At 70.8% G+C, this 56070-nt stretch carries 55 protein-coding genes and 4 tRNA genes (2 of these 59 only partly in view); 23 read left to right on the top strand and 36 right to left on the bottom strand.

Annotated elements, in window-relative coordinates; all coding sequences use genetic code 11:
- The 5 genes in view from J7E22_RS01080 to J7E22_RS01060 are tightly spaced (at most 33 nt apart) and all read right to left on the bottom strand, a layout consistent with a single transcriptional unit that may run on beyond the window.
- A protein-coding gene (locus tag J7E22_RS01080; protein WP_214978056.1) for an ABC transporter ATP-binding protein crosses the window boundary here: on the bottom strand, nucleotides 1–376 show its 5' end (the start). Its footprint begins 422 nt before the window's first position; only the first 376 of its 798 coding nucleotides appear in the window; its start codon is at nucleotides 374–376; the stop codon falls past the left edge of the window.
- Nucleotides 373–1383 carry an ABC transporter ATP-binding protein gene (locus tag J7E22_RS01075; RefSeq protein WP_214978054.1) on the bottom strand — a complete coding sequence of 337 codons (1011 nt, stop codon included), beginning with the start codon at nucleotides 1381–1383 and terminating at the stop codon, nucleotides 373–375. Before J7E22_RS01075 ends, J7E22_RS01080 begins: the two co-directional genes overlap by 4 nt.
- Nucleotides 1380–2393: an ABC transporter permease gene (locus tag J7E22_RS01070; protein WP_214978052.1), complete on the bottom strand. Its 1014-nt coding sequence runs from the start codon at nucleotides 2391–2393 to the stop codon at nucleotides 1380–1382. Before J7E22_RS01070 ends, J7E22_RS01075 begins: the two co-directional genes overlap by 4 nt.
- A 12-nt stretch (nucleotides 2394–2405) precedes the next feature.
- Nucleotides 2406–3395: an ABC transporter permease gene (locus J7E22_RS01065; RefSeq protein WP_214978050.1), complete on the bottom strand. Its 990-nt coding sequence runs from the start codon at nucleotides 3393–3395 to the stop codon at nucleotides 2406–2408.
- Nucleotides 3396–3428: 33 nt separating this feature from the next.
- Nucleotides 3429–5117: an ABC transporter substrate-binding protein gene (locus J7E22_RS01060; protein WP_214978048.1), complete on the bottom strand. Its 1689-nt coding sequence runs from the start codon at nucleotides 5115–5117 to the stop codon at nucleotides 3429–3431.
- A 198-nt stretch (nucleotides 5118–5315) separates the two neighbouring features.
- Here J7E22_RS01060 and J7E22_RS01055 point away from each other — a divergent pair, with 198 nt between their 5' ends.
- Entirely contained in the window at nucleotides 5316–6506 is a 1191-nt protein-coding gene (locus J7E22_RS01055) for an ROK family transcriptional regulator (protein ID WP_214978046.1), read from the top strand.
- 40 nt (nucleotides 6507–6546) lie between these two features.
- On the opposite strand, the gene J7E22_RS01050 is transcribed toward J7E22_RS01055, so the two are convergent.
- The 3 genes from J7E22_RS01050 to J7E22_RS01040 form a co-directional block, all read right to left on the bottom strand.
- Nucleotides 6547–7062, bottom strand: coding sequence for a DinB family protein (locus J7E22_RS01050; RefSeq protein WP_214978044.1), 516 nt, complete (start codon nucleotides 7060–7062; stop codon nucleotides 6547–6549).
- Between the two features lie 145 nt (nucleotides 7063–7207).
- Nucleotides 7208–8200 (bottom strand): oxidoreductase, encoded by a 993-nt coding sequence (locus J7E22_RS01045; protein WP_251008538.1) that lies wholly within the window; start codon nucleotides 8198–8200, stop codon nucleotides 7208–7210.
- 464 nt (nucleotides 8201–8664) lie between these two features.
- On the bottom strand, nucleotides 8665–9522 hold the full coding sequence (locus J7E22_RS01040; protein ID WP_214978040.1) for an AraC family transcriptional regulator: 858 nt from the start codon (nucleotides 9520–9522) through the stop codon (nucleotides 8665–8667).
- A gap of 108 nt (nucleotides 9523–9630) precedes the next feature.
- Between J7E22_RS01040 and J7E22_RS01035 the strand changes: the two genes are divergently transcribed.
- The 3 genes from J7E22_RS01035 to J7E22_RS01025 all read left to right on the top strand — a co-directional run bounded on the left by J7E22_RS01035 (nucleotide 9631) and on the right by J7E22_RS01025 (nucleotide 12106).
- The gene (locus J7E22_RS01035; protein ID WP_214978038.1) at nucleotides 9631–10407 is read left to right on the top strand and encodes an alpha/beta fold hydrolase; all 777 of its coding nucleotides are present in this window, start codon (nucleotides 9631–9633) and stop codon (nucleotides 10405–10407) included.
- Nucleotides 10408–10500: 93 nt separating this feature from the next.
- On the top strand, nucleotides 10501–11235 hold the full coding sequence (locus tag J7E22_RS01030; RefSeq protein WP_214978036.1) for an alpha/beta hydrolase: 735 nt from the start codon (nucleotides 10501–10503) through the stop codon (nucleotides 11233–11235).
- A 34-nt stretch (nucleotides 11236–11269) separates the two neighbouring features.
- Nucleotides 11270–12106, top strand: coding sequence for a phosphotransferase (locus tag J7E22_RS01025; protein WP_214978035.1), 837 nt, complete (start codon nucleotides 11270–11272; stop codon nucleotides 12104–12106).
- 42 nt (nucleotides 12107–12148) lie between these two features.
- On the opposite strand, the gene J7E22_RS01020 is transcribed toward J7E22_RS01025, so the two are convergent.
- Entirely contained in the window at nucleotides 12149–12943 is a 795-nt protein-coding gene (locus tag J7E22_RS01020; RefSeq protein WP_214978034.1) for an IclR family transcriptional regulator, read from the bottom strand.
- 107 nt (nucleotides 12944–13050) lie between these two features.
- Here J7E22_RS01020 and hutH point away from each other — a divergent pair, with 107 nt between their 5' ends.
- Genes hutH through hutI form a run of 5 tightly spaced genes read left to right on the top strand, consistent with a single transcriptional unit; the run spans nucleotide 13051 to nucleotide 20134 of the window.
- Nucleotides 13051–14601 (top strand): histidine ammonia-lyase, encoded by a 1551-nt coding sequence (gene hutH, locus J7E22_RS01015; RefSeq protein WP_214978033.1) that lies wholly within the window; start codon nucleotides 13051–13053, stop codon nucleotides 14599–14601.
- A gap of 43 nt (nucleotides 14602–14644) precedes the next feature.
- Nucleotides 14645–16342, top strand: coding sequence for a urocanate hydratase (gene hutU / locus J7E22_RS01010; RefSeq protein ID WP_214978032.1), 1698 nt, complete (start codon nucleotides 14645–14647; stop codon nucleotides 16340–16342).
- On the top strand, nucleotides 16339–17607 hold the full coding sequence (locus J7E22_RS01005) for an allantoate amidohydrolase (protein ID WP_214978031.1): 1269 nt from the start codon (nucleotides 16339–16341) through the stop codon (nucleotides 17605–17607). The genes hutU and J7E22_RS01005 overlap by 4 nt, the downstream gene beginning before the upstream one ends.
- On the top strand, nucleotides 17604–18968 hold the full coding sequence (locus J7E22_RS01000) for a formimidoylglutamate deiminase (protein ID WP_214978030.1): 1365 nt from the start codon (nucleotides 17604–17606) through the stop codon (nucleotides 18966–18968). The genes J7E22_RS01005 and J7E22_RS01000 overlap by 4 nt, the downstream gene beginning before the upstream one ends.
- Entirely contained in the window at nucleotides 18965–20134 is a 1170-nt protein-coding gene (gene hutI, locus J7E22_RS00995) for an imidazolonepropionase (RefSeq protein WP_214978028.1), read from the top strand. Before J7E22_RS01000 ends, hutI begins: the two co-directional genes overlap by 4 nt.
- A gap of 69 nt (nucleotides 20135–20203) precedes the next feature.
- Here hutI and J7E22_RS00990 read toward each other — a convergent pair whose 3' ends face one another.
- Both J7E22_RS00990 and J7E22_RS00985 read right to left on the bottom strand, forming a co-directional pair.
- Nucleotides 20204–20650, bottom strand: a complete 447-nt coding sequence (locus J7E22_RS00990; protein ID WP_214978026.1) for a hypothetical protein — start codon at nucleotides 20648–20650, stop codon at nucleotides 20204–20206.
- Between the two features lie 123 nt (nucleotides 20651–20773).
- Entirely contained in the window at nucleotides 20774–21175 is a 402-nt protein-coding gene (locus J7E22_RS00985) for a hypothetical protein (RefSeq protein WP_214978023.1), read from the bottom strand.
- Nucleotides 21176–21227: 52 nt separating this feature from the next.
- On the opposite strand from J7E22_RS00985, the gene J7E22_RS00980 reads away from it, so the two are divergent.
- On the top strand, nucleotides 21228–21578 hold the full coding sequence (locus J7E22_RS00980; protein ID WP_214978021.1) for a hypothetical protein: 351 nt from the start codon (nucleotides 21228–21230) through the stop codon (nucleotides 21576–21578).
- Nucleotides 21579–21630: 52 nt separating this feature from the next.
- On the top strand, nucleotides 21631–22110 hold the full coding sequence (locus J7E22_RS00975) for an HD domain-containing protein (RefSeq protein ID WP_214978020.1): 480 nt from the start codon (nucleotides 21631–21633) through the stop codon (nucleotides 22108–22110).
- A 137-nt stretch (nucleotides 22111–22247) separates the two neighbouring features.
- On the opposite strand, the gene J7E22_RS00970 is transcribed toward J7E22_RS00975, so the two are convergent.
- A complete protein-coding gene (locus tag J7E22_RS00970) occupies nucleotides 22248–22742 on the bottom strand; it encodes a hypothetical protein (protein WP_214978019.1) in 495 nt (164 codons plus the stop codon).
- A 169-nt stretch (nucleotides 22743–22911) separates the two neighbouring features.
- Between J7E22_RS00970 and J7E22_RS00965 the strand changes: the two genes are divergently transcribed.
- On the top strand, nucleotides 22912–23409 hold the full coding sequence (locus tag J7E22_RS00965; RefSeq protein WP_214978018.1) for a hypothetical protein: 498 nt from the start codon (nucleotides 22912–22914) through the stop codon (nucleotides 23407–23409).
- A gap of 142 nt (nucleotides 23410–23551) precedes the next feature.
- On the opposite strand, the gene J7E22_RS00960 is transcribed toward J7E22_RS00965, so the two are convergent.
- Nucleotides 23552–25009 (bottom strand): hypothetical protein, encoded by a 1458-nt coding sequence (locus tag J7E22_RS00960; protein WP_214978017.1) that lies wholly within the window; start codon nucleotides 25007–25009, stop codon nucleotides 23552–23554.
- Between the two features lie 548 nt (nucleotides 25010–25557).
- Here J7E22_RS00960 and J7E22_RS00955 point away from each other — a divergent pair.
- Nucleotides 25558–27180, top strand: a complete 1623-nt coding sequence (locus tag J7E22_RS00955; protein ID WP_214978016.1) for a choice-of-anchor D domain-containing protein — start codon at nucleotides 25558–25560, stop codon at nucleotides 27178–27180.
- A gap of 505 nt (nucleotides 27181–27685) precedes the next feature.
- Here J7E22_RS00955 and J7E22_RS00950 read toward each other — a convergent pair.
- The 3 genes from J7E22_RS00950 to J7E22_RS00940 all read right to left on the bottom strand — a co-directional run bounded on the left by J7E22_RS00950 (nucleotide 27686) and on the right by J7E22_RS00940 (nucleotide 28027).
- Nucleotides 27686–27760, bottom strand: a tRNA-Val gene (locus tag J7E22_RS00950).
- A 38-nt stretch (nucleotides 27761–27798) separates the two neighbouring features.
- A tRNA-Cys gene (locus tag J7E22_RS00945) sits at nucleotides 27799–27872 on the bottom strand.
- 83 nt (nucleotides 27873–27955) lie between these two features.
- A tRNA-Gly gene (locus tag J7E22_RS00940) sits at nucleotides 27956–28027 on the bottom strand.
- A 238-nt stretch (nucleotides 28028–28265) separates the two neighbouring features.
- Here J7E22_RS00940 and J7E22_RS00935 point away from each other — a divergent pair.
- From J7E22_RS00935 to J7E22_RS00915, 5 genes are all read left to right on the top strand, one after another.
- Nucleotides 28266–28338: transfer RNA gene (locus J7E22_RS00935), tRNA-Val, on the top strand.
- Between the two features lie 63 nt (nucleotides 28339–28401).
- A complete protein-coding gene (locus J7E22_RS00930) occupies nucleotides 28402–30027 on the top strand; it encodes a DUF3375 family protein (protein ID WP_214978015.1) in 1626 nt (541 codons plus the stop codon).
- The gene (locus J7E22_RS00925; protein WP_214978014.1) at nucleotides 30024–30836 is read left to right on the top strand and encodes a DUF4194 domain-containing protein; all 813 of its coding nucleotides are present in this window, start codon (nucleotides 30024–30026) and stop codon (nucleotides 30834–30836) included. The genes J7E22_RS00930 and J7E22_RS00925 overlap by 4 nt, the downstream gene beginning before the upstream one ends.
- Nucleotides 30833–34231, top strand: a complete 3399-nt coding sequence (locus tag J7E22_RS00920) for an ATP-binding protein (RefSeq protein ID WP_214978012.1) — start codon at nucleotides 30833–30835, stop codon at nucleotides 34229–34231. The genes J7E22_RS00925 and J7E22_RS00920 overlap by 4 nt, the downstream gene beginning before the upstream one ends.
- A gap of 240 nt (nucleotides 34232–34471) precedes the next feature.
- Complete coding sequence (locus J7E22_RS00915; RefSeq protein WP_214978010.1) at nucleotides 34472–34945, top strand: hypothetical protein; 474 nt, start codon at nucleotides 34472–34474, stop codon at nucleotides 34943–34945.
- A gap of 157 nt (nucleotides 34946–35102) precedes the next feature.
- On the opposite strand, the gene J7E22_RS00910 is transcribed toward J7E22_RS00915, so the two are convergent.
- Entirely contained in the window at nucleotides 35103–36557 is a 1455-nt protein-coding gene (locus J7E22_RS00910) for a peptide MFS transporter (protein ID WP_214978008.1), read from the bottom strand.
- A gap of 215 nt (nucleotides 36558–36772) precedes the next feature.
- On the opposite strand from J7E22_RS00910, the gene J7E22_RS00905 reads away from it, so the two are divergent.
- The 3 genes from J7E22_RS00905 to J7E22_RS00895 all read left to right on the top strand — a co-directional run bounded on the left by J7E22_RS00905 (nucleotide 36773) and on the right by J7E22_RS00895 (nucleotide 40107).
- Complete coding sequence (locus tag J7E22_RS00905; RefSeq protein ID WP_214978006.1) at nucleotides 36773–38875, top strand: acyl-CoA dehydrogenase; 2103 nt, start codon at nucleotides 36773–36775, stop codon at nucleotides 38873–38875.
- 111 nt (nucleotides 38876–38986) lie between these two features.
- A complete protein-coding gene (locus tag J7E22_RS00900; RefSeq protein ID WP_214978004.1) occupies nucleotides 38987–39538 on the top strand; it encodes a DNA-binding protein in 552 nt (183 codons plus the stop codon).
- Nucleotides 39535–40107: a hypothetical protein gene (locus J7E22_RS00895; protein ID WP_214978002.1), complete on the top strand. Its 573-nt coding sequence runs from the start codon at nucleotides 39535–39537 to the stop codon at nucleotides 40105–40107. Before J7E22_RS00900 ends, J7E22_RS00895 begins: the two co-directional genes overlap by 4 nt.
- Nucleotides 40108–40155: 48 nt before the next feature.
- Here the strand turns inward: J7E22_RS00895 and csrA are convergent, their stop codons facing one another.
- The 13 genes from csrA to J7E22_RS00830 all read right to left on the bottom strand — a co-directional run bounded on the left by csrA (nucleotide 40156) and on the right by J7E22_RS00830 (nucleotide 50881).
- Complete coding sequence (csrA, locus tag J7E22_RS00890; protein WP_214978000.1) at nucleotides 40156–40437, bottom strand: carbon storage regulator CsrA; 282 nt, start codon at nucleotides 40435–40437, stop codon at nucleotides 40156–40158.
- Between the two features lie 4 nt (nucleotides 40438–40441).
- Nucleotides 40442–41386 carry a hypothetical protein gene (locus tag J7E22_RS00885; protein ID WP_214977998.1) on the bottom strand — a complete coding sequence of 315 codons (945 nt, stop codon included), beginning with the start codon at nucleotides 41384–41386 and terminating at the stop codon, nucleotides 40442–40444.
- Nucleotides 41361–43415, bottom strand: coding sequence for a flagellar biosynthesis protein FlhA (locus J7E22_RS00880; protein WP_214977996.1), 2055 nt, complete (start codon nucleotides 43413–43415; stop codon nucleotides 41361–41363). The genes J7E22_RS00885 and J7E22_RS00880 overlap by 26 nt, the downstream gene beginning before the upstream one ends.
- Nucleotides 43412–44617 (bottom strand): flagellar biosynthesis protein FlhB, encoded by a 1206-nt coding sequence (locus J7E22_RS00875; protein WP_214977994.1) that lies wholly within the window; start codon nucleotides 44615–44617, stop codon nucleotides 43412–43414. The genes J7E22_RS00880 and J7E22_RS00875 overlap by 4 nt, the downstream gene beginning before the upstream one ends.
- Before the next feature lie 4 nt (nucleotides 44618–44621).
- Entirely contained in the window at nucleotides 44622–45380 is a 759-nt protein-coding gene (locus J7E22_RS00870) for a flagellar biosynthetic protein FliR (RefSeq protein WP_214977992.1), read from the bottom strand.
- The gene (fliQ, locus tag J7E22_RS00865; protein WP_214977991.1) at nucleotides 45380–45655 is read right to left on the bottom strand and encodes a flagellar biosynthesis protein FliQ; all 276 of its coding nucleotides are present in this window, start codon (nucleotides 45653–45655) and stop codon (nucleotides 45380–45382) included. Before fliQ ends, J7E22_RS00870 begins: the two co-directional genes overlap by 1 nt.
- A complete protein-coding gene (gene fliP, locus J7E22_RS00860) occupies nucleotides 45655–46503 on the bottom strand; it encodes a flagellar type III secretion system pore protein FliP (protein WP_308159089.1) in 849 nt (282 codons plus the stop codon). Before fliP ends, fliQ begins: the two co-directional genes overlap by 1 nt.
- Complete coding sequence (locus J7E22_RS00855; protein ID WP_214977989.1) at nucleotides 46500–47099, bottom strand: flagellar biosynthetic protein FliO; 600 nt, start codon at nucleotides 47097–47099, stop codon at nucleotides 46500–46502. Before J7E22_RS00855 ends, fliP begins: the two co-directional genes overlap by 4 nt.
- Before the next feature lie 7 nt (nucleotides 47100–47106).
- Nucleotides 47107–47820 carry a flagellar motor switch protein FliN gene (fliN, locus tag J7E22_RS00850; protein WP_214977987.1) on the bottom strand — a complete coding sequence of 238 codons (714 nt, stop codon included), beginning with the start codon at nucleotides 47818–47820 and terminating at the stop codon, nucleotides 47107–47109.
- Complete coding sequence (locus tag J7E22_RS00845; protein ID WP_214977985.1) at nucleotides 47817–48695, bottom strand: flagellar motor switch protein FliM; 879 nt, start codon at nucleotides 48693–48695, stop codon at nucleotides 47817–47819. Before J7E22_RS00845 ends, fliN begins: the two co-directional genes overlap by 4 nt.
- A 74-nt stretch (nucleotides 48696–48769) precedes the next feature.
- Nucleotides 48770–49738 carry a flagellar motor protein MotB gene (locus J7E22_RS00840; RefSeq protein ID WP_214977983.1) on the bottom strand — a complete coding sequence of 323 codons (969 nt, stop codon included), beginning with the start codon at nucleotides 49736–49738 and terminating at the stop codon, nucleotides 48770–48772.
- Nucleotides 49739–49740: 2 nt separating this feature from the next.
- Complete coding sequence (locus J7E22_RS00835) at nucleotides 49741–50559, bottom strand: motility protein A (protein WP_214977981.1); 819 nt, start codon at nucleotides 50557–50559, stop codon at nucleotides 49741–49743.
- Nucleotide 50560: 1 nt separating this feature from the next.
- Nucleotides 50561–50881, bottom strand: a complete 321-nt coding sequence (locus J7E22_RS00830) for a flagellar FlbD family protein (RefSeq protein ID WP_214977979.1) — start codon at nucleotides 50879–50881, stop codon at nucleotides 50561–50563.
- A gap of 188 nt (nucleotides 50882–51069) precedes the next feature.
- Here J7E22_RS00830 and J7E22_RS18365 point away from each other — a divergent pair, with 188 nt between their 5' ends.
- Both J7E22_RS18365 and J7E22_RS00820 read left to right on the top strand, forming a co-directional pair.
- A complete protein-coding gene (locus J7E22_RS18365) occupies nucleotides 51070–51300 on the top strand; it encodes a hypothetical protein (protein ID WP_214977978.1) in 231 nt (76 codons plus the stop codon).
- Nucleotides 51222–51563, top strand: a complete 342-nt coding sequence (locus J7E22_RS00820; protein WP_251008537.1) for a LysE family transporter — start codon at nucleotides 51222–51224, stop codon at nucleotides 51561–51563. The genes J7E22_RS18365 and J7E22_RS00820 overlap by 79 nt, the downstream gene beginning before the upstream one ends.
- A 112-nt stretch (nucleotides 51564–51675) precedes the next feature.
- Here the strand turns inward: J7E22_RS00820 and J7E22_RS00815 are convergent, their stop codons facing one another.
- The 6 genes from J7E22_RS00815 to J7E22_RS00790 all read right to left on the bottom strand — a co-directional run.
- Nucleotides 51676–53085: a glycoside hydrolase family 16 protein gene (locus J7E22_RS00815; RefSeq protein WP_214977976.1), complete on the bottom strand. Its 1410-nt coding sequence runs from the start codon at nucleotides 53083–53085 to the stop codon at nucleotides 51676–51678.
- Nucleotides 53086–53652: 567 nt separating this feature from the next.
- A complete protein-coding gene (locus tag J7E22_RS00810) occupies nucleotides 53653–53973 on the bottom strand; it encodes a hypothetical protein (protein WP_214977975.1) in 321 nt (106 codons plus the stop codon).
- A 241-nt stretch (nucleotides 53974–54214) separates the two neighbouring features.
- Nucleotides 54215–54409 (bottom strand): hypothetical protein, encoded by a 195-nt coding sequence (locus J7E22_RS00805; RefSeq protein WP_214977974.1) that lies wholly within the window; start codon nucleotides 54407–54409, stop codon nucleotides 54215–54217.
- Nucleotides 54410–54774: 365 nt separating this feature from the next.
- Nucleotides 54775–54999, bottom strand: a complete 225-nt coding sequence (locus J7E22_RS00800; protein WP_214977972.1) for a hypothetical protein — start codon at nucleotides 54997–54999, stop codon at nucleotides 54775–54777.
- Complete coding sequence (locus J7E22_RS00795; protein ID WP_214977971.1) at nucleotides 54999–55232, bottom strand: hypothetical protein; 234 nt, start codon at nucleotides 55230–55232, stop codon at nucleotides 54999–55001. The genes J7E22_RS00800 and J7E22_RS00795 overlap by 1 nt, the downstream gene beginning before the upstream one ends.
- 439 nt (nucleotides 55233–55671) lie before the next feature.
- Nucleotides 55672–56070 carry the 3' portion of a hypothetical protein gene (locus tag J7E22_RS00790; RefSeq protein ID WP_214977970.1) on the bottom strand. The gene runs 213 nt beyond the window's last position, so the window shows 399 of its 612 coding nt (coding positions 214–612); its start codon lies beyond the right edge, outside the window; its stop codon occupies nucleotides 55672–55674.

Genomic DNA, 56070 nt, shown 5'->3' with positions numbered 1-56070 from the left:
CCTCGTCCGCGGTGTGCACCTTCCCGTGCAGCCGGAGGGGACGGGCGAGGTGGTGCCCGATGGTGTGGAACGGGTTGAGCGACGCGAACGGGTCCTGGAAGACCATCTGCACGGCGCTCCGGTAGTCGCGGAGGCCGGAGCCGTGCCGGTGCACGGGCTCGCCGTCGAGCAGGATCTGGCCGCGCGTCGGTCGTTCGAGCTGCATGAGCAGCTTCGCGATGGTCGACTTGCCGCTGCCGGACTGACCCACCAGTGCGATGGTCTTGCCGGCCTCGAGGGTGAAGGAGACGTCGTCGACGGCGGTCAGGCGCGAGCCGCGCCACCCGCCGCGGATCCGGTACTCCTTGGTGACGTTCCGGAACTCGAGGGTGCTCATCGGTTCTCCTCCGTGGCCGTGGCCGTGGCCGTGGGTGTGGCCCTGGCCGGCGGTGCCGTCGCGCTGGTCGTGCCGGTCGTGGTGGCGTCTTCGCCGGTCCGGATGAAGTCGCCCCGGGCACCCGTCAGGCTCGGGAACGACGCGAGCAGCTGCTTCGTGTAGTCGTCCTGCGGGTTCGTGTAGAGGTCGACCGCGTCCCCGAGTTCGACGATCTCGCCCTCGCGCATGACCGCGATCCGGTCGCTGATCTCGAGGAGCAGGGGCAGGTCGTGGGTGATGAAGACCACCGCGAAGCCGAGCTCCTCCCGCAGTCGGGTGATCTCGCGGAGGATCTCGCGCTGGACGACGACGTCGAGCGCGGTGGTCGGTTCGTCCATGATCATCACCTGCGGCCCGAGCGCCATCGCCATCGCGATCATGACCCGCTGGCGCATGCCGCCGGAGAGCTCGTGGGCGAACGACCGGAGGCGCGAACGGTCCACCCCGACGCGCTCGAGCAGGTCACCCGACCGCTCCCGGCGTTCCTTCCTGCCCATTTCCGGTCGGTGGGTGCGGAAGATGTCCTCGAGCTGCGCCTGCACCGTGATGACCGGGTTGAGCGAGTTCATCGCGCCCTGGAACACCATCGAGATGCGGTCCCACCGGAAGGCCCGGAGGTCCTCGCCCTCGAGCAGCCCGAGGTCGAAGGCCGTGCCCTCTCGCGAGTGGAACACGGCGCGTCCCGACACGATCTTGGCGGGGGGTTTGAGGAGTCGGTTCACCCCGTACGCGAGCGTCGACTTCCCGCAGCCGCTCTCACCGGCGAGGCCGAGGATCTCCCCGCGGCCGAGGGTCAGCGACACGTGCTTGACGGCGTGGGTGACGCGTTCGCCGAGGTAGTCGACGCTGAAGTCCTCGATGGTCAGGACGGGGTCGGCCTGGGCCCGCGCTGCGCGGTCGGCACGCTCGGCTCGGTCGGCCCGGACGGCACCGTCGTGTCGTTCTGCCGTCGTCTTCGTCGCGGTCATCGTCCGGCCTCCTCGGCGTCGGTGGTGGCGATCGTGCCGGTCATGGTGGTGCCGACGGCCGCGTCGCGCTCGATGGCGGCGGCTTCACGACGGCTCATCACCCAGCGCTTCCGCGCGGACCGGGTGGAGGCCCGGAGCTTCGGGTCGATGATCTCGTCGATCGAGAAGTTGATCAGTGACAGGGCGGCTCCGAACAGGGCGATGAGGAGCCCCGGGGGCACGAACCACCACCAGGCACCGAGCCGGAGGGCCAGGCCGTTCTGCGCGTAGAAGAGCATCGTGCCCCAGGTCAGCGCTCCGGAGGCCCCGAGCCCGAGGAACGACAGCCCGGCCTCCCCGAGGATCGCGAAGATGATCGCGAAGACGAACTGCGAGGCGAGGATCGGCACCAGGTTCGGCAGGATCTCGACGAACAGGATCCGCCACGTCTTCTCGCCGGAGACACGTGCCGCGGAGACGTAGTCGCGACCACGGAGGCTCAGGGTCACGCTGCGGAGGACACGGGCGCTGCCGGCCCAGCTCGTGATCGCGAGGACCCCGGCGATGAGCAGCAGCCCCTTGTCGGGCACGTAGCTCGAGATGATGATGACGAGCGGGAGCCCGGGGATCACGAGCACGACGTTCGTGAACAGCGAGAAGGTCTCGTCGACCCAGCCGCCGACGTACGCGCCGACGATCCCGAAGAACGCGGACGCGACCATCGCCAGGATGCCCACGATGAAGCCGATGATCAGCGAGCCCCTGGTGGCGTTCGCGAGCTGCGCGAGGACGTCCTGGCCGGTCTGGGTGGTGCCGAGCAGGTGGGCGCCGCTCGGCCCGGCGAGTCCGGCGTCGCTGATGGCGGAGGGGCTCCCCAGGACCAGCGGGCCGATCAGGCCGAACAGGATGATGAGCCCTGCGATGCCGAGCCCGGCGATGAGTTTCGGCGTCAAGGACGGCAGGTTGCGCCGGCGCCCGGCGCGGACGGAGCCCGCGGCGATCCCGGGGTCGAGTGCGGTGGTGGAGGTCATGGTCAGCGGCTCCTAGGCCCGAGCCCGCGTGCGGGGGTCGATGATCGCGTACAGCAGGTCGACGAGCAGGTTCGCGCCCAGCACGGAGATCGTGATGACGAGGAAGATGCCCTGCATGAGCGCGTAGTCGTTGCTCTGCACCGCGTTCAGGAGCGCCGACCCGATGCCCGGGTACGAGAACACCTGCTCCGTGACGATCGAGCCGGCGACGACGAACCCGAGGGAGATCGCGAACCCGGCGAACGACGGCAGGACGGCGTTCCGTGCCGCGTAGACGGTGCGCACCCGCCGCGGGTGCAGTCCCTTCGCCTCCGCGGTGAGGATGTAGTCCTCGGAGAGCGTCGACACCATCATGTTCCGCATCCCGAGCATCCAGCCGCCGACCGAGGACAGCACGATCGTCAGTGCCGGCAGCGCGCCGTAGTAGAGGACGCTGCCGATGAAGGGACCGTTGAACCCGGGTTCGACGCTGTAGACGTCGTACCCGCCGTTGAGCGGGAAGATCGGCACGATGCTCGCGAAGACGTACAGCAGGATCAGGGCGAGCCAGAAGTACGGGACGGACTGGAACATCGTCGTCACCGGGATGACGTTGTCCAGCCAGGACCCGCGCTTCCAGCCGGCGAGCTGGCCGAGCAGGATCCCGAGGACGAACGAGATGATCGTCGCCAGGCCGATGAGCCCGATCGTCCAGGGCAACGTCTGCCCGATGATCTGGGTGACCGACGCCGGGAAGTAGGTCACGCTCACGCCGAGGTCGCCGTGGAAGACGTTGCCGAGGTAGTCGACGTACTGCTTCCAGAGCGGCTCGTTGGAGTTGGTACCGAGGAGCAGTTCGAGCGCGTGGCGGGTCGCCGGGGACACCGGACCCTTCGCCGACAGCTTCGAGATGAGGATGTCGACCGGGTTGCCCGGCATCCATCGGGGGATGAAGAAGTTCAGCGTCAGGGCCGCCCAGAGGGCGACGACGTAGAACGCCGCTTTCTGCAGGTAGAACCGCATGGTTGTTCGATCCGCTCCTCGGTACCGGTGCCGTTACTTCTTCGGCGTGAGGTTCTTCAGCACGATGCCGTTGTCCCAGCTCTTCCACGAGGCCGGGAACGCGTACTTGTCGTCGTTCGTCGGCCAACCGGTGGCGCGCGCCGTGTTGAACTCGGTCAGCGTGGAGTTCACGTAGACCGGGATGTACGGCAGGTCCTGCACGATGTGCTGCTGCACCGTGGCGTACTGCGCCTTCTGGGTGCTGACGTCCTTGGTCGCGGCCGCGGCCTTGATCGCTGCGTCCACCGCCGGGTTGGAGTACCGCGCGTAGTTGCCGCCCGAGGGTGCTGCCTGGCCGACCTTGACGGTCGAGCCGCTCGAGTACCGCGGGTTGTACGTGGTGAACGGGTTCGACGACGGGCCGAGGCCGATCGAGTCCATCGTCAGCTGGTACTGGCCCTTGGTCTCGTTGCTGTTCCACTCGTTGTAGGACAGCTGCGTCGACTTGAGCTCGATGCCGACCTTCTTCAGTTCGGTCTGCATGACCTGGATCGCGGCGATGTAGTCGCTGTACCCGGCGACGACCTGCACCGTGAGGCTGATCGGCTTGCCGCCCTTCTCGTAGATCCCGTCGCCGCCCTTGGTGTACCCGGCGGCCTGGAGGGTCTGCTCGGCCTTCGACGCCTGCGCGGTCTGCGGGATGGTGACGTCGTCGCTCTTCGCGATCCAGGACTTGTCCCGGTCCGGCAGGAGCATCGTCGGGGAACCCGGTGCGGCGAAACCGCCGCCCGCGAGCTTGTTCAGCTGCGTGCGGTCGATGGCCTGGTAGATCGCCTGGCGGACGGCCGGGTCGGTCTGCGGGCCGGTGCACCCGAGCGAGGCGTTCGAGCACGCGAACAGCGACGTGGTCAGCGCGGGCGTGTTCACGTACGCGATGTCCTTGTGGTTGCCGACGAGCTGCTTCAGGTTCGGCAGGAAGGAGCTCATCCAGTCGACCTTGCCGGACAGCAGCGCTGCACTCGCGGCGTCCGCGTTGGACAGCGAGATGTAGCGGACCGTGTCCACCTTCGGCTTGCCGGGCTCCCAGTAGTGCGGGTTCTTCTGGAGGACGTAGCTCTCCGAGTTGAAGGACTTCAGCGCGTACGGGCCCGTCCCGACCGGCTTGGCGTTGATCGTGGTCGTCGGGCTCTTCACCTTCGACCAGATGTGCTCGGGGATGATCGCCTGGTTGCCGAGCACCTGCGGCTCCTGCGTGAACGACTTGGTCGGGAACGTCAGCACCGCGGTGTCGTCGCTCGTCGCCTTGGCCGTGGCGTTCAGGCCGCTCGTGTTGAGCGCCGGCGTGCTGTGGATGAGGTTGAACGTGTACGCCACGTCCTTCGCGGTGAAGGGCGTCCCGTCCGACCACTTGGCGCCCTTGCGCGTCGTGATCGTCAGTTGCGTGCCGGCGCTGTTCCACGAGAACCCGGTCGCCAGTTCCGGCTTCGGCTTCGACGTGGATGCGAGGTTGTAGTAGTACAAGGGCTCGTAGATGACCCCGAGCGTCGGCTGGAGCGCACTCGGCGAGAACGGGTTCCAGTTCTCGGCGATGGTGCCCGTCGCCCCGTTGAACACCGTGACGGACGAGGAGCCGGACGCGGTTGACGACCCGGAGCAGCCGCTCAGTGCGAGTGCGGCAACGGCCGCGACCCCGGTCGCGGCGAGCCCGAGGCGGGTCCGTCGGCGGAGGGATGAAAAGAGCATCGTTGACCTTCCATGTCGACCGGCACGTCGGTGTGGCCGGTGTCGCATGCCTTTCTTAGACCACTAAAATTGGCGAGTCAAGAAAGGTGCGCAAATCCGCTGCCGCCGGTACGGTTCGGATGTGACCACGCACCCCGAGTCCGCGCGGCGGGGCAGCGAGCCGGCCCGACCGGGTCTGCGCTGACGTACGCTGCCGCCATGCCCCCCGCACCACGTCCCTCCTCGCGCGGCGTCCTCCTCGACCTGATCCGGTCGTCGGGACCGGTCACGCGCGTCGACCTCGCCGAGATCACCGGACTCACCCAGGCGACCGTCTCGGTCGCGGTGCGCGAGCTCATCGGGGACGGCCTGGTCGTCGAGACCGGCCGCGGGGACCCGACCGGCGGCAAGCCGCGGACCTGGCTCGAGGTCAACCCGCAGTCCCGGCTCGGGGTCGGCGTCCACATCAGCCGCGAGAGCATCAGCTACGTCGTCGCGAACCTCGCCGGGGAGATGGTCGGGCGGCAGCGCGTGCACGGCGCGGGTGACGAGGACCCCGAGCTGACCGTCGCGCGCATCGCCCGCGACGTGGACCACCTGCTCGACGACCTCGCCGTCGACCGGCGGAGCGTGGTGGGCATCGGCCTCGCACTGCCGGGTCCCATCGACCGTCGCGCGGGGACCATCGGGCGTGCCCCGTCCCTCCCGCACTGGGCCGACTTCCCGATCCGACGCGCGATGACCGCGGCCACCGGCATCGCCTGCGAGCTCGAGAACGACGCGACTGCCGCTGCGCTCGGCGAGTACTGGCTCGGCGCGACGACCGACCACACCACCTACGCGGCGGTCTACATGGACGTGGGCATCGGCGCCGGGATCGTCGTCGACGGCACGATCTACCGCGGGATCAGTTCGAACGTCGGTGAGATCGGGCACATCACCGTCGACCCGACGGCGGGCCGGTGCCCGTGCGGGAACATCGGGTGCCTCGAGCTCGTCGCCGCGCCACCGGTGGTCGCTGCCAGGGCCGAGCCCGCCCCCGACGGTTCACGACGGTCGTTCGGTGAGCTGGCGCGTGACGCGGTGCACGGCGACGACGCGGCGCGGCTGCTGATCGAGGCGAGCGCCGAGCACCTCGCGACGGGCGTCGTGACGCTCGTCAACCTGTTCGACGTCGACCTGGTCGTGCTCGCGGGGAGCGCGTTCGTCGACGCGGCCACGATCTACGTCCGGACGGTGTCGTCGGCACTCGACGAGCGCGCGTTCGTCCGCGGCACCCGATCGACGACCGTCCGTCCGAGCCTCAACGGCCACGACGCTGCGGTCATCGGTGCCGCGACGACCGTGCTGCAGGAGAAGCTCTCACCGCGGAGCCTCCGGATGGTCTCCCTCGGAGTCGCCACCGCCTGACGACGGAGCACGAGTGGACCGCCTGCGACCGGTCGCCCGCTCAACCGACAGCCGGGCCGGCGAAATCGGTCATCACCAGGTGTTGGTGCCCGTCGAGCAGTTCGCGCACGACGTCGAGCTGCCCCGCGTGGGTCGCCGTCTCGGTGATGACGTGCAGGACGGTCCCGCGGAGGTCGCGGTCGGGCGTCCCCGGGAACGCGGTCATCGGCCACCGCGCGCTCTCCGACTCCAGGGGCCGGGCCCGGATGATCGCGTCGCTGGCGAGCGCCTCCGCCCGGTACGCGTCGAGCACTCCCCCGCTGGTCACGTCGTCGGGGACGTGCCACACCTCGTCGTCGGACGGGAACGCCAGGTGCTCGCCTGCCACCACGACGCGGAACCAGAACCGTTCGACGTCGATCGTCAGGTGCCGGACGAGCCCGAGCGGCGTCCACCCGGACGGGAGCAGCGATCCCCGGAGCTGGGATTCACCGAGTCCGTCGATCGCGCTCAGGACGTGGGCGCGCTGCGCCTGCAGCGATGCCAGCAGCGCCTCGCGCTCGGTCGGTCGGGCCACGGCCCCAGGATGGCACGCGCCGGCCGTCGGGGCCACCGATCGGCGGACTGGAGGCGCGGGGCGGGCCCGCACCGCGCCTCCAGTCCGTCAGTCTCGCGCTCCGTCAGTCCCGCGGTCCGTCAGTCGTCGCAGGACGACGGTCCGCTCAGCGGAACGCGTCGACCCCGGTCAGGTCGGCCGAGACCTGCCAGAGGCGAGCGGCGGCATCACGGTCGACGGCGTGGGCGTCCACGCCACGGACGCGCGCGGTCGGCGCGTCCGGGTCCGTCGGCGACGCGATGTCGACGTCCTCCAGGTAGACGCCGCCCTTCCCCTCGAGCAGCGGTGCGGTCGCGGCCCACACCGTGGTCGCGGCACCCTGCTCGGGCGTCTTGAAGCGGGAGTCGACGTTGCCGTCGGCGTCGATCCAACCGGCGGCGATCATCTCCTCGCGGGGCAGGTGTCGCTGCAGCGGCGTCATGATGCCACCCGGGTGCACGGCGAACGCTCGGACGCCGTCGCGGCTGCCGCGTGCGTCGAGTTCGACCGCGAAGAGCGCGTTGGCCGTCTTCGCCTGGCCGTACGCGGCCCACTTGTCGTAGCCGGTCTCGAAGTGCAGGTCGTCGAACCGGACCGGTGAGAGCTTGTGCCCGCTGGACGACAGCTCGACGACACGAGCACCGGACGAGGCCACCAGCAGGGGCCAGAGGCGGTTCGTGAGCGCGTAGTGGCCGAGGTGGTTCGTCGCGAACTGGCTCTCCCAGCCGGGCCCGACCCGGGAGAGCGGTGCGGCCATCACCGCGGCGTTGTTGATCAGTAGGTCGAGCCCGCGGCCGGAGTCGGCGTACCGCTCGGCGAAGGCCGCCACGGACTCCTGGTCGGCGAGGTCGAGGGCATCGACGAGGACGTCCTGCAGCCCTTCGGCGTCCAGCGCCGCACGCGCGGCGTCCGGTCGACGAGCGGGCACGGTGATCGTCGCGCCGGCATGGTGCAGGGCCCGGACGACCTCGATCCCGAGGCCCGAGTAGCCGCCGGTCACGATCACGTGGCGTCCGGAGAGGTCGATGCCGTCGACGGCCTCGAGGGCGGTGGTGCGGGCGCCGAAGCCCGAGCCGAGGGGCTCCTGCGGAGTGGGGGCGTACTGCGTTGGGTCGGACAAGGTTGCCTCCGGTTCGGTGGGTGGTCGGGGCGTCCGCCAGCGGACGAGGAGCGCGACGACCACGAGGATCGGGTCCCGCGCACCAGCGGTGTCCCGCCCGTTCATCTTCCCGCACGGCGCCGGTCCCGGTCGTCCCCGGTGGTGGCGACGGGACGGAGCGCGGCGAGGACGATCGCCGTGTGTCCCGGGACACAGTTCACCCTCGCGGCTGATGCGCCGTCGGTCGTCGAGCGCGATATTGATCTCGGTACGGGGAATCCGGTGGGTCGCGGCCGCCGCTGTGGGGGCAGCGGTCGCGACCACTGCCCCCGGTGCTCGAGCCGGGAGGGACTACGCGGCGGGGCGCCGACGTGACCGTCGCACCGCCCGCACCCAGCGCACGAGGTTCACGACCGGGTAGGCGAGCGCCAGCATCGCGACGACGGCCATGCCCAGCGCGCCGACCGACCCGGGCTCGGCCTGCGTCAGGAGTCGGACGATCTGGACGGTGGTCGTCCCCGGGCCTCCGTCGCCGCCCGCCACGTCGCGGGCGGGGTTCCCGTGGCGGTGCGGAAGAACAGCGAGAAGGCGGAGGCGTCGGGGAAGCCGAGTTCGGCGGCGACCTGGGCCGCGGGGAGCGCGTCGTGCACGAGGAGCCGCTTGCTCTCGAGCACGATCCGGGCGACGACGTACGCCTTCGCCGACCCACCCGTCGCGCGCTGCACCGCTCGGGTGAGCGTGCGCGGTGCGTACCCCAGCGCCCGGGCGTAGAAGCCGGCGTCGTGATGCTCCCGGAAGTGCGACTCGACGGCCGCTTGGAACGCGTCGAACGTCCCACCGCTGGTCATCTGCACCGTCCGTGGGGGGTCCAGCCGTGCGATCAGCGCCGAGAGCAGGATCTGCGGCAGTGCCAGCGCCGGGTCCGCGGTGCGGGCGCCGTCCTCGAATACGAGATGGGTGCGGGCGGCATCGACGTACGGCCACGCGTCGGCGGACACGGCCCACGTCGATGCCAGGTCTGGGGTGGCCGCGAGCCGCTTGGTGGCCTCCGTGACCGGCGCGGTCGGGACGAACAGCACCAGGGTGCCGGTGAGGTCCGCGAAGTCGTCCCAGCGGTGGACGGCACCGGGTGTGATCCAGACGGCGTCGCGGGGCGCGAGCGGGCGGCTCTCGAAGTCCACGGTGACGCGTCCGTGTCCGCCGTCGATCAGGGCCAGCACGTGGAAGTCCGCCCGCTGCGTGCCCCCGTCGTTGAGCTGCCGGAGCCGGTCGAACCCGAAGACCTCGACGGCGGCAGAACGTGCGTCGGGGGGTTGGTACGTCTGTTGTCGGACGGCGGTCATGTGTCCAGTTTCCACCAGGAGCCGACGGTTTTCGCGAATGTGTCAGGTCCGGATCCGCGGTCGAATTGGTCCATCGGCCACACGAGCCATCGAAGGAAGTGACGCATCGTGACCATCAGCCCCGCACCGGTCCTCCCGTTCTCCGAGCACCGCGTCGGCACCGGTCCGACCCTGGTGTTCCTGCACTACTGGGGCGGTTCGACCCGCACCTGGGGACCGGTCATCGACCTCCTCCCCGGACGGGACACCCTGTCGATCGACTTCCGGGGGTGGAGCCGGTCGCGGGACCTCCCCGGCCCGTACACACTGCACCAGCTCGCCGACGACACGGTCGCGGTGATCGAGGAGGCCCAGGTGCGGGACCACGTCCTGGTGGGCCACTCGATGGGCGGCAAGGTGGCCCAGTTGGTCGCCTCGAACCGGCCGGCTTGGCTCCGCGGCATCGTGCTGGTCGCACCGGGACCGGCTCAGCCGGCGGCAGCGGTCACCCCGGCACACCGGGCGGACCTCTCCCACGCGTACGATTCGGACGAGACCGTGATCGCCGCACGTGACCGGGTGCTCACCGCCAGTGCGTTGTCCGACGAGCACAAGGCGCGGGTCCTCGAGGACTCGCGCGCCGGTGCGGACGCCGCCCGCGTCGAGTGGCCCCTGCGCGGCATCGCCGAGGACATCACCGACAGGACGCGACTCGTCGACGTCCCCGCGCTCGTGATCGCCGGAGAGCACGACCAGGTCGAACCCGCTGCCGTCCTGCGGAGCAACCTCGTGCCCTTCCTCACCACCGTCGAGATGGAGGTCCTGCCGCACACGGGACACCTGCTCCCGCTGGAGACCCCGGCAGCGCTCGCCGGCGCGATCGAGCGCTTCGTCGACGCCTGCTGAGACGGCACACCGAGTTCCCTGCCACCGGCAGGACCACTGGCTGCGCACGCAGACAGTGCACACACCGCCACACGAATCGAAAGGCACACCATCATGAGCGACACGAAACCCACCATCGTCCTGATCCACGGAGCGTTCGCGGATGCATCCGGCTTCCACGGGGTCATCACGCGTCTCGAGGCCGACGGGTACTCCGTCGTCGCTCCCCCGAACCCCCTGCGGAGCCTCGCCTCCGACGCGGAATCGATCCGCACCCGCGTCGCTGCGATCGAGGGCCCCGTCGTGCTCGTGGGCCACTCCTACGGTGGAGCCGTCATGGGGACCGCGGCCGCGGGACTGACCAACGTCATCGGCCAGGTGTACCTCGCTGCGTTCAGCCTCGACGTCGGCGAGAACTGCCTCGCGATCCAGGAGGGTTACCCCGCGTCGCTCCTGGCCACCGAGAACGCGCCGACCCCGTACGACGCACCCGGCGCACCCGGCGGCCCGGACCTCTACATCAAGGAGGAGCGCTTCCGCGAGGTCTTCGCCGGCGACTCGTCGGCCACGACCGCCCGAGAACTGTTCACCACGCAGCGGCCCCTCTCCGCGTTCGCGTTCACCGAAGCCGCCACGGTCCGCGGGTGGGACAGCACGCCGACCTGGTACCTCGTCTCCAGCGAGGACAACTCGATCCCGCCGCAGCTCCAGGAGTTCATGGCCGACCGGATGAACGCGCACACCGAGACCATCGAGGGATCGCACACGGCGTTCATGGCCCAGGCCGACGACGTTGCTCGCTTCATCCAGCACGCGGTGACGGACTTCACGGCGCGGCCCGCGAACTGATCCCCCTCCTCCGCTCCCGTGGGATCGTCAGTGCATGACGTTCACCGACGAGGAACCCGGCGAAGCGGAGGTCCCGCTCCTCGGCGGTGACGTCACCGAGGGCATCGTGCGGAAGGGCATGACGGTGCGCCGTCCGGTGGGCCCCGCCTCGGAGCGCGTCCGTCGGCTCCTGACGGCCCTCGAGCAGCGGGGGTTCGATGCGTCACCCCGCCACCTCGGGACCGATCGTGCGGGACGGGACGTCCTCACGTTCCTCCCGGGTGAGGTGGCGGTCCGGCCGTGGCCCACCTGGGTCGGCGACGACCGGCGAGCGGCGAGCGTCGCCCGCCTGCTCCGCCGGTACGACGACGCCGCCGAACAGGTGGGCCTGCCCGCGTGGGCCACGAGCACCGGGCCACCGGATCCGCCCCCGGTGCCCTCCGCGGGTCCGCCGACGCTGCTCGGGCACCGGGACGTCACCCCCGAGAACGTCGTGTTCCGCGACGGCGAGGCGGCGGCGCTCATCGACTTCGACCTCGCGCGGCCGTCGGCGCGCGTGGAGGAGGTCGCGAACCTCCTGCTCTGGTGGGGCGCCTGGATGCACGAGGACGACCGACAGGAGGCGGTCGGTACCGTCGATCCCGTCGCCCGCGGTGCGCTGCTGGTCGACGCCTACGGCCTCGACGACGCGAGCCGAAGGAGGATCGTCCCGGTTTCGCGGGAGATCGCCGAGCGGTCCTGGTCGTCGATGCAGCACCGTGCGGAGACGCTGGGCGGCGGCTGGCGTCGGATGTGGGACGAGGGCATCGGCGACGTCATCCTCCGTCGGCAGACCTGGCTCGCGGAGCACGCGGCCGTGCTCGCTGCCGCCGTGGACCCGGGTGGTGTCTGACCCGGATCAGGCTGGGGTCGTCCGGACGTCCACCTCTGCTTCCTACTGCGGCCTCCCGCGGATCCTGCGCGAGAGCTCGCCTGCGTACCGGCCGAGGTCCGCAGCGAGGGTTGGCCACTCCCCTCGGGAGACGTGGTCGCGCGGGAACGTGATCGCGATGGCCGCCGCGGGCCAGCCCGCGTGGTCCCGGACCGCGACGGCCACCGAGGCGAAGCCGTCGGTGACGTCGCCGTCCTCCCCGGCGAACCCCTGCTGGCGCACCTGCGTGAGGACGGCCTTGAGCTCCCGCAGTGAGTACGCGTCGTCGTCCGTGCGCCGGGCGAAGGCCGCCGCGTTCGGGAACACGGCTCGGAGTTGCGACGGCGGCAGCGCGGCGAGGAGCGCCCGTCCGCTCGCGGTGATGTGGCTGGGGAGGCGCACGCCCACGTCGGTGACGAGCCGCGGGCGGTGCGCTGCCCGCTCTTCCACGATGTAGACCACGTCCCGGCCGCTCAGGACGGCGAGGTGCGCGCTCTCCCCCACCTTGTCCACGAGTGAGGCCAGGATCGGTGCGCCCAGACGCGCGAGCGGTTCCTGGCGCGAGAAGCCCGAACTGAGTTCGAAGGCCGCGACGCCGATCCCGTAGCGGCGGTCCTCGGGGTAGTGCACGACGAAGCCGTGCTCCTCCATGACGCCGAGGAGCCGGTACACGGTCGAGCGCGGGAGGTCGAGCGCGTGCGCCACCGCAGAGGCAGGAACCGGTCCTCGTTGCCGCGACAGGTGCGTGAGGATCCGGAGCGTCTGGTGCGCCGCAGGAGCTCCGCGGGTCGGGCTCGCTGCTGCGTCTGTCGTGATCATCGTCGACCGCCGGTCTCGTGTTTCAGGTGCGTGAAGCGTCCCACACACGAGACAGTTTGTCTGCGCGACGCCGCACCGTGATCCCCTCGATGCCCTCAGATGGGTTCATGAACACTGCGTCCCCCACCGTCACCCTGCACGCCGGCGCCCCGTCGATCGCGGACCTCGTCGCCGTCGCCCGTTCCCACGCCCCGGTCGTCCTCGGCGAGGACGCGCTCGACGGAGTGTCGAGGAGTCGCAGGATCATCGAGGACCTCGCGAGCGACGTCGAGCCCCACTACGGCATCTCGACCGGCTTCGGTGCGCTCGCCACGACGTTCATCTCCGACGACCGCCGGCGACAGCTGCAGCAGAGCCTCGTCCGCTCGCACGCGGCCGGATCGGGCCCCGAAGTCGAGCGGGAGGTCATCCGGGGGCTGATGACCCTGCGACTCTCGACCCTCATGACGGGACGGACCGGTGTCCGGCCCATCGTGGTCGAGACGTACGCCGCCGTCCTCAACGCCGGCATCACGCCCGTCGTCTACGAACACGGGTCGCTCGGCTGCTCCGGCGACCTCGCCCCCCTCGCGCACTGCGCGCTCACCCTCATGGGCGAGGGCAACGCCCGCACCCGCGACGGCGAGCTGGTCGACTCCGCGACGGCGCTCCGTGCCGCCGGGATCGCGCCGGTCCTCCTGGCGGAGAAGGAGGGCCTCGCGCTCATCAACGGCACGGACGGCATGCTCAGCATGCTGTCGCTGGCCATCACCGACCTCGACGCACTGCTGCAGACGGCCGACATCAGTGCCGCGATGAGCGTGGAGTCGCTCCTCGGCACGGACGCCGTGTTCGCCGCCGACCTCGCGGCCCTCCGCCCGCAGCGGGGGCAGACGGCGTCGGCGCGCAACCTGGCCCGCCTGCTGGAGGCGTCGCCGATCGTGCAGAGCCACAAGGGTCCGGAGTGCACCCGCGTCCAGGACGCGTACTCGCTGCGGTGCGCACCGCAGGTCCACGGTGCGGCCCGGGACACCGTCGACCACGCTCGGCTCGTCGCGGAGCGGGAACTGGCGTCGGCCGTGGACAACCCGGTCGTGACGCTCGACGGCCGCGTGGAGTCGAACGGGAACTTCCACGGCGCGCCGGTCGCGTACGTGCTCGACTTCCTCGCGATCGCCGTGGCCGACGTCGCCAGCATGTCGGAACGTCGGATCGACCGGATGCTCGACCAGCACCGCAACGCCGGACTGCCGCCGTTCCTCGCGCACGAGGTCGGGGTCGACTCGGGCCTGATGATCGCGCAGTACACCGCTGCCGGGATCGTGTCCGAGCTGAAGCGCATGGCCGTCCCGGCCTCCGTCGACTCGATCCCGTCGTCCGCGATGCAGGAGGACCACGTGTCCATGGGGTGGGCTGCCGGACGGAAGCTGCGTCGCGCCGTCGACGGCCTCGCTCAGGTGCTGGCCATCGAGGTCATGACCGCCGCGCGGGCGGTCGACCTCCGGGCCCCGCTGCAGGCCGGCCCCGCCACCGGCGCCGTCCGGGACACCGTCCGCACGGTGGTCCCCGGGCCGGGCGCCGACCGATTCCTCGCGCCCGAGATCGCGGCGGTCACCGAGTTGGTCACCGACGGCTCGATCTTGCAGGCGGCCCGCCGGGTCCTCGGCGACCTCGACTGACCGCGCCCCCCACCACGCCCGGAAGACCACGAAGGAGCAGCACATGACCGGCTCGGAACCCACCCCCACGTCGACGGCCCCCGTCTCCGGGCCACGTGTGGTGCACGCAGCCCACGGCTCGACCCTGACCGCGAAGTCGTGGCAGACAGAGGGGCCGCTGCGCATGCTGATGAACAACCTCGACCCCGACGTCGCCGAACGGCCCGACGACCTCGTGGTCTACGGCGGGACGGGTCGAGCAGCCCGCAGCTGGGAGGCGTACGACGCGATCGTCCGCACGCTCGAGGACCTGGAGGACGACGAGACGCTCCTCGTGCAGTCCGGCAAGCCAGTCGGCGTCTTCCGCACCCACGAGTGGGCGCCCCGGGTCCTGATCGCGAACTCGAACCTCGTCGGTGACTGGGCGACGTGGCCGGAGTTCCGTCGCCTCGAGGCCCTCGGGCTGACGATGTACGGGCAGATGACCGCCGGCTCCTGGATCTACATCGGCACCCAGGGCATCCTCCAGGGCACCTACGAGACGTTCGCGGCCATCGCCGACAAGCGCTTCGGCGGCACCCTGGCCGGCACCCTGACCCTGACGGGCGGCGCCGGCGGGATGGGTGGCGCGCAGCCGCTCGCCGTCACCATGAACGAGGGCGTCGTGCTGATCGTGGACGTCGACCCCGCCCGCCTGCAGCGTCGCGTCGACCACCGGTACCTCGACGAGATGACGGACGACCTCGACGACGCGGTCGCCCGCGTGCTCGCGGCCAAGGCGGAGCGGAGGCCGCTGTCCGTCGGCCTCGTCGGCAACGCCGCGACGGTGTTCACCGAGCTGCTCGACCGCGGCGTCGCCATCGACATCGTCACCGACCAGACGTCGGCCCACGACCCTCTGGCCTACCTCCCCGAGGGCGTGGGCGTCGAGGAGTGGCACGCCCGCGCGGCCGCCGACCCCGCGGCGTTCACGGACCTGTCGCGAGCAGCGATGGCGAAGCAGGTCGCGGCCATGGTCGGCTTCCAGGACGCCGGGGCGGAGGTGTTCGACTACGGCAACTCGATCCGCCGCGAGGCCGAGCTCGGCGGGTACGACCGCGCGTTCGACTTCCCCGGGTTCGTCCCCGCCTACATCCGTCCGCTGTTCGCCGAGGGCAAGGGCCCGTTCCGCTGGGCAGCCCTCTCCGGCGACCCGGCCGACATCGCGGCGACCGACCGCGCGATCCTCGAGCTCTTCCCGGAGGACGACAAGCTGCGTCGCTGGATCACGCAGGCCGGCGAGAAGGTGGCCTTCGAGGGGCTGCCCGCGCGGATCTGCTGGCTCGGCTACAAGGAGCGCCACCTCGCCGGCCTGAAGTTCAACGAGATGGTCGCCTCCGGCGAGCTGCGCGCACCGATCGTCATCGGCCGCGACCACCTCGACTCGGGATCCGTCGCATCCCCCTACCGCGAGACCGAGGGCATGGCGGACGGCTCCGACGCCATCGCCGACTGGCCGCTGCTCAACGCGCTCCTGAACACGGCTTCTGGCGCGACCTGGGTGTCGATCCACCACGGCGGCGGTGTCGGGATCGGGCGGTCCATCCACGCCGGCCAGGTCTGCGTCGCCGACGGCACCCCGTTGGCGGCCGAGAAGATCGAGCGCGTCCTGACGAACGACCCGGGCACCGGTGTCATGCGGCACGTCGACGCCGGCTACGAGCGGGCGCGCGAGGTGGCGCGGGACCGCGGCCTGCGGATCCCGATGGACGAGGGACGATGACGGCCGCGACCGGGCCCACCGGGCCGGTGTCGCTCCTCCCGGGACTCCGCGAGATCAGCGAGGTCGGTCGCGACCGCGAGCGCGGCGGCTACAGCCGGCCGCTCTGGGGGGACGCCGAACTCGCTCTGCGGGAGTGGTTCGTGGCACGGGCCTCGGCGCTCGGTCTCGACGTCGAGACGGACCGGAACGCGAACACCTGGGCCTGGTGGGGTCCCGCTGGCGCCGACGCGGTCGTGACCGGGAGTCACCTCGACTCCGTCCCGGGCGGCGGCGCGTTCGACGGGCCCCTCGGGGTGGTGAGCGCCCTCGACGCGGTCGCCGCACTCCAGGCCGAGGGGTTCCGTCCGTCGCGACCGTTCGCCGTGGTGGTCTTCGCCGAGGAGGAGGGGTCGCGGTTCGGCGTCGCGTGCCTCGGTTCCCGTCTGATGACGGGGACGATCAGTGGCGACCGGGCCAGGGCCTTGAAGGACGCGGACGGTGTCTCCCTCGAGGCAGCCGGAGCCCGGATCGGGTTCGACGTGGCACACCTCGGCCGGGACCAGGCCGCCCTCGACCGGATCGGGGTGTTCATCGAGCTGCACGTCGAGCAGGGACGGGGCCTCGTCGACCTGGACGCGCCGCTCGCCGTGGCGACCTCGATCCTCGCCCACGGACGGTGGCGCCTCCGGTTCTCGGGCCAGGGCAACCACGCGGGAGCGACCCTGATGTCGGGACGCCGCGACCCGGTCGTCGCCGCGTCGCGTGCGGTCGTCGCGATCCGGGACGCCGCGCTCGGGATGGAGTCCGACGGGCTCGACGCGCGTGCGACGGTCGGTCGCAGCAGGTGGACCCCCGGCGGCACCAACGCGATCGCCTCCGTGGCCGACGTCTGGTTGGATGCGCGAGCGGGCACGGACGGCGCGACCCGCGACCTCGTGGACGCGATCGTGGCTGCCTCGCGCGACGCCGCCGACGACGAGGGGTGCGGGTTCGACGTCGTGGAGGAGAGCTGGAGCGGCGAGGTCCGGTTCGACGTCGAGCTCCGCCGGCAGCTGACGACGGCGCTGGGAGGCATCCCGCAGCTCCCCTCCGGTGCCGGGCACGACGCCGGTGTGCTCGCGGGCGTCGTCCCCACCGCCATGGTGTTCGTCCGGAACCCGACCGGCATCTCGCACGCCCCGGAGGAGTGGGCCTCGGTCGACGACTGCAGGGCCGGCGTGGTCGCGCTCACCGGTGTGCTGCGGTCGCTGCTCGATCCCTCTGCGGAACGCGAGGTGCAGGGATGACCGGCACGCGCCTCCACGTCGAGACGCTCCTGGACCCCGCTGACTCCCCCGCGGCGGCCGTCGTCGAGGTCGAGGACGGCCGGGTCGCGCGCATCGTCCGGGAGGGCGACGCGGCCTTCGAACGTCGACCCGGCGACGTCGAGTTCGGCACCGTGCTCCCCGGCTTCGTGAACGCGCACTCGCACGCGTTCCACCGGGTCCTCCGCGGCCGGACCCACGCCGACGGCGGCGACTTCTGGCAGTGGCGGCAGCGCATGTACGAGGCCGCGGGCGCGCTCGACCCGGACCTCTACCACCGGCTCGCCACCGGCGTGTTCCGCGAGATGCTCGCCGCCGGATGGACCACCGTGGGCGAGTTCCACTACGTCCACCACCAGCCCGACGGCTCGCCGTACCTCCCAGCCCACGGCATGGAGGCGGCGCTCGCCTCCGCCGCGCAGGATGCCGGGATCCGTCTGGTCCTGCTGGACACCCTCTACCTGACCGGCGGCGTCGACCAGCCGCTCGCACCGGAGCAGCGCCGCTTCGGCGACGGCGACGCCTCCTGGTGGCTGGACCGGTGGCACGCGCTCCGCGAGAGGCTCGCCGACTCCTCCCCGCTCGTGACCCTGGGCGCTGCGGTCCACTCGACCCGCGCCGTCCCGCCACCGGCGCTGGCCACCGTGGCAGCCGGCCTCCCCGCGCACACTCCGCTCCACGTCCACCTCTCCGAGCAGCCGCAGGAGAACGCCGACGTGCTCACGCGCTACGGCGTCACGCCGACGCGGCTGCTGTCCGACGCCGGTCTCCTCACCCCGCGACTGACGGTCGTGCACGCCACCCACCTCACCGACGACGACGTCGCCGCCCTCGGCGCGGCGCGGGTCTCGGTCGTGATGTGCCCCACCACCGAGGCGGACCTCGCCGACGGCATCGGGCCGGCTCGCGCCCTGGCGGACGCCGGGGCGCGCATCGCCGTCGGGTCCGACCAGAACGCGGTCGTCGACCCGTTCCTCGAGATGCGCGGACTGGAGGCAGCGGAGCGGCTCGGTTCCGGCCGTCGCGGCCGGTTCGCCCCGCGCGAGCTCCTGGCCGCGGCCTCGGCCGGCGGCGCCGCCGCGCTCGGCCTGGTCGAGGGGCGTCCCGACCAGGAGGCGCGTGGGCTGGCCGTCGGCGACCTCGCGGACTTCGTCGAGGTCGACGACGCGTCGGTCCGAACCACCGGGAGCTCCGGTGTCCAGCTCGTGCTCACCGCCACCGCGAGTGACGTCCGGCGGGTGGTCGTCGGCGGGGAGGTCCTGGGTCGCGGCGACGACGCCGCCTCCGGCCTGCGTGAGGCGATCGCCGAGGTCGACCGGCGCACGGCAGGAGGATCCGCATGACGACCGAACTCATCACCGGCATCGGTGAGCTGACGACGAACGACGGGGCACGACGCCTCGACGCGGCGGTCGTCGTCGACACCGACAGCGGGCTCATCGCGTGGGTCGGGTCCGCGTCGGAGGCTCCCGCGGCCGACACCCGGTTCGACGCGGCGGGCCGTGCGGTGCTGCCGGGCTGGGTGGACTCCCACCTGCACCCGGTCTTCGCCGGCGAGCGTGGCGCCGAGTTCGAAGCGCGGATGCGCGGCGAGAAGTACCGGGCGGGCGGCATCGCCTCGACCGTGGCGGCGACGCGAGCGGCCTCTGACGCGGAGCTCGAGGAGTCCCTCGTGCGCCTCCTCCACGAAGCGTCGGCCCAGGGCAGCACGGCGTTCGAGGCGAAGACGGGGTACGGCCTCGACGTCGAGACGGAGCGCCGCAGCGCGGAGATCGCTGCCCGCCACGTCGATTCGGTGACGTTCCTCGGCGCGCACCTCGTGCCTCCCGGCATGTCGGTCCGTGTCTACCTGGACCAGGTGACCGGACCGATGCTCGCCGCCGTCCTGCCGTTCGTGTCGTCGATCGACGTCTTCTGCGAGACCGGGGCGTTCGACGTCGAGCAGTCGCGCGAGGTCCTCGCCGCCGGCCGCGCAGCCGGGCTCGCACTCCGGGTGCACGGCAACCAGCTTGGTGAGAGCGGCGGTGTGGGCCTGGCGCTCGAGATGGAGGCGCTCAGCGTCGACCACTGCAACCACCTGTCGTCGTCCGACATCGACGGCCTCGGTGCGGGCCGGACCGTCGCGACGCTGCTGCCGGCGTGCGACCTGTCGACGCGTGAGCCGTTCCCGCCGGCGCGGGCGCTGCTCGATGCGGGCGCCACGATCGCCCTGGCGTCGAACTGCAATCCGGGCACCTCGTACACGACCTCGATCCCGTTCTGCATCGCCACCGCGGTCCTGCAGATGGGGCTCACCGTCGAGGAGGCCATCCGTGCCGCCACGGTCGGGGGTGCGGCGGCGTTGGGCGTGCCCGGCGTGACGGGGACGATCGCGGTGGGTGCTCGCGCGGACCTGCAGTTGCTCGATGCGCCCTCGGCGGCGCATCTCGCCTACCGGCCTGGCGTGCCGCTCGTGCGGCGAGTGTGGAAGCGGGGGGTCGTGGTCGCCGGCGGCGGCGGCGGATCGTGAGCGGCATCGACCTTTCTTGTTCGCTGGCGTCCGGCCATGCAACTGGACGCACGATGGAGCCCGCGGCGGCTACCCGACCGGTGTCTTCCGGTACCGGTACCAGTCGACGCTGTCCGGGTCGCCGACGATGAGGTCGAGCTCTCGATGCTGGTGTCCGCCGCGGATGACCCACATGCAGGTCGACGAGCGGCCCTCATCGAGGCAGATCGGTTTCAACCCGTTTCCGGTGTTGTCGCGCAAGCGCCAGCTCACGGTCCGAGTCGTCGGGGTCGCTGAGTCGTCGGTCTGACCGGTCCAGCCACGCTTCGGAACGTCCGTTCCCACCACGGAGTGGTCGCTGCCGAACACGATGCTGCCCGCGCCGTCTGATGTCCACGTGCCGATGAGCTCGGCGGATTCCAGCGGCGGCGCGGCAGGTTCGAAGTAGCCCGCCATGCCTGACGTGCACCCGCTCAGCGTCAGCGTCGCAGTGATCAATGCGACGACGGCAAGGCTGATGGTGCGGACCGTTGTCATGTGTTCTCCGATCCCCCTCCTGAGCAATCTACGTGCTGCACGGGCTGTCCTCGGCAGCGCAATGCCCGTTCGTACCGAGGAACCACCGGACGCCAGCAGGTCGCTCCCGGACGTGCACTCGTGTCAGCCGCAGAACTCGTACGGGAGCGGCGCAGCGCTCACCCAGATCATCCCGACGTGCACGCCGTCTTCGCCCAGCTGGAACTCGACCCGTCCGTCGGCGAGCTGGGTCGACCAGATCGAGTACTGCCCACGCGCCACGCCGTACGTGCCGACGTACGCCAGCTCCGGGTAGTCGGTCCGCAGTTCCGTGAGCGACGATCCGAGACCCGCGCCTGCTGCTGTGGTCGGACTGTTCGCGGTCGTCGCTCCCGGCTCGTAGTTCCCGACGGCGATGCCGGTGACCTTCCCGGCGCCGGTGGTGACGATGAGTCCGGGGGCGCCCTCTCGGTTCCAGAACGTCGTTCCGGGCCCCGCGGGGCACGCACCGTTCGAGCGGGTGAAGGCGACCGTGAGGTCGTCCACCTCCGTGGCGGGATCCCCTCCGAGGGCCACGGGTCCGACTTCGCTGCCGGAGATGGTCCACGTGGCAGGGTCCTCCAGCGTGAACCGGGCGCGCCTCGATGCCGGGGTCGGCGTCCGCACGGGTGCAGCAGCGTCGATCTTCGGTGGTGTCGTCGCCGACGGCGTCGACGTCGGCGCGGATGACGGCGACCGAGACGGTTGCACCGAGGCGGCGGCCGCCGTGGTCTTCGGCGAACTCATCGGGAGCGCGCCGGCGTGGTCCGTGCACGCGGTCAGGCTGATGACTGCTGCAGTGGCAACGGCGACACTGAGCGCGCGGACGCGGTGGCGGTTTCGCCGGGTGGTGCTGTTCGTCATGATCTTCCCCTCCACCCCAGAAGTGTCGCGAAAGCGGCAGTCATGACAGAGCGTCGGCGGCCGGTCCGGCCATCGGCGGGACGTGGCACGCTGAGCCCATGACTGATGACCTCGTGACCTTGGCCCGCGACGTGGCGACCCGGGCGCATGCAGGGCAGGTGGACAAGGTCGGTCGTCCGTACATCGAGCATCCGACCGCCGTCGCGCGCCGACTGTCGACCGCGGACGAGCAGGTCGTCGGGTACCTGCACGACGTCGTCGAGGACACCGACATCACGCTGGCGGAGCTCCGGGCGATGGGCTTCACCGTCGAGCAGGTCCTCGCTGTGGACGCGATGACGAAGCGTCGCGGAGAGACCCTCGGAGAGTCGATGGCTCGCGTGCTCGCCGACCCCATCGCCCCTCGCGTCAAGCGCGCCGACGTCAGCCACAACGCCGACCCGGCCCGTCTCGCAACCGTCGCCGACGAGACGACGCGGACGCGGTTGGACGACAAGTACGCGCGAACCGCAGCGCTCCTCGGCACGACTCTGCCGGACATCTTCGCGGAGTTCGGGGTCGCGCTGACAGACGCCTAGCTGGGGCCACCGGAGCCGGCACGCCGGGGCCGGGTCCGACCCGTTCGGGGAAGCACCGGCGACGGCGGGCACCTGCGCATTGCTGGGACCGTGTGCTCCGTCAACAGGGGGTGACGTCGCACTCCCGGTCGGAACGATCAGGGGTGCGGCTCGACGGAGGGCTCAGGGGTCGGCGCGGTGGTCGTGAACGGATCCGGCTGCGAGGGTTCGAGCCCCTTCGACCCGCTCACGTCCCACGCAGCGTGAGCGTGCGTGCCGCGCCACTCCGCGTTGATGTTGCAGCCCCCGTGGAGGTTGCCGATGATGTGGACCTGCACGTCGGCGTTGTTCGGGTCGATGTCGTTGAAGAACGAGATGTGCGCCCGCGATGCCCATGGCTCGCACAATGCCCAGGCCTTCTCACCCTGGTCGGGTTGCGACGAGGTCGCGCGGAGGAACAGGGTCTTGTCGCCGGTCTTCAGCCCGTCGACGAGTTCGTGTCGAAGCGCCTGCGCCTGCGCGTGCGTCGGGGTCCCGCCGAGTGCTGGGTCGTTCCAGTTGACGGCCCACTCGGCCCACAGGGCGAAGATGACGCTGACGACGACCGTGAGTGACACTGCGACGATGGGCCACGTCCGTGACGTCTCCTGCATGCTGGCTCCTTCTCACCCGGCGTGACTGATTCTCTCGGCTGCGAACGCCGTGCCGGCAGCCCGCGAACGGGGACGCACGCTCGGAGCGAGCATCCTCAGGCCCTCATGGTTCGGTCACGGACGGCGCGGGGTGGTGCGCCCAGAGCCTCGTGTACGCATAGTGGCGGGTGTGAAGCAGTGGACTGGGGCGGACACCTGCGGGCTCGTCATCAAGAGCTACCTGTGGCTGGTGTGCGCGACAGCACCCGCCACCGCGCTCGTCGTGTGGGTCGTCGACAACGTTCGCAGAGGCACGTTCCTCGAGAGCCTCGGCGGCGCAGCGGGGCTCTTCGTCGTGTTCATCGTCGTCTTCGCCGTCGTCGCGCTCGGTGGAGCAGTCGTCGCGCTCCCGTTCACACACGTCCTCGGTCGTGGGCTCCAACGGGTCCGAAGTGACCTCACGCACGCCCTCGCGCACGCCGTGCTCGCCGGAGCGCTCGCCGCGATCACCATGCAAGCCCTCCTCTTCGCGTTCGAGGACGACCACTGGTCATGGCAGTACCCGCTGCTCCTCGCAGTACCCGCCGGCGTCGCCGCAGCCATCGCCCGGTGGCGATTCGTCATCGACGGACCGGCAGCCGTCGAGAAGCCACACGCGGCAGGACTGGTGGACAAGTCGGCCGAGTAGCGGCCAGGCGACGTCGACCGCACGGTTGCCGCAGCTGCCGACACGGGTCCCGGCTGTCCGATCTCCCCAGTTCCCGGCTACCGAGCTGTGCGACGCGACGGCACGAAGCCGGTCATGCCGTCCACACATGCGGAAGGAGGCGTCAGCTGTTCCAGGCGTCGCGGCCGGCCGTGTTCAGCGCCGTCGTGGTCGCGCTGCTCGTGCTCCCGTCTCGGACCGGGTCGATGGTGAGCGTCCCACCGTGCACGGTCAAATGGGCGGAGTCGCCGACGCTGCCGCCCGGCAAGGCGATGCTGAGGCTGGTCCCGTCCGGGAGCAGCGGCTTCAACGCCCGTACGAGCGCCGACACCGCTCCGACATCCGGCACCGTCGCAGTGACGGCCTTCCTCGACGGGAACAAGCTCGAACTCGCCGGCAGGTACCCCCGCAACTGCTCGCCGACCTGTGCGGACGTCACGAGCAGCGTCGGTGCCCCGCTCACGAGCAGCCCGGCGGTCACGTCACCGTCGGCGGCCCTCGCGTTCGACCCCACGTCGATCGACGTGACCGGCGCTGCTGGTGACGCCGCTGCGAGCGCCCGGGCGATGGGGGCAACGTTGCCGGGCCCGTTCGCGGTGACGGTCACCCAGTCCGGCCGCAGGGAGATGGCGGTCACGCCGGCGTGGTTCGCGATCGCAGCGAGACGATCCGCTTCGGCGTAGTCAGCTCCCTTCGACAGGCTGCCGTCGCTCTCGGGGAACTCCTTCGTGATGATGCCTCCATCGAGGACGGCGTCAGTGGCCGGCGCCACCCGCTTGATGACGGCTGCGGCGTCGGCGACATCAGCAAGGTCCGCCAGGTGCAGGTGGACACGGCCCGGGGACACCGTGGCGTCGGTCACCCTGTGCTTCGCGACGACCTGTTGGTATGCCGATACCTCCGGCGTCGGGTCGCCGACTGTGCCCTTCGTCCCGGCCACGCTGTCGGTGATGCTCAGGTCGGCGTTCCGCAGCAGTTCGGTGTCCTTCGGAGGGGTGTTCCACGCTGAGGCGGACACGGCCACGTCCTTCCACCCCGACGCGGATCCCGCCTTCCGCACGGTCGTCCACCCGGTGAGGAGGTCGGCCGGCGTCTTCACGGCGAGGTCGATGCGCGCGGTGTTGGTGCCGCCCGGCGCGTCGGAGGTCACCGACCCGCCGAGCCAACGACCGCCCTTCCGGAGCGAGTCGACGACGGTGAGCAGCCGCTTGTTCTCGGACGCCCGCCGGCGGAGCGAGAAGCCGAAGCCGTCCGCTTCGAGATGAGCGCTGTACGTCGTGCCCGAGCCGGAGTGCTTCACGACCCAGCGGCCGACGTCGTCGGTGAGCGTCTGCAGCCGGGAGTCCGGGAGACCATCGCGCGCGACGATGTCGACGGACACGGCGCCGGAGAACGGGAGGTTGTTCGTCCCGGACCCGCGCACGGACTGCACTCCGTCGAGCTGCGACAGTTCCCGTTCCGCCAGTTGGGAACCGGAAGTCCCCGCGTCGAGGTGCGCAGAGCACCCGGTGAACAGCAGCGTTGCGGCCACGACGCCCGCGGCAGCCGCGGTCAGCCGAGCACGTCGTCTCCCCCAGAGCATGCCCGGAGCGTAGCCGACCGCGCTGGCCGGAAGGACGTTGGAGAGGTGCAGCAGGCCCGCGGCGGACGCGGCGTCGCGCGGCGACTCCGAGGCGCAGCCGCAGAAACACGACTGTCCCCGGCGGTCCTGACAAACTCGATGCGGGGGTTTCCTCGGGGGGCGATTGCCTTCGCTCGTTCTGTGCGCGGGATGGACGTCCGGCGGCGGCACATCGGTTTCCGGCGTCAGAGGCGGACAGGAGCGACGCTACGACTCGTGCGGGGCCACTCCACCGAGGGCCACTTCTGCGGTTGTTCTCAGATCGGCCGGCTCGACGGTTCGAGACATCCTCAAGCGGAGTACCGTCGTCGCATCACCCCTATTTCGGGGGCATTGAGCCGACCCGAACGGACTACGCAATGCAACGCATCGCCCGCTCAGCCTCTTTGGCTGCTGCCGTGCTTCTGACCACAGGACTGCTCGCAGCAGTCGGCACGACGTCTGCGGACGCGGACTCCCCGGCGGGCGGGGTTCTGCAGATAGTCTCCCCTCACTACTCCACGAAAGGGATGCCGCAGTTTGCCGACGGCTCCAACGTGCAGGTGCTCTTCGCCGACACCACCCGCGGCATCGACACCCGGATGACGGTCCCCGGGACCGACTACGCCTCGTTCACGCTCACTCCGCCGGACGGGAAACCCCTGACGGCCGGTGTGTACAACCTCGTCGGTGAAGAGCCGTACGGGGTGACGGTGCCGGAACTGCGCATCAACAACGACTACATGTACGGCGAGTTCGACATCCTCGACCTCGCCTCAAGCGCCACTGGTCAGATCACGAGGTTCGATGCTGTCCTTCCCGGCGTCGGCGAGTTCCGGTTCGGCGAGGACCCGGCACGTTCCGTCATCTTCGGCGCTCGGAGCTTCGTGTTCGCGAAGACGTTCGTGGGACTGCCGAGATCGGCGCAGGTCGAAACGGTCCACAACACCAGCAGCGCACCGGTGACGCTCGGAACACCGACGATCACCGGCGCGAACGCCACGTCCTTCTCCACCAGCAACAGCATGTGCAAGACGACACTCGCCGCTGGGGCCGCGTGCACGTTCAACGTCAACTTCCAACCGAGGGCTGCCGGACCGGCGTCCGCTGCGGTGACCATGAAGGTCGGATTGAGCACCCGCACGGTTCCACTGACCGGTTCGGCATACCTCGGCTCGACCGGCATCACCTCGTCGGGGAACGACGTCGTTGACCACGGTCAAACGACGAAGGCCACCTCCGCGAACACCCTGATGACGGTGGGCGAGGGCGGCTCCGGGTGGACGTTCAACGCAGACAGCCTCGACGGCAGCGGCAGCGTGGTTTCGGTGCGCATCAACGGGCCCGGAGACGATGTTCCGCTCCCCGTCGGCACCCGGAACACCTACCCCGGCGGGGAAGGGAACGGGTACTCCATCGTGACGACGGTACATTCCATCGGGTGCGACACGTCCGGCACGGAGACGGTGAAGCAATTCACGCTCGACCCCGTCACTCGGCTGCCCGACACGGTCAACATGTCCTTCACGCAGTACTGCTTCAACAACGTGCCGCAGACCGGAACGCTGCAGTGGCAAGCACGCGCCGACGTCACCGCACCTGCCGCTCCCACAGCAGTGAAGGTCTCATCCACCTCACCGCGGACGGTCACCTGGAAACCATCAACGTCGTCGGATGCGAAATCCGTCGTGGCTCGACTCGTGCAGGGTGACGGTGCCAGGGCCACTGCGCAGAGCGGGCTGCCGCTCGCCGTCTCCGGTCTCTCCGCGACGGTCCCGTCAGTGCCCGCTCGGGAGCGGTACACCGTCGCCGTCTTCGCCGTCGATGCGGCCGGCAACGTCAGCAAGGCCGCCACCGCCACGTTCGGAACCGCACCGCAGACGGTGACAGCACCGGGCCGGCCGACCATCACCCACGTCGCCACGGAGTCGGGGTCGGTGACGGTGTCGTTCACCCCACCTGCAAGCAACGGCGGTTCGCCGATCACCAGCTACGTGCTCAGCACGGTCTACGGATGGCATCAGGTCAGCGGAACGTCCAGCCCGCTGGTCCTCACCGACCTCCCTGCCGGTACAAACGAGGTGCAAGTAACGGCCCTCAACGCGGCCGGGAGGAGCCCAGCCTCGTACGCCGTCTCAGTCCAGATCGGCTGACCCCACTGCTCGCCTCCAACATCGCGACAGGCTCACCCAGACGCAGGACGCGCCGCTGGCCAACGCGGCCAGCGGGGCCTTCTCTGTGCTGAGAGTCGTGCCCGCTGAGGAGGGGCAGCGCGAGTTGGTGGGCTGCCGGCCGAGACCTGACTGCCGTGCGGCAGGTGGCGGAATCTGCACGGGCGGCGGTCTGCCCGCGCGGGGCCCGGATGCACCGAACGCCACGAGCATTCGAGAACAAGTCCCAGCTAAGGCGTTCCGGCTGCATTCGCCGCTCACCCGGACCCGACGTTGCCCTCGACGACGACAACCTGACGGACGCGGACCTGCCGCGCGGCCCAGGCCGACCACCGCGACGACGATGCCAACGACTACGTCGAACCATCCAACGTGCACGACCCGTCCACCGTGCACAATGCCGATCGAGCACCGACGGCGGATGACCAGTTGTCGACAGCAGAAAACCCCCGGCGGTCCTGATGGACCCGATCCGGGGGCTTTCTCGTGGTGGGCGATACTGGGATCGAACCAGTGACCTCTTCCGTGTCAGGGAAGCGCGCTACCGCTGCGCCAATCGCCCAGGTCGTTCCCCATCCGGATCGAGATCCGGATGGAGCCTGGAGGTGGGGACGGGATTCGAACCCGCGTGGACGGCTTTGCAGGCCGCTGCCTAGCCTCTCGGCCACCCCACCATTGAGGTCCACGTCGCCGTGGGCACCCGAACGGTGGGATACCTCTCTGGTGAGCAGTTCGATCCCGAAGGACTGAACACTCGAGCGGATGACGAGATTCGAACTCGCGACCCTCACCTTGGCAAGGTGATGCGCTACCACTGCGCCACATCCGCACTGCATCAGACCCGGGGGCCTGACCGTCTGACCCGCTCTCGCGGCGACTCGTAAACTCTATACGAACCCGAGTGCTTCCACCAAAATCCATTCGGTTCACCGGGCGTGTCCCCCGTGTTCACGCGGATCGCGGCTGGTTCGGAGCGTCCTGTGCGACCCCGCCACACCCGGGAGGCCGTGCCTGTTCGGACCGCGGCCGGACTTCCGCTACTATCGTTCCAGCACGCACAGTGCAGGGGGCGATTGGCGCAGTTGGTAGCGCGCTTCGTTCACACCGAAGAGGTCATCAGTTCGAGTCTGGTATCGCCCACCCACCACGAGAGCCCGGCGCAGAAGCGCCGGGCTCGAAGTGTTTCACGACACGAAGGGGCACATGGCCGACGTCGACCTCGAGTTCGCACGAGTCCGTGCCGTCCTCGACCGCCCGACCCTCCGCCTCATGTCCCGCCCGACGAGCGCGACGGTGCTCGCGGTGTTCCGGGCGGTGTTCGACCGGGACGTCCAGTACGTCCCGGCCGACCGCATGCACCTGCAGGTCGAGGAGCACGTCGCCCGGCTCCAGGCGACGGGCGCCCGCGTCCCCGCGAGCGACCAGTCTCCCGCACCGACCGACACGGACTCCGGCATCGGCATCGGCATCGGCACCAACACCGGCGCCGCCACCGACCCCCGCCCGAACGGCCGCGCCCTCTGCCGCGACTGGGTCGCGGCGCAGTGGCTCGTCCGCTCGAACTCCCCAGACGGCGACGAGCAGTACTCCCTCACCTCCCACGCGCTCGAGGCACTCAGCCTGGTCGACGCGCTCTCGGCGGACCGGGCGCTGATCAGCGAGAGCCGCCTCGCGATGATCGTCGACGCGGTGCACCGGTGGGCCTCCCGTGCCGAGCCGGACCCGGACGTGCAGATCCGTCGGCTCGACGCCCAGATCGCCGAACTCCAGGCCGAGCGGGACCGCCTGGCCTCCGGCGACGCTGTGACCACGGTCGACGACGACCGGATGCGGGACGGGTACACGAACATCTCCGACTTGATCCGGCAGCTCCCGAGTGACTTCAAGCGCGTGGAGGAGGCCGTCGCGGCGATGCACCGCTCGATCGTCGAGGACTTCCGGCAAGAGGTCCGCCCGATCGGCGAGATCCTCGACGACTACCTGGCCCGCACCGACGACCTCATGCAGGCGACGCCGGAGGGTCGCGCGTTCGAGGGCGCCTTCGAGCTGCTCCGCGACGACGCCCTGCTGCTGCGGCTCCGCGAGGACATCGCCACGATCCTGGCCCACCCCTTCGCGGACTCCCTCGACGCTGCTGAGCGCCGGGCCTTCCGCAACACGGTGAGCATCCTCCGCCAGGGCATCGAGGACGTCCTGGCCCAGCGCCGCCAGCTCACCGCCACGCTCCGCGACCAGATCGTCGCGCACGACGTCGTCCGTGACCGGGAGCTCGACGCCGTCCTCCGGTCGGTGAACCGCGGTCTCGCCGCGTGGGTGGGCCGCACGTCCGCGCGCGACCGCATCCCGCTCGGCCTGCTGCCAGCGGCCGCCGAGGTCGGCACGCTGCGGGAACGCTTCTACGACCCGGACGCCGAGTCGGTGCCGCCGCCCATCGAGGAGCCGGACGACGACGTCTTCGAGGACCTCGACGTCGAGATGCTCCGCCGACACGGTGGTCCGCTGCTGGCCGAGCTGCGGACCGCCCTCGGGTCGGCCGACACGAGCGTCGCCGCGTTCCACGGGCTGCCCGCCGAACAGCGTCGACCGGTCGAGCTCTTCGGACTCGCGCACCTCCTCACCGGCCGCGACGACTTCGAGTCCGCACGGCACGTCGTCGACCACCGAGCGGTGCGGCCCGACGGCGAGCAGGTCACCTTCCAGATGCCGGCTGCGGCCCTCACGGGCCGGCCGGGCGCCGGGACGCCCGACACAGGCATCACGGACACAGGCACCCCCGGGACAGGCACCCCGGACACAGGCAACGACGAGAACGGACAGGAGGCGCGGTGAGCGACACGACGCCGGCACCGGCCCACGAGATGGGCACCGCCGACACCGACACCGCAGTGATCGACGTCGACCGCGACGACCGCGACGACCGCGACGAGTCGAGCTTCGCGCTCTTCGAGGGCGACGAGGGCCGACTCGACGACCTGCAGCGGCGCGCCCTCGTGGCGCTGCTCAAGCACACCTACGTCAGCGCCCGCACGCACGCCGACGAATGGCGCGCCGTGCTCGACGCCGAGTACCAGCTGCGCTCCCGCCTGAACGACCTGTTCCTCGAACTGCACGTCGACCGCGACCGCGAGGTCGCGTGGAAGCGGCAGGCGCGGTCGGAGAGCCAGCGGCGCACGTTCCCCACCCTGCTCCGCGACGTTCCGTACACGCGCGAGGAGACGATCGTCCTGGTCTACCTGCGGATGCGGCTGCGGGCCGACACCCGCCCGGGCCCCGACCAGGTGGTCGTCGACCGGGCCGAGATCCTCGGGCACGTGTCCGGGTTCCTGCCGGCGTCGTCGACGGACCGGACGCGCGACGAAGCGCGGGTCGCGAAGGCGATCGAGCGGCTCATCACGGCGCGGATCCTGATCCGGACCACCGACCCGGACCGCTTCCGGGTCGCGAGCGTCGTCGAGGTCCTGCTGCCCCTCGAGCGGCTCGTCGAACTCGATCGTTGGCTGCACGCGGCCGCGACCGACGCGCCGACCGACGCCCTCGACATCCTGCCGACCACCCTGCCCGGTACCGCGACCGACGGGGCCGAGCAGCGCCTCCAGTCCGACACCGACACCGACGACGAAGGCGAGACGGACGCATGACCGACACCGCGACCGACTCCCCCGACCTGCGGACGTACGGGATCCCCGCACTGTTCGACACGGTCGCGCAGTGGCGCGCCGAGTCGATGCAGGTCGTCAACTGGGGCGGCTTCCACGGCCACCGCCAGGTGGAGCTCTCCGGCACCGCGACGCTCATCTCCGGTGCGTCGGGCACAGGCAAGTCCACGCTGATGGACGCGTACCTGGCGGTCATGATGCCGTCCGACGTGCCGTTCAACGGCGCCTCGAACGACACGACCACCGGCCGCGCACGCGGGGCCGACCAGCGCAACCTGCTGACGTACCTGCGGGGCAAGGTCGACACCCGTCGCGACCCGGAGACCGGCGCGTTGCGGGACGTGAACCTGCGCGGCGACGACCAGACCACCTGGGGCGCCGTCGCAGTGACGTTCCGGAACGACGACGAGCGCCGCTTCACGGTCCTGCGTGCGTACATCGTCCCGAAGCGCGCGCGTGGTGTCGGTGACATCCAGATGACGATGGCGACGGTCGACGACACGTTCGACCTGCGGCGTCTCGAGGAGTTCGTCCCGTCCCGGTTCAACCACCTCGAGCTGACCGGCCGCGTCCCCGGCCTGGTGATCCGCGACACCTACCAGGAGCTCGCGTACACGCTGCAGACCCGGCTGGGTATCGGCGACTCCGGGGGCGGCAACCGCGCGATGCGCCTCCTCGCCCGGATCCAGGCCGGCCAGCACCTGCCGACCGTCGACGCGCTCTACAAGTCCCTCGTGCTCGAGACACCAGGCACGTACGAGGCCGCCGATCGTGCCCTCGCGCACTTCTCCGCGCTCGACGAAGCGTACGAGGCGATGGACACCGAGGAGCGCAAGGTCCGCATCCTCTCCCCCATCACCGCGCTGTACGACGAGATCGAACGCGCTCGGACCGCCGCCGCGGCGCTCGACGGGATCGCCACCGGTGCCGAGGTGTCGCCCTTCGCGCACTGGACGGCTTCGCGGAAGCGCGCCCTGCTCGACGCCGAGGTCGAGCGGAACGGGCGGGAGCGCACGGCCTCGCGGGCCGAGGTCGAAGCCGCGTCCGCCCGGCACGCCGCCGTCGAGATCGAACTGCGCGAGGCCGAGGCGCGCCTCCGCGACCAGGGCGGCAACGCGCTGGCCCAGCTCGAGGACCGCATCGACCGCCGGACCCGCGAGCGGGACGGCGTCGTCCGCGCCCGTGCCACGTTCGACGAGCGCACGGCGGTGCTCGGGCTGTCCCTGGACACCGAGTCCGACTTCACGGCGGCCCAGCGCGCATCCCACGAGTTCCTCGGCTCTTTCGCGGCGCGGCGCAGCGAACTGGACGACCGACGCGACGCCCTGACGCGCGAGGAGTACCCGCTCCTCGATCGTGAGCGGTCGCTGCGGCAGGAACGGCAGTCGCTCGAGCACCGACAGGGCGCGATGCCGCTGCCGATGCACGAGGCCCGGGTCGCGATGGCCCGCGCGGCCGGTATCGACGCCGCCGAGCTGCCGTTCGTCGCCGAGCTGCTCGACGTCCTGCCCACCGAAGAGCAGTGGCGGACCGCGATCGAGTCCGTCCTGGCCCCGGTCGCCCGCACCCTGCTGGTCGACCAGGACCGACTCGACGACTTCAGCGCCGCGATCGACGGCCTCCGGCTCCCCGTGCGCATCCAGTTCGAGGGCGTGCCCACCGGGCCGCACATGGACCTCGACGGCGACCCGTCGATGGTGTCCGGGAAGCTCGCGATCAAGCCCTCCCCGTTCAGCACGTGGGTGCGGGAGCGCATCGAGTCCGACCGCACCGACGCCCGCTGCGTGGCCGACGCCGCCGACCTCGGTGGCGGTGGTCGCCGGGTCACCCTGTCCGGCCAGCTCCGCGACGGGCGCCGCGGTGCCCACGGGGACCGCCGGCAGTCGAACGTCATCGGCTTCACGAACGAGGCCCGGATGGCCGCGGTCGAACGGGAGCTCCGCTCGATCGCCGAGGACCTCACCACGCTCGAGGCCCGACGCACCGACGTCGCTCAGGACATCGCGGCCCTCGACGCCCTGCGTGCGGCACACCAGCACGTGGTCGACGTCACGTGGGACGGCATCGACGTCGCCGGGGTCGAGGCATCGCTGGCGCGCCTCGACGAGGAGCGCCAGGCCCTGCTCGCGGCCGACGACGGGCTGCGGACCCTCCGCGCCGCGGTGGCCCGGCTGCGGGCCTCGCTCGACGAGGCCGCGGACCGCCGGTCCGCAGCGCGGCTGTCCGTGACCCGACTCGAGGAGCGGCACGCCGTGCTCGTCGACGGCCAGGACGCCGCCGCCGAGATCCTCGAACGCTTCGAGGACGCACCCGAGCACCTCCCCGACGAGCGGCAGGCGCAGCTGTTGGAAGAAGCGTTCGACGAGGTCGGCGCCCCGGACGGCATCGACGGGTTCGACGACGCGACGAAGCGACTCCGGCGTCGGCTCGAGGAACGGCTCTCGCAGGCGCTCGACGGTGCCGCCTCGGCGTCGAACGCGCTCACCCTGACGTTCCAGCGCTACCAGGACGCCTGGCCGGACCCGAACCTCGGCACCGGCGTCGCCTCGTACCCGGACTACGCCGCGATCCTCGAACAGATCGTCGCGACCGGCTTGCACGCACGTCGGACCGAGTGGCGCCGCCGCCTGTCGCAGTGGAGCGGGGAGGACCTCGTCCCCCTCGCCGGCGCCTTCGACCGTGCCGTCGTCGAGATCGAGGAGCGCCTCGAGCCGGTCAACGAGATCCTCCGCGAGCTGCCGTTCGGCGCGAACCGAGACCGCCTGAAGATCCAGATCCGGCGGGTCACCCGCGAGGACGTCGTCTCCTTCCGGAAGGAACTGCGCGCGTTGTCCGCCTCCGTGGACACCGAGCTGACCGACGACGTGCTGGAGACCCGCTTCCGGCGACTCCGGCGCTTCATGGCCGTGATCCGACCCGACCCGTCCTCACCGAAGGGCCGCACCATGCAGCGCGACGCCGTGCTCGACGTCCGCCGGCACATGGAGATCACCGCGGTCCGGTACGACGTGGACGGCAACGACCTCGGCGTCTACTCATCGCTCGGGGACAAGTCCGGCGGCGAGACGCAGGAGCTCGTCGCGTTCATCGTCGGCGCGGCGCTCCGGTACCAGCTCGGCGACGAGACGCGGCCCCGGCCCCGGTTCGCGCCGGTCTTCCTCGACGAGGCGTTCATCAAGGCGGACTCGGAGTTCGCCGGACGTGCCGTGACGGCCTGGCTCCGGCTCGGGTTCCAGCTCGTGGTGAGCGCGCCGCTCGACAAGGTGACCGCGCTCGAACCGTCGATGGAGCGCCTGCTGTCGATGCGGAAGCACCCGGAGACCGGCTACTCGTCGATCACCGAGATCGCGCGCGTCGCGCCCGAACCGGCCGCGTGACGGCGGCGGGGCGGCGGCCGGCGGCGGCCGGCGGTGCCGAGGTCGCACGAACTGCCGCCCGGCGGCCGCCCGGGCGGCGTGTCCTGCGACCTCGGTGACGCGCCCACGGCGAGTCGTGCGATCTCGGCAGGCCCGGACGACGGACTGGAGGCACGGAGTGGGCGGGCCCCGCGCCTCCAGTCCGTTGGAAGCCGGTCCGCTCGACCTTGTCGCGGCGGCGAGTCCGTCCGACGGGGTCGCATGAACCGCCGCACGGCGACCGCCCCTGCGGCGCGCGCTGCGACCTCGGCGGATGACCGGTGGCGTGTCGTGCGACTTCGGCGAGCCGACCTCGGGCAGGGCCAGGACGGCGCCGTCGGCGCCGCACGCTACGGTGGGCGCGTGTTCGGACGTCGCCGCTCCCCCCAGCCCACCCCAGTCCAGAGCCTCGCTCTCGGCATCGGGGCCCTCGTGCAGGTCGTCCCCACCGACCGTGGTGGCGAGCAGTGGGCCGGAGAACCGGTCGGGGTGATCGTCGCGCCGGGTGGCAACCAGCTCGTCGGCTACCCCGGCGTCGGGGAACCGCTGTCGTGGACGGTCGCCTTCGACGAGCCCGTGTACACCGAGGACGGCCGCGGCCCCTTCGAGCGCGCGACCGTCCTGAGTCGTCAACTGGTGCCGGTCGAGCCGACGGCGGACCCGGCGACGGGTCCGGAATCGGGTTCGGCGGCCTAGTACTCTTCGGAGCCGCTCTTCAGCATGGCTGCGACCGCCATGCAGAACCCGATGCCGCCGAGGACGCCGACACCGATGATGATGCCTCCGATGACTTCGAGCATGGCTGGTGACTCCTTGGTTCGGTGGCCGGTTCGGCCGTTCTCAGGGTAGCGGTTCAGCGGATGCCACGCATGAGCCGCAACACCGGCTTCGCGCAGAGCAGCAGGACGACGCCGACGACGACCGCGGCTAGTCCGAGCACCGCGAAGTACGGTGCCTCGTGCTTCGGGTCGTAGTACCGCGAGAGCACACCGGTGACCGCCGTCCCGAGCGAGACGGACAGGAAGAACAACGCCACCATCTGCGTCTGGAACTTGGGCGGCGCGAGCTTCGTGGCGACGGACTGCCCGACCGGCGACAGCAGGAGTTCGGCGATCGTGAACACGAGCAGGATCCCGACGAGCACGAGCAGTGGCGTGCCGTTCTTCCCCGTGCCGACGAACGGCAGGAACAGCAGGAACGCGACCCCCATGATCCCGGTGCCGAGGGCGAACTTCGTCGGGGTCGACGGCTGGCGGGGACCGAGTCTGGTCCACATCGCCGCGAAGACACCGGACAGCACGATGATGAACACCGGGTTGATCGACTGCATCCACGCGACGGGCATGTCCCAGCCGAACAGGGAGCGGTCCAGGCGCTGGTCGGAGTAGATCGTCACGACCGTGAACTGCTGCTGGTACAGCGACCAGAACACGGCGCTCGCGATGAAGAGCGGGATGAACGCCAGCACGCGGGAGCGCTCCTCGGCCGTGATGCCGCTCGACAGGATGACGACGAAGTACCCGATGGTGGCCACGATCACGATCGCCACGACCACCGTGGGGAGGGTGCTCAGGGTGAGCAGTCGGGTCAGCACCGCGACCACGATGAGGACCAGCCCGACGACCACCAGTCCGCCGACGAGCGGGAGCCGGCGACGGTCCACGGGGTTCGGCACCGTCCGCACGACGTCGGGCAGCTTGCGCCGCCGGATGCCGTACTGCACCAGGCCGGCGGCCATGCCGACCGCCGCCAGGCCGAAGCCGTAGTGGAAGCCGAGGCTGGACTGCAGCAGACCGGTCAGGAGCGGGCCGAAGAACGCGCCGAGGTTGACGCCCAGGTAGTAGAGCGAGAACCCGGCGTCACGGCGGGGGTCGTCGCGGCTGTACAGCCCGCCCACGATCGTCGTGGCGGTGGCCTTGAGCCCACCGGACCCGAGCGCGATGAGCACCAGGCCGACGCCGACGCCGCTGACGCCCGGCAGCAACGCCAGCGCGATGTGGCCGCACATCACCACGACGGCGCTGCCGAACAGGGTCTTGTCGGCGCCGATCAGCCGGTCGGAGATCCACGCGCCGATGATGGTGAACAGGTACACGGCACCGCCGTACGCCCCCATGATGCCCGCGGCGGTGGTCCGGTCGATGCCGAGGCCGCCCTGCGACACCGTGTAGTACATGTACAGCAGGACGATGCCCTGCATGCCGTAGAACGAGAACCGCTCCCAAAGTTCCACCGCGAACGGCGTCGACAGCTCGAACGGCTGCCCGAAGAAGGTGCGTCTGCGCTCCGGCGCGGTGGTACGTGACATGCCGTCCAGTGTGCCCCCCGTCCGGGGCACACGCCCAATCGACCAGCGGCGCCCACGAAATCCTCCCGGCGTGGTTTGGAGGGTTCCCACCACGACCGCGCACGTGGGCCACCGCGGGTTGTGCGCCCGGCACGGCTCTCGTGCGCCGCACGGGTGGGATGCCTAGCGTGGGTTCTGCAACACCGGACAGAGCAGTTCAGGAAGGCTCCACACCCATGGTCGACACCGCACCCGCACCCGACACCCGCACCACCCCCGGCACGCCGAAGGCCGACGCTGCCGGCGACCCCGCCGCCGGGACCCCGACGGGGGGCACCGACACCGACGTGCGCATCGACACCGAGCTCCTCGGTGAGCTGCTCCTCGGCCGGTGGGCCGAGGACCGCCGCGAGTCCCGCCGACTGGCGCTCGACCCGGCGATGCACAAGATCGAGGGGATGCCGCTCGCCGACCACCGTGCCCGGACCCTCGACCAGCTCCGGTTGCTCGTCGATGCCGGTGCGATCCAGCGTCCGTACCCGGCCGAGTACGGCGGGCAGGACAACCACGGTGGCAACCTCGCCGCCTTCGAGGAGCTGACGACAGCCGACCCCTCGATGCAGATCAAGGCCGGCGTCCAGTGGGGGCTCTTCGCCTCGGCCGTGCACCACCTGGGCACCGAGCGGAACCACCGCGAGTTCCTGCCCGGCATCGTGCAGTTCGACGTCCCCGGCTGCTTCGCGATGACCGAGACCGGCCACGGCTCGGACGTCCAGAGCATCGCGACGAGCGCCACCTACGACCCCGAGACGCAGGAGTTCGTGGTCCACACGCCGTTCCGCGGTGCGTGGAAGGACTACATCGGCAACGCGGCCCTGCACGGCAAGGCCGCCGTGGTGTTCGCGAAGCTCGTGACCGCGGGCGTCGACCACGGCGTGCACGCGTTCTACGTCCCGATCCGCGACGACGCCGGCGACTTCCTGCCCGGCGTCGGCGGCGAGGACGACGGCGTCAAGGGCGGCCTGAACGGCATCGACAACGGTCGTCTCCACTTCGACCACGTCCGGATCCCGCGCACGAACCTGCTCAACCGCTACGGGGACGTCGCCGAGGACGGCACGTACTCGTCGCCCATCGCGTCGCCGGGTCGCCGCTTCTTCACCATGCTCGGCACGCTCGTGCAGGGACGGGTGTCGCTCGACGGCGCCGCGGTCGTCGCGCAGAAGATCGGCCTGCAGATCGCGCTGACCTACTCCATGCAGCGCCGGCAGTTCCCGACCGGCGACGGCACCGAGGGCGTCCTGCTCGACTACGGCCGCCACCAGCGCCGCCTGATCCCCCGGCTCGCGACGGTGTTCGCGCAGTCGTTCGCGCACGAGGTCCTGCTCCGCACGTTCGACGACGTGTTCAGCGGGCGCGAGGACACCCCGGCGCGCCGGGAGGACCTGGAGACCCAGGCCGCCGCGTTCAAGTCCATGTCCACGTGGTCCGCACTCGACACCCTGCAGGAGTGCCGCGAGGCCTGCGGTGGCGCCGGCTTCCTCGCGGAGAACCGCCTGACCGGCCTCCGGTCCGACCTCGACGTCTACGTGACGTTCGAGGGCGACAACACGGTGCTCCTGCAGCTCGTCGGCAAGCGGCTGCTCACCGACTTCCGTGCCAAGGCACCGAAGGACCCCACGTCGACGGCGAAGTTCGTCGCCGCGCAGGCCGCCACGAAGCTCGCGGACGCCTCCGGCCTCCGACGCCTCGGACAGGTCGTGTCGGACCGTGGATCGCTCGCCGCGTCGGTCACCGACCTGCAGGACCCCGCGTCGCAGCGGGCGCTCCTGGCGGGTCGCGTCGACACGATGGTGACCGAGATCGGGATGCGGATCGCCGCCGCGGGCAAGGACCGTGCCCGCGCCGCACGCCTCCTCAACCGCTCGCAGCACGAGCTCATCGAGGCCGCGAAGGCCCACGCCGAGCTCATGCAGTGGGATGCGTTCACGAACGCGCTCGACGAGGTCCCGGAGGGTGACACCCGTCGCGTGCTCGTCTGGCTCCGCGATCTGTTCGCGCTCGGCCTGCTCGAGCAGCACCGCGACTGGTACCTCATGCACGGCCGGCTGACGGCCCAGCGTGCACGGGCCGTGTCGGCGTACATCGACCGGCTCGTCGCCCGGCTCCGCCCGATCGTCCCGCAGCTGCTCGACTCGTTCGGCTACGAGCCCGGGCACGTCCGCGCGCCGATCGCCCTGGGTGCTGAGCAGGCGCGTCAGGACGAAGCGCGCGCGTGGTACGCGGCCGAGGCTGCTGCCGGTCGTCTGCCCGAGCAGGAGAAGAAGCCCCGCGCGTAGATCAAGCCGCACGGGTTGATTTCCCCTGAATCAACCTTGTACGGTTGATCCGGAGGTGCGGTGTTCGCAATCACAGCTGATCAGGTCGCCAGCAGGTCGGGAGAGGACCGCGTGGACGACGCCGTGCGGCGGGTCGAGCAGCTCCTCGACCGCCGGTGGGTGCTGCCGCCACAGAGGACGGCAGGCGACGAGTTCCAGGTCCTCCTCGCGGACGCGGCCGCCGCGGTGGACGTCGTCCTCGAGCTGACCCGCGATGGCGAGTGGAGCGTCGGGGTCGGCGTGGGGGACGTCGAACACCCCCTTCCCCGCTCCACCCGTGCCGCTCGCGGTGCGGCCTTCTTCCGCGCGCGTGACGCGGTCGAACGCGCGAAGACCGTACCCGAGCACTTCGCGCTCGAGATCGAGGACGGTCGTCGCCTCGACACCGCGGCCGTCGAACCGCTCGTCGCGCAGACCGTCCGTGCCCGGGCACGTCGATCCCAGGAGGGGTGGGAACTCGCCGACCTCCTCCGCGCGGGCCACACACGAGTCGACGCCGCGAAACTGCTCGCGATCTCTCCGCAGGCCGTCGCGAAGCGCTACCTGGCAGCCGATCTGCGGTCCGAGGACGCCGTCCGGGCAGCGCTCGCCCGGCTGCTGTCGGAAGCGGACCGGGCGGCGTGATGCTCCCCGGGACGCTGTGGCTGATCGGGACCGTCGCGTGCTTCGTCGCGGCCGGGATCAGCGTCGTTCCGTTCGTGCCGCTGATCGGTCGAGCGGCTCTGTCGGTCGTCCTGCTGACCGGCGTGCTCGTGGCAGCGGCGTTCGGCATCGTCCCCGATCCGCGGAACACCGGCGTGCACGTGCTCGGCCTCATCGCGGTCTGCGTGCTCACCGTCGTGGCCGGGAGCGCGGTGACGGGCACCGTGCTCGAGCTCGCGATGCCGGACGACGCCGAGAAGGGTCCGCACGGCGGCATACTCGTTGCCACCGCCGACGAACCGGCGCCGATCCGTGCGGGAACGGAAGTGCTCCGTGGCGGCACGGTGATCGGCTACCTCGAGCGTTTCGCGATCGTCGGTGCCGCGCTGGTCGGTCACCTCGAGATCGTGGCGGCGGTCATCGCGATCAAGGGTCTCGGTCGCTTCACCGAGCTCGACACCGCGGCGGCGCGCGAGCGCTTCATCGTCGGCACGCTCACCAGCGCGTGCTGGGCAGGCGTCGGAGCGACCGCTGCGATGGTCCTGCGCTGACCCACAGCGCGGTGTCCGTCCTCGCAGGACGCAGCGCCCACTGATCTGTCAGCCCGCGCTCGGGGCGTCGGTCCCACCGAGGTGGCCGAGGGCCTGGCGCAACCGCGCCTCGGCGTCGTCGCCCGCTGCTCCCGGTCCCCCGGCAGCCGCCGCGGCGGCCTCGGCGTTCGCCTCGGCCACGGCCCGCACGACCTCTTCCCGCTGGATCTTCACGCCACGAGGGGCGTCGATGCCGATCCGGACGCCGTCCCCGCGGGCGTCGAGGACCGTGATGACGATGTCGTCACCGACGAGGATGCGCTCGCCGACCTTCCGCGTGAGTACCAGCACCCGATCAGCCTAGCGACAGGACGGGCACACCCATCAGGTGGACCGAGTCCGGCGTGGCGGTCTCCCCCGCGCCGATGGCCACGACCCCGGCCACGCCGACGAGCGCGGCGACGGCCCGGAGCATGGCGTCCGCGTCCTCCGGCTTCCGGCCCACGTCGACGACCACCCACACCTGGTCCGGCGCCAGACCGGACACGGTGGCCGTGTCCGTCCACGACGCCACCGCGAGTCGGGCGTGTCCGTCGCGGACGCCCTCGGCCCGGGCCAGGATGCCGGACCGTCGGTCGTGCGCGTCGGTCGGACGGAGCGCGTGCCGGGTGGCGAAGATCCCGGCTGCGGCGTCCACGTCGTTCGGGCGCCCGACGAGCAGGACCAGGTCACCGTCGGCTGAGCGCACGGCCGGCACCGGACGCCGCTGCGGCGGCATGACGGACGGCACCGGGCTGGGTGGCGTGGTTGCGTCGAGCAGGTGGGTCGCGCCTCCAGGCTGGTCGGGTGCGGCCGGGAGGCGCGCCACCGGTCCGCCGTCCAGCGGTGCGCCCGCCAGGGGTGTGAGCGCGCGCGACGGGACCACCGGAGCCGGGGGCGCGGTGATCCCGTCCGCGACGAAACCGTCGAGGACCGACGCGAAGGCGTCGGCGCGCGTGGTCGTGGTGCCCGCGGTCCCGGCGATCCGTGCCTCGGTCTCCTCGGCCTCGGCGAGGAGGGCGGCGATCCCGACGCGCTTCGCGGGCCCGTCGACGATCGCCACGACGGCGCTCGGGACGTCCTCTGGTGCCGGGACCTCGACGGTGGCCTCGACGTGCGCCTTGCGGAACAGTCCGCCGATGCCCGGGGTGGTGACCCGCTCGGCGGCGACGATCCGGGCGCCCGCACCGAACTCGGCGCGGACGGCCGCGCGGAGTTCGTCGAGCGTGGCGCCGTTACGCTGCAATCGGGTCGGCGGCACGGACCACCCCCACGGTCTCGATGGTGGACCCGACGGCGGTGGCCTCCTGGTACGAGAGCACCGGCAGGCCGTTCGACTGTGCCGACACCATGCGGTGCACGGCCGGCCGCAGCTGCGGTGCGCAGACGAGCACGGCGGACAGGCCCTGGTCCTCGACGCTGCGGACGGCGTCGCGGACGGACCCGAGGACCTGCTCGATGCGGTGCGCGTCGAGCACGATCTGGGTGCCGTGTTCCGACGGCCGGAGCCCCTCGAGCATCGACTGCTCGAGCAGCGGGTCGATCATGATCACGCGGAGCGTGCCGCCGTCCAGGTAGCGGGCGGCCAGCGCGGGACCGAGTGCGGCGCGGGCGGCCTCGACGAGCCCCTCGGGGTCGGTGGAGACCTTCGCGCGGAGGGTGAGCGCCTCACAGATCCGGCCGAGGTCGTTGATCGCCACGTGCTCGACCAACAGCCCCTGCAGGACACGCTGGAGTTCCGCCATCGAGAGCATGCCGGGCACGAGTTCCTCGATCGCCGCCGGGTTGACCTGCTTCACGCCCTCGGTCAGGACCTTGACGTCCTCGCGGGTGAGGAGGCGGGCGGCGTTGTCGCCGATGATCGCCTGCAGGTGCGTGACGAGCACGGACACCCGGTCGATGACGGTGGCGCCGGTCATCTCCGCGGCGTGCCGGAGCTCCGCCGGCACCCACTTGCCGGCCAGGCCGAACACCGGTTCGACGGTCGTCGTGCCGGGCAGGCCGTCGAGGTGGTCGCCGAGTGCGAGCACGCTCCGGGCGGGTGCGGTGCCGCGGCCGGCCTCGACCCCCGCGATCCGGATCGCGTAGGTCGACGGCGGCAGGTCGATGCTGTCGCGGGTCCGGACAGGCGGGACGACGACGCCCATGTCGACGGCGATCTTCCGCCGGAGGGCCCGGACCCGGGCGAGCAGGTCGTCGGACGCGCCGGAGACCATGTCGACCAGGTCGGGAGCGAGCAGGATCTCGAGAGCGTGCACGCGCATCTGCTCGATGAGGTCCTCGGGGCTGTCGGCACTCGGCGCGACCGCGGCCAGGGCGGCCTGGTGCGCCGCCGCTGCGGCCTCGCGCTTCGCGGTGGCACCGATGCGCCAGCCGACGATCAGCAGCGTGATGCCGACGACCAGGAACGCGATGATCGGCATGCCCGGGATGAAGCCCATGGCGATGGCCGCGATCCCGGCGATGGTGATGGCGTTGCGCGATTGGCCGAGCTGCGCGGTCGCCGACGAACCGATGTCCGACTCGGCCCCGGACCGCGTGACGATCATGCCGGTCGACACCGCCATGAGCAGCGCGGGGATCTGGGTGACGAGGCCGTCGCCGATCGTCAGGATGCCGTACTTCGACAGGGCGTCCGTGACGGAGAGGCCGTTCTGCAGCATCCCGATCGCGATGCCGCCGATCAGGTTGATGACGATGATCAGGATGCCGGCGATCGCGTCGCCCTTGACGAACTTCGAGGCGCCGTCCATCGCCCCGTAGAAGTCGGCCTCGGCGGAGACCGCCGCACGGCGTTCCTTGGCCTGCTCGTCGGTGATGAGTCCGGCGTTCAGGTCGGCGTCGATCGCCATCTGCTTGCCGGGCATCGCGTCGAGGGTGAAGCGTGCCCCGACCTCGGCGACGCGCTCGGCGCCCTTCGTGACGACGACGAACTGGATCACGACGAGGATCAGGAAGATCACCGCGCCGATGATGATCGACCCGGAGACGGCGACGTGGCCGAACGCCTGGATGACGTCGCCGGCGAAGCCCTGCCCGAGCACGAGCCGGGTCGACGCGACGTTGAGGCCGAGCCGGAACAGCGTGGCGATGAGCAGCAGGGACGGGAACACCGAGAAGTCGAGGGGCTTCCGCACGTACAGCGTCGTGAGCAGGATCACCAGCGCCAACAGGATGTTGATGATGATCAGGACGTCGAGCAGGAACGACGGCACCGGCAGGATCAGCAGCAGGATGATGCCGACGATGAAGACCGGGACGGCGAGCTTCGGCAGGTCCGTGCGGTTCATGCGGGGGCTCCAGTGGTCGGGGCGGTCTCGGTCGGGCGGGGGGTGCGCGGCTGCCGGAGGCGGCGCGGGCGGGTGTCCCCGCTGATGGTGGTCGGGTCGATGACCGTGGCGACCTCGTCCGGCGTCGTCGGCCGGGGCGGCGCGTGGGTGCCGGCGGCGGCGCCCCGCGCCTGGAGGGACATCACGAACGACAGCACGCGTGCGACCGGCGTGTACAGGTCGGCGGGGATCTCGTGGCCGATCTCGCACGCGGCGTGCAGCGCCCGGGTCAGCGGGATGTCCTGGACGATCGGGACGCGCGCCTCGGTCGCGCGCTCGCGGATGACCTCGGCGACCGGTCCGGCACCCTTCGCGACGACCCGGGGGGCGGACTTGCCCGGCTCGTACTTGAGCGCCACGGCGTAGTGGGTCGGGTTCGTCATCACGACGTCTGCGTCGCCGATGGACTGGATCATCCGGTTGCGGCTCATCGCGAGCTGCCGGGAGCGGCGGTGCGACTTCACGAGCGGGTCGCCGTCGCTGTGCTTGTTCTCGTCCTTGACCTCGCGCTTGGTCATCATCGTGCGCTTCCGGTTGCGCCGGACCACGACGAACACGTCGATCGCGGCGAGCAGCAGCCCGGCGGCGATCGCGGCACGGAGGAGCGTGCCCGCGCCGGCAGCGGCGGCTTCGAGGACGGACGAGAGCGGCAGCGAGCCGCTCGACATCAGGACGGGCATCAGCCCCTGCACGGCCGACCACAGCACGAGGCCGACGACCGAGGTCTTGAGCAGCGCCTTCACGCCGTTCCACAGGGCCTGGGTGCCGAACACGCGCTTCAGGCCGGCGATCGGGTCGAAGTGCGACGGGTCCGGCGTCAGGCGACGGAAGTGCACGCCGCCCTGCGCGACCGCGGCCACGAGCACCGCGACGGCGACCAGCCCGAGCATCGGTCCGATCGTCCCGCCGATCGATCCCACCGCCTCGCCGAACAGCCGGTTCATCGTGCCGATGGTCGGGTCGGCGATGACGGACTGCACCGCGGCGAGCTGCGAGGTGCCGGCGGCCGCGGCGTTCGCGACCGTCGCGGGGATCATGAGCGCCGCCGCGCCGATGCCGACCCAGGCGCCGAGGTCCTGCGACTTGCCGAGCTGCCCCTTCCGGTGCACCTCCTGCATGCGCTTCTGGGTGGCCTGCTCGGAACGTTCTCCACTGTCCGACACGTCGTCACCCCCTGCCCGTGATCGCCTGGACGGCATCGCCGGTCAGCGACGACACGACCGAGGGCAGCGCCATGAAGAGCGCACCGGCGAACAGGACGGTGAGCCCGATCTTGATCGGGAAGCCCATCTGGAACGCGTTCAGCGCGGGCGCGACCCGGGTGAGGAGGCCGAGTCCGACGTCCGCCAGGAACAGCACGACGACGAGTGGGCCGGCGATCTGCAGCGTGGCGAGGAACATCTGGGTCAGCCCGTTGACGAGCAGCTGCGCGAGCCCGCTCACCTCGAACGTGCCGGTCAGCGGGACCGCGTCGAAGGAGCGGACCAGGCCACCGACGATGAGCTGGTACCCGCCGGAGGCGAACAACAGCGCCAGGGACGCCATCTGGAACAACCGCGTGAACTGTGCGCCGTTGACCATCGACTGCGGGTCGAACGCCTGCGCGAGCGTGAAGCCGCCGAACAGGTCGACGAGCGCACCGGCGGACTGCACGGCCGAGAAGACCAAGTACACGAGGAACCCGAGCGAGAGCCCGACGACGAGCTGTGTGACGAGGGCGACCACGATCGCGCCCGTGTCGAGCGAGTGGTACCCGGCGGCGACGCGCGGTGCGACCCCGATCGCGAGCCCCAGCCCGAGGATGACCTTCACCGACGCCGGGAACGCACGGTACGAGAACGGCGGCGCGATGACGAAGAACGCCACCATCCGGACGCCGGCGAGCATCGTCGCCTCGAGCCGGTCGAAGTTGATCACGAGGTCCATCAGGCGGCCCCGAGGAGCTTCGGGATCATGTCGAACGCGGTGTGCGTGAAGGCCACCATCTCGGAGATCATCCAGTTGCCGCAGACGATCAGCGCGATGGCGACGGCGACGGCCTTCGGGACGAACGAGAGGGTGACCTCCTGGATCTGCGTGACCGACTGGAACAACGAGATCGCGAAACCCACGACGAGCGAGGTCACGAGGACGGGCGCGGCGAGCTTCGCCGAGACGAGGAGCGCCTGCAGGGTGAGGTCGATGACGGCTTGCTGGTCCATCAGTGGGTCACCTGGTAACTCTCGATGAGGCTCTTGATGATCAGGCCCCATCCGTCGACGAGCACGAACAGCAGGATCTTGAACGGCAGCGAGATCATCACCGGCGGGAGCATCATCATGCCCATCGACATCAGGGCCGCGGAGACGACCAGGTCGATGACGAGGAACGGGATGAAGATGACGAAGCCGATGATGAAGGCGCTCCGCAGCTCCGAGATGATGAACGCCGGGATCACGGTCGTCATCGGGACGTCGGCCATCGTCTTCGGGTTCGCCTGGCCGGCGGCGCGGGTGATGAGCGCCACGTCCTCCTGCCGCGTCTGGTGCAGCATGAAGGTCCGGAGCGGCTTCGTCCCGACCTCGACGGCCCGCGCGAAGTCGATGTGCCCGGCCATGTAGGGCTGCAGCGCGTCGTTGTTGATGTGCCCGATGACGGGTGCCATCACGAACAGCGACAGGAACAGTGCGAGGCCCGCGAGCACCTGGTTCGGCGGGATCGACTGCAGCGCGAGCGCGTTCCGGGTCATCGCCAGGACCACGAAGATCTTCGTGAACGACGTCATCATCAGGATGAGCGCGGGGGCGACGCTCAGTAGCGTGATGCCGATGAGCGTGACCACGGCGGACGACGGCGTGCCGTCGGGTCCGTTCACGTTGACGCTGAAGCCGCCGGTCGACGGTGCGACGGGGGTGGCGGGTGCGGTCGGGGTGGTCGGCGGGACGACGCCGGCGGCGTGCGCGCCGGTGGCGGTCAGCAGGAGGAACCCGGCGAGCATCGCCAGGCCGAGGACCACGAGGGCGATGATCCGGCCCGAGACGACGACGCGGTGCGCGTTCGCGGCGGTCACCCGGCGCGCCGGTTCCGGAGCGCCGCGGCGGCCTGCCGCCAGGTCTCGGCGGACAGGATCGACCCCTGCAGCTGCTGGGCGGTGGGGACCGCGGTGCGGTGCGCCCGGCGGTTGCGCGGACGCATCGGCAGCGGTTCAGCCATCGCCGGGACGTCGGTCGCCCCGGTGGTGAGCGGGGTCGCGTCGGCGCGCGTCGGGCGGGTGACGGCGGCGGGGAGGCGCGGCTCGCCCTGGTCCTGCCGCGCGAGTTCCTGACGGAACGCGTCGGCCGACGGGACGGCCCGCACCGGCAGCTGGACCGGACCGGTCACGATGGTGAGCTCGGGTGCGGGCGCCTGCCCGCTGGTCAGCAGGGTGACGCCGTGCTCGGAGACCCCGAGCACGAGCCGCTCCCCCTCGACGTCCACGACGACGACGCTCGCCTTGCCGCCGAGCCCACGACGACCGACGACCTCGACCGACGCGGCGCGACGGCCCTTGGTCGCGGACTTCGTCCCGAAGGACCCCTTCGAGACCCGGCGGTGCAGCACCCACATGAGGGCGAGCACGACGCCGAGCGAGAGCGCGACGCGGAGGGTGATGGCGAGCGTGTCCACCCGGGGCTCAGACCGTCTCGGCGACGTCGAGGATCTTGGTGATCCGGACCGCGTAGTCCTGGTCGACCACGACGACCTCGCCGTGCGCGATGAGGCGCCCGTTGAGCAGGACGTCGGCCGGGGCGCCGGCACTGCGGTCGAGTTCGACGACGGCGCCCGGTTCCATGCCGAGGACGTCGCGGACGGACATCCGGGTGCGGCCGATCTCGACCGTGAGCGTCATCTCGACGTTGTTGATCCGCCCGAGGTTCCCGGTCGGCAGGCTGACGGCCGGTGCGACCGTCGGTGCCGAGACGGTGCCGTTCTCGCGGACCCGGATGCCGAACCAGCCGGCGGGCACCCCCGCTGCGGTGAGCTCGAAGACCACGGTGTCCGGGTCGGCGAAGAGCGAGGTGGCGGACTCCCGTCGGGCGTCGCCGAGCACCCCGATCCCGAGCAGGGCGGCGGCGGCCTCGAGTGACGGACGGAGGACGTCGGTCACCGCGAGGATCCCGTGGTCGGTCCCGCCGGCAGCCGCGACGGCGTCGAGGTCGGTCAGGACGAGCGCCAGGTCGGCCGACAGGCCGCCGACGAACGAGGCGACCACGGCGTCGGCCGCAGCCTGGAGCACGGCCGGTGCCGCGCCTCCCGGCTGGGCCGCGGCTGCCAGCGGTGCCGCCGTCGGGAGCTGCGCGACGAGGGCGTCGGCCGCGGCGGTGTGGAGGGTGGTCGTGGCGGTCATGCGATCTGCTCCGAGGTGGTGGTGACGACGATGCCGGCGAGACGGGAACCGTTCGTGCCGACGGCCGCTGAGCCGACGGGTTCGCCGTCGACCGCGATGGTGAGGGGACGGTGTTGGGGGTGCGGCAGGGGCAGCAGGTCGCCGACGGCCAGGCGGAGCACCTGCGACGGCAGCACCGCGGCTGGCGCGAAGCGCAGGCTGACGCCGACGGGGACGTTCGCGAGCTGCGCGTCGAGCAGGACGCGGGCGTCAGCCGGGGAGACGTGCGCGGCGACCTCGCCGAGCTGCGGCAGGATCGCGTCCGCGGGCAGCGCGAGGGTGGCGGGCGAGACGCGGTCGCCGACGCGGATGTCGAACGAGGCGACGATCATCAGGTCGCCCTTCTGGGCGGCCTGCGCGAACTGCGAGTTGAACTGGAAGGCACCCGCGACGACGTCGTGCGCCAGCAGGCCGCCGAACGAGTAGCGCAGGTCGTCGAGGGCGTCCTCGACGATCTTGCGGACGAGGGCCTGCTCGATGGGCGTGAAGGTGCGTTCCGGTGCTGGCAGCGGCTTCGACGCGCCGAGTGCATGGGACACCCACGTCAGGGCGGCGGTGAGCGGCACCTGGATGACGCCCTTCGCGCCGACGCCCGCGATCGGCAGCAGCATCATCGCCGTCAGGGCCGGGAGCGACGCCGCGTACTCGTCGTAGGTGCGCAGCTGCACCTGCTCGCACGTGACCTGGCTGACCGTGCGGACCTTCGCGGTGAGCTGGGTCCCCCACTGGCGGGCGAACGTCTCGAAGGCGAGCTCGAGGACCCGTGCGTGCTCGCGGGCGAGCGTCGACGGACGCGCGAAGTCGTACACCTCGGGCGCGGGCAGGGTCTCGGTCACGGAGGCGTCTATCGGTCCCCTGCGTGCTCCCCGTCAGTGCTGTGCCCCGTAGTGGGGCGGTGGTGGTGGTGCGGCTAGCCCTGGTGCGCTCCGTCCTGCGCCTTCGCGAGCGCCGGCATGAGGGCGCTGACGTCCTGGCTCTGGTTCGACAGCACGACGATGTCGACGCGGCGGTTCAGGGTGAGGTCCGCGTCCGTGCCACCTTTCGACAGCGGTCGACTGGACCCGAACCCGACGCTCTGCACGTGCGCCGCCGGCATCCCGCCGCGCTCGACCAGGTCCCGGAGGACGCCGGTCGCCCGGGCCGCGCTGAGTTCCCAGTTGGTGGCGTACGGGGCGGTGGAGTTCCGCTGGTCCGCGTGCCCCTCGATGCTGACGTCGTGCGCGCTCGACTTCAGCACCGGCGCGATCGCGTCCATGATCCGCTTCGCCTGGTCGGACAAGTCGGCGCTGTTCGTGGTGAAGTACGTCTCGCTGCCGACCAGCCGGACGGTCAGGCCGCGGGCGTCGACGCGGAACTGCACGTTCGCGCTCTGCCCCGAGCGTGCGAGGTTGCCCTTGATGGCGGCCTCGATCGCCTGCAGGTCGTCGAGCTCGCGCTTCGCCGCCGCGAGGTCGGCCTTCGTGACCGCAGCCGGCACCACGGTGCTGGTCGGGTCGACGCTCGCGGTGGTCGACCCGGCGACTTCGGCGTTGCTGCCGGCCTGGCCGCTCGAGGCGCTCGAGTGGTCCGCCTGCGACTTGTCGGTGGAGTACCCGGACCCGTTCTTCACCTGGTCCTTCGTGACGACGGTGCCGGAGGCGGTGTCGATCTTCTGCGACTTGACCTCGCCGAAGCCCGTGGCGAGCGAGGTCTTGAGCTGGATGTACTTCTGCTGGTCGACGGTCGACATCGCGAAGAGCACGAGGAACATGCACATCAGGACGGTCACCATGTCCATGTACGAGGCCATCCAGCGCTCGTCGGGGTGCTCGACGTCGTCGTGCCCGCCCTTCTTCCGGCCGCCACGACCGCGGCCGTGTCCGCGGGGGTTCGCGCTCATCGTCAGGCCGCCAGCCGCTGGTCGTCGGAACCCGCGCCGGACTTCGCCTTCTTGCCCTTGCCGAGGTCGCCGCGGGACGCCGGTGGCACCATCGCGGTCAGGCGCTCACCGAGCAACCGGGGCTGGCTGCCCGCCTGCACGGCCAGGAGGCCCTCCATGAGGAGCGTCTGCCGGTCCGACTCGAGCTGCGCGAGCTTCCGGAGCTTGCCGCCGATCGGCAGCCACAGGAAGTTCGCGGTCAGCAGGCCCCACAGCGTCGCCACGAACGCGCTCGCGATGAGCGGACCGAGTTCGGCCGGCTTGCCGAGGTTCGCCAGCACGTGGGTGAGCGAGACGACCGTGCCGATGATGCCGACGGTCGGCGCGAAGCCACCGAGGGCCATGAAGAACGCGCTCGCGCTCCGTGCCGGGGCGGCGTTCGACTCGATCTCGTCCTCGAGCAGGATCCGGAGCTCGTCGCCGTCGGTGCCGTCGGCGATGTTCTGCAGCGCCTTCTTCATGAACGGGTCGTCGTGCTTGTCGGCCTCCTGCTCGAGCGCCAGCAGGCCGCTGCCGCGTGCCGTCTCGGCGAGGCCCACGACGTCGTCGATCACGGCCTGCGGGGGCGTGACCTTGCCGGTGAACGCCCGCGGGACGGACTTGAACGCCGCGATGGCGTCCTTGAGGGTGGTGCTCGCGATGCCGCAGCCGATGGTGGCGCCGAAGACCAGGAGCATCGGCGCGGGGATGAAGAGTCCGCTGAGCTCGACGTGCTCCATCTGCACCATGCCGAACAGGGCGCCGAAGGCGAGCAGGATCCCGACGATGGTCGCGATGTCCATGTCAGCGTCCCCCGTCCTGGAGACGTCCCTGCTCGGGGCGTCCGGGCTGGGCGTGCAGGGGTGCGACCGCGGCGAGGGTCGGCTGCGGGCCGGTGGTGTCGCGGCCGCTGCTGTCCCGGCCGGAGTCGGTGCCGTAGGCCATCCCGACGATCCGTGCGCGGTACGCGGCGATCAGGTCGATGACCTCCGCCATGGACTCCCGCACGATGTACTTCGCGCCGTCGACCATGATGAGGGTCGTGTCCGGCGTCTCCTGGATGCGCTCCACGAGGTCCGGGTTCACAGCGAATCCGCTGCCGTTCAGTCGTGTGACGACGATCATGGCCCGTCCTGGTTCTCGATCGTCCCGCCGCCGTCCGTGGGGCGGGATGCGGCCCGTCCGTGGGCCTGCAGAGAGGTCTATCGGCAGGACGCCGGGCACCGTAAGCGGCGCGTGCCGGACGGATCACCGTTGCCAGTTCGCTGCCGCGCGGCCCCGACAGAGGTCGGCGACGGTCAGCGTGGGTCACCATGGGGCGTGCTCTCGCTTGCCCGGCTCCCGGGGCGGTCATGACGTTGGGGCTCGGCGCCGTCCTGTCCGCTGCGCCGACAGTCGGGATCGTGCTCCGGTTCGTCGGCGCTGCCGTGTTGGTCGTCCTCGGAGTCCTGGCCATCGTCGGGCGATGGCGGGTCATCCGGGGCCCGGCACGGAGCAGTGTGCGGACCGGAGCATGGGCTCGGCGTTCGCGGCCGCGATGGTGATCGGTGCGACGAACCCGAAGACCTTCATCGTCTTGGGCGCGATCCTGCCTGGATTCATCCCGCCTGGGCAGCCATGGTGGGCGCCGGCTCTGCTCGCGCCCATCCCCATCGCCATCGGGCTGGTCACGGACATGCTCTGGGCAGTCGCCGCCGCACGCGCCGCGGCGTGGCTGCCCCGGTCGACGACGGGCCCGAGGGCGCTCGCGATCATCGGTGGCGTTCTGCTCGTCACACTCGGCATCGTGACCGCGGTCACGTCCTGATCTCACCCGTCGACGGACGCACTGGCTTGCCGGAGCACGGCAGATCGCGACGACTTCCCCGTGGGAACACGAACGGCCACCCCTCGGGATGGCCGTTCGTCGTTCCGTCGGATCAGTTCCAGATGGAGATCCAGTCGATGTCCACGTGGCCGCTGCTCGACGCGGGGACGGTGCCCTCGCCGATGGCCGTTTCGGCCTGCAGGGTGACCCGGAACGGCGTGGTCGGCACGGCCTTCGTCGTGGATGCGACGAGCTTGCCGTCCCAGTAGAACCGGACGATGCCCTTGTCCCACTCGGTGGTCGCGACGTGGTAGCTGGTCGTGTCGGAGTCGGCGAACATCTGCGTCGACGGTTGGAACGACATGCCGCCGTTCGAGAAGGTCCCGGGGACGGCGGAGGCGGGGCGGGGGGTTCCGCCGAGGTCCGCTTCGGGCCAGTCGATCTCACCCTCGTTCCAGTTGTCGCTCGAGGGCCACATCATGCCGACGAACTTGTACCCGTCGGTGTTCGTGGTCTTGTACCGGATGGAGACGCGGCCGGTGGTGTGCGGGGCGTAGTCGTCGGGCAGGACCGCGGCGACGAGCGGCTGCCCGTTCTCGGAGTGCAGCCAGAAGTCCAGGTTGCCGTTCGCGACGCTCAAGACCCGGCCGGGCGTGTACTTGCCCTGCCCGGACGTGTCGGAGTACCCGTTGTACGTCCCGATGGAGGGGTAGACGGTCCCGAACTGTCCGAGTGCGGCGGGGGTGGTGAAGTCCTGCTTGTAGGCCTGCTTCCAGATGCGCCCGTTCGACGTGACGGACCCGGACGGCAGCCCGGTGCCACCTGGAGCCGGGGCCGGTGCCGGAGTGGAAGCGGTGACGGGGACGTTCACAGTCCTGCAGGACCCCACGACGGCGTTCCCGCCGCGGCCGACGTTCACGCCCACGACGCAGACGCTGTGGTTCCCAGCTGTCGCGACGGGCGCGGTGGTGCTGAAGCCGTGGTTCGGTCCCGCAGTCGGGTACACACGGCCGACGTCGGGCCGGGAGCCGGAAGCGGTGACCGTCGAGACCGTGGACCCGTCGAGCCGGACCTGGACGGCGATCGGTGCAGCGGTCTCCGGGTCGATGGCCCATCCCCTGACGGCTACCCCCGCAGCGGTGACGGTCGCTGCGTCGAGCGATCCGTACGGTGTAGCGGTCGGGACGGTGACGGTCGAGCAGCCGAGCGAGGCGCTCTTGGTCCCCGCCTTGGTGAACGCCGTGACACACACCTGGTCCCGCCCCGCCGGCGCGTTCACCGTTGCGGTGAAGCCGTGGGCCGCACCCAACTTCGGGTAGGCGGCGGCAACATCCCGCCGTGTCGTCGATGCAGTGACCCTCGTCGCTGCACCGTTGACGATGATGGTCACCGTCGTCGACGCGGAGGTGCCGCTGTCAGCGGCCCACCCCCTGACGGTGACGCCGCCCTTGACCGCGGTGACGGCGTCGAGGTGTCCGAGTACGGTCGATGATGTCGCAGCGTTCGCCGGTGCGACGGACATCCCCGTGATGATGATGGCTGTTGCCGCGGACGCGACAACCAGCCCTGAATAGCGATGACGCATGTGAGAGCACGTTCCCTGTGTGTCGAGCTCGCGCCGCCCTGACGACGCGCGAGGTTGGAGATGGTTGGTCGACCCCTCGCCGGAAGCTAATCGACGGGTGTCGAATAGTCAGCCCCCGGACTGGGGGTATCTCTCGTGCGCGGGCTCGGGTAGGGACGGCGACGCGCGCGGCGGCGGCGGCAGCACCATGAGGCTGGACGGATCCCCGGGACCGGAACGGCCGTCTGCCTCGGTTGCCGACGCGCACTCCGGTGACCCGAGCATGAGCGGGGCGATGCGGACGCCCAGCGCCCGCGGGGTGGTCAGACCGCGAGGACCTGAACCGGACGCGAGGGAGCTGTGCCCGACCAGCGCGTCAACGCACACCTCCGCAACGACGGCGCCGACGTCTTCCGTGGCAGAGATGCCGCGAGGAAGCGCAACTCACCAGGTGGAAGCCGACGTACCGCGTCGTGAACGCCACGACCTGCGCGCCGTCGGTGTCGCCTGCTGCGCCAACCTGGTCTACTCGCGTTCCGTCGGCCGTCGCAACACGAGGCTCGCGGACCCGGCGGCCAGGCAGGCGCTCACTGCTGACGCTGGCAAGACGAGCTGCCAACCACCGACCGTCAGCAGCAAGCCACCGATCGACGCCGCGACGAACGCCAGCGCGCCGATTGCGATCGAGGCGCGACGCACCGGATGGGTGACCGATCGAACCTCGGCGCGATCCCGGATGCGCACTCCGATGCCCGCGATGGTCGCGGCGACTCCGACTCCGAGTGGTATCGCGAGGACCGATGCGAACGCGACCGATCCCCAGCCGACGGAGTTGTACCGGATCATGCCGAGGCTGAACATACCGACCGCGGAGCCCGCGCCGCCGAGGCCGACCGCCGCGGAAAACGCAGCACGGCGTCGGCATCGAGTAGCTGAGCGCACCTGCGATCCGGGCATGGCCCCACAGTAGATCCCTGGCTGCGCCGGCGGTCTCGACAGCACGCTGCCCCGAGGACCTGGCTCCCGCCGTTCCGTGAGGGGCAACTTCCGCACCAGACCAGCGCTCGCACTACCCGACGCGGGTTCGTCAGGGCCAGACGCTGGCCGCTGCGTTCAGGATCTTCAGCACGAGCACCACGATCGGCCGGACGAGCCAGGACCAGATGAACCGCCAGGGTTGCGGCAGCCACATCGGCTGTTCGGAGGCTCGCCGCTTGGCGGTCCGTTCCCGGCGGGTCAGGGGACGGGCTCGGCGTCGTCCGGGGTTCTGTTCGCCGGTCACGCTGGAACGATAGCGAGCCAGCAGCCCGAAGCGGCACGGCTCCTGCGTTGGCGGTGGCTCTGGACGGTCTCGGCCGCGCTGTCCCTCGTGGTTGGAATCGCCGAGATTGTTCCTGCTGATGGCTCGCTCCTGCACGTGGTGCTCGGAGTCCTCTTCCTGATCATGTCTCTCGCCTGGGGCCTACAAGCGTGGGGAGGATTTCACTACAAGCCGGACTCCTCCGCCGAAGTACGCACGGGAGCAGAGCAGCGGGAGGAATGGGAAGCCTTGGGGTTCGGCGAGACGCCCGAGGAGGAGCTGCCTGCGGAGGGACGTGCGTCCGGCTCGCGCGCCTCCGACGGACGTGGCGCGTGAGGGCCGTCGGTTCACCCGTGGTCGGGGAGGACACCGGTGAGCGCCAGGACGACGAATAGCGTTCCGCCGAGTGCGAGGTACGTCCCGATGAGCCGAACGAAACGAGGCGTCAACGGTCGTCCGTTCGCGAGCTGGTCTCCGCCTAGCTTTTGTGCCCACTCGTTGAAGACCGCGATCGTGACACCCCACAGGGCGACGACGGCTCCACCGATCCCGAAGATGAGCTGGGGGTTCATCAACCCCTCCGGCTTGCGAGCTGTCGCCGCAACGTCCGGATGAACACCACTTCGAGACCGACGGCGATCGCAGACCCGACGGCCGCGAACATGATGTGAGCCGGGTCGAGACCGGAGGTGAGCGATATCACCGGAAGCGCGACCGTAAGGACGCCGCAGACAACTACGTTGAACGCGGCACCCATCACCCCGCCGGGCGTGCGGCCGGTGCGCTGCATCCAAGATGTGGGCATGATTCAGATTCTAACGAGGAGCGCTGCCAGGCCTAACGAACTTCGCGTCAGCGCAGGTCCTGTCGTCGGCGTCTGAGACCCGCTGGCCTGTCGAACGCCGGTTCGCGCGCCCGTGCTCGTCCCGGAGCTGATCGGTCAGCAGCCCGAGGAGCACGGGCTGCATGGGCAAAAAACCGCTCGCTGAAGCCCCGGTCGCCCGTGGTGGCGCGATTCTCGTCGTCCGTGGACTGCTCGCCACGCTCCGCTTGATCGACCCGCCGATCGGTATTGCTCGGCCTGTCCCGACAGAGGATCACCTACCGGAACGGCTCCAGCGACTCGGTGGCGGCCGGCGGCCGGCCGGCTTGTGGGCCGCCGCGGACGCTGGCGGGGGAAGAGCGCATTGGCTGCTTGAAGAAAGCACAGCACGAAAACCGCCGTACGTCGCGGGCCCGGCCCATCACATTTCAGAGCTTTCCAGACCATCAGCAAGCTGAGACCAGAACGGCACCTTCGTTGCACAACTTCTGGATAGTTCGCCTCCAAATAGCTCCCTCGAGACGTAGTCGAGGAAGTTGTCGCCGTAGACGATGTCGTCGGTCTGATGAACCGAGAACACGGGGGTTCCGACGTTGTGGTCCCCGGCGACCATGTACCGGTGGCCACGCACCGGAATCAGCTGAGGCACGGATGTGAGCCTCACCTCCGCCGTCGCCAACGCGCGCCCGAGATCGACAGGACGATCACCCCATGATGCTGGCCAGAACGCGCCGTTCTGGACATCGAACAGGACACCTTCGATCGGCGCATGAAGCGACTTCCGGATTTCGTCCTCGTCCCGCCAGTCTGCCCACCCTGG

Source organism: Curtobacterium sp. ISL-83 (assembly GCF_018613895.1).
Taxonomy (GTDB): domain Bacteria; phylum Actinomycetota; class Actinomycetes; order Actinomycetales; family Microbacteriaceae; genus Curtobacterium.
This window is presented reverse-complemented; position numbering and strand designations above follow the sequence as displayed.

Excerpts from the sequence above, each read along its gene's own strand:
- J7E22_RS00975 (WP_214978020.1), top strand. The coding sequence starts at position 21,631 with ATGACTGATGACCTCGTGACCTTGGCCCGCGACGTGGCGACCCGGGCG.
- J7E22_RS01000 (WP_214978030.1), top strand. The coding sequence starts at position 17,604 with ATGACCGGCACGCGCCTCCACGTCGAGACGCTCCTGGACCCCGCTGAC.
- fliQ (WP_214977991.1), bottom strand. The coding sequence starts at position 45,655 with ATGGACCAGCAAGCCGTCATCGACCTCACCCTGCAGGCGCTCCTCGTC.
- J7E22_RS00920 (WP_214978012.1), top strand. The coding sequence starts at position 30,833 with ATGACCGACACCGCGACCGACTCCCCCGACCTGCGGACGTACGGGATC.
- J7E22_RS00930 (WP_214978015.1), top strand. The coding sequence starts at position 28,402 with ATGGCCGACGTCGACCTCGAGTTCGCACGAGTCCGTGCCGTCCTCGAC.
- J7E22_RS00955 (WP_214978016.1), top strand. The coding sequence starts at position 25,558 with ATGCCGCAGTTTGCCGACGGCTCCAACGTGCAGGTGCTCTTCGCCGAC.
- J7E22_RS00915 (WP_214978010.1), top strand. The coding sequence starts at position 34,472 with ATGAACCGCCGCACGGCGACCGCCCCTGCGGCGCGCGCTGCGACCTCG.
- J7E22_RS01075 (WP_214978054.1), bottom strand. The coding sequence starts at position 1,383 with ATGACCGCGACGAAGACGACGGCAGAACGACACGACGGTGCCGTCCGG.
- J7E22_RS01040 (WP_214978040.1), bottom strand. The coding sequence starts at position 9,522 with ATGACCGCCGTCCGACAACAGACGTACCAACCCCCCGACGCACGTTCT.
- J7E22_RS01060 (WP_214978048.1), bottom strand. The coding sequence starts at position 5,117 with ATGCTCTTTTCATCCCTCCGCCGACGGACCCGCCTCGGGCTCGCCGCG.
- J7E22_RS01070 (WP_214978052.1), bottom strand. The coding sequence starts at position 2,393 with ATGACCTCCACCACCGCACTCGACCCCGGGATCGCCGCGGGCTCCGTC.
- J7E22_RS00835 (WP_214977981.1), bottom strand. The coding sequence starts at position 50,559 with ATGGACATCGCGACCATCGTCGGGATCCTGCTCGCCTTCGGCGCCCTG.
- J7E22_RS00960 (WP_214978017.1), bottom strand. The coding sequence starts at position 25,009 with ATGCTCTGGGGGAGACGACGTGCTCGGCTGACCGCGGCTGCCGCGGGC.
- J7E22_RS00800 (WP_214977972.1), bottom strand. The coding sequence starts at position 54,999 with ATGAACCCCCAGCTCATCTTCGGGATCGGTGGAGCCGTCGTCGCCCTG.
- J7E22_RS01025 (WP_214978035.1), top strand. The coding sequence starts at position 11,270 with ATGACGTTCACCGACGAGGAACCCGGCGAAGCGGAGGTCCCGCTCCTC.
- J7E22_RS01020 (WP_214978034.1), bottom strand. The coding sequence starts at position 12,943 with ATGATCACGACAGACGCAGCAGCGAGCCCGACCCGCGGAGCTCCTGCG.
- J7E22_RS00970 (WP_214978019.1), bottom strand. The coding sequence starts at position 22,742 with ATGCAGGAGACGTCACGGACGTGGCCCATCGTCGCAGTGTCACTCACG.
- fliN (WP_214977987.1), bottom strand. The coding sequence starts at position 47,820 with ATGACCGCCACGACCACCCTCCACACCGCCGCGGCCGACGCCCTCGTC.
- J7E22_RS18365 (WP_214977978.1), top strand. The coding sequence starts at position 51,070 with ATGGGGCGTGCTCTCGCTTGCCCGGCTCCCGGGGCGGTCATGACGTTG.
- J7E22_RS01030 (WP_214978036.1), top strand. The coding sequence starts at position 10,501 with ATGAGCGACACGAAACCCACCATCGTCCTGATCCACGGAGCGTTCGCG.
- J7E22_RS00820 (WP_251008537.1), top strand. The coding sequence starts at position 51,222 with ATGGCGGGTCATCCGGGGCCCGGCACGGAGCAGTGTGCGGACCGGAGC.
- J7E22_RS01065 (WP_214978050.1), bottom strand. The coding sequence starts at position 3,395 with ATGCGGTTCTACCTGCAGAAAGCGGCGTTCTACGTCGTCGCCCTCTGG.
- J7E22_RS01055 (WP_214978046.1), top strand. The coding sequence starts at position 5,316 with ATGCCCCCCGCACCACGTCCCTCCTCGCGCGGCGTCCTCCTCGACCTG.
- J7E22_RS00810 (WP_214977975.1), bottom strand. The coding sequence starts at position 53,973 with ATGATCCGGTACAACTCCGTCGGCTGGGGATCGGTCGCGTTCGCATCG.
- J7E22_RS00830 (WP_214977979.1), bottom strand. The coding sequence starts at position 50,881 with ATGATCGTCGTCACACGACTGAACGGCAGCGGATTCGCTGTGAACCCG.
- J7E22_RS00870 (WP_214977992.1), bottom strand. The coding sequence starts at position 45,380 with ATGGACCTCGTGATCAACTTCGACCGGCTCGAGGCGACGATGCTCGCC.
- hutI (WP_214978028.1), top strand. The coding sequence starts at position 18,965 with ATGACGACCGAACTCATCACCGGCATCGGTGAGCTGACGACGAACGAC.
- J7E22_RS00980 (WP_214978021.1), top strand. The coding sequence starts at position 21,228 with ATGGTCCACGTGGCAGGGTCCTCCAGCGTGAACCGGGCGCGCCTCGAT.
- hutU (WP_214978032.1), top strand. The coding sequence starts at position 14,645 with ATGACCGGCTCGGAACCCACCCCCACGTCGACGGCCCCCGTCTCCGGG.
- J7E22_RS01005 (WP_214978031.1), top strand. The coding sequence starts at position 16,339 with ATGACGGCCGCGACCGGGCCCACCGGGCCGGTGTCGCTCCTCCCGGGA.
- J7E22_RS00910 (WP_214978008.1), bottom strand. The coding sequence starts at position 36,557 with ATGTCACGTACCACCGCGCCGGAGCGCAGACGCACCTTCTTCGGGCAG.
- J7E22_RS00880 (WP_214977996.1), bottom strand. The coding sequence starts at position 43,415 with ATGAACCGCACGGACCTGCCGAAGCTCGCCGTCCCGGTCTTCATCGTC.
- J7E22_RS00840 (WP_214977983.1), bottom strand. The coding sequence starts at position 49,738 with ATGAGCGCGAACCCCCGCGGACACGGCCGCGGTCGTGGCGGCCGGAAG.
- J7E22_RS00990 (WP_214978026.1), bottom strand. The coding sequence starts at position 20,650 with ATGACAACGGTCCGCACCATCAGCCTTGCCGTCGTCGCATTGATCACT.
- J7E22_RS00815 (WP_214977976.1), bottom strand. The coding sequence starts at position 53,085 with ATGTCCGTCGCACCGGCGAACGCTGCGACATCATCGACCGTACTCGGA.
- J7E22_RS00795 (WP_214977971.1), bottom strand. The coding sequence starts at position 55,232 with ATGCCCACATCTTGGATGCAGCGCACCGGCCGCACGCCCGGCGGGGTG.
- J7E22_RS00905 (WP_214978006.1), top strand. The coding sequence starts at position 36,773 with ATGGTCGACACCGCACCCGCACCCGACACCCGCACCACCCCCGGCACG.
- hutH (WP_214978033.1), top strand. The coding sequence starts at position 13,051 with ATGAACACTGCGTCCCCCACCGTCACCCTGCACGCCGGCGCCCCGTCG.